Origin of the sequence: Enteroscipio rubneri (genome assembly GCF_002899715.1) — a bacterium.
Classification (GTDB): domain Bacteria; phylum Actinomycetota; class Coriobacteriia; order Coriobacteriales; family Eggerthellaceae; genus Enteroscipio; species Enteroscipio rubneri.
This window is the reverse complement of record NZ_PPEK01000010.1, coordinates 1-56,815: the sequence shown is the minus strand read 5'-3', so window position 1 is coordinate 56,815 and position 56,815 is coordinate 1. Positions and strand designations below refer to the sequence as shown.

Here is a 56,815-nt window from a genome sequence, read left to right as displayed (position 1 = left end):
CATGATCGTTCGTCATTGCTTCGACGCCTATCATGAACCCTGGAGCGCGCTCCAAGTCAAGCACTATTTCGAACCTGTCAGAAGCATCCATGTATCGGTTGCCTATTTGCAGAAAGACTAAACCGCAATCGTCGTTCATTGATGAATCAGCAAAAGGCTCTAGGGATGGGAAAGCGCTCGCTCTGTCTCCATCTTGTTCTTGACAAGTCCATACCCGCACAGTGCGCTTTTGAATATGATCCTCCAGTGCAATCAGCTCAATTCGACCAACATGCTCGTTCGAAGCGGTCGCGTCCTCTTTATTCCGAGTGCGTTTCGCACTACCCCTTTGAGCTGGCGACACGATCCGGACGAAGACAAGACGGACGCCCACTGAGGAAACGTGAAAGCAGATCGAAGAAAAGCGATCGGTTGCGATCCGCAGCTCGCATAGACGTCATTGTTGTGCGCTTGGGTGCGCCCCCGGCTCGTCGACAGAAGGCCATGGCTCCTCAAGTTCCTTGATGCGAGCGCGTGCGTCAAGGACGCCGTCGCGGACGGCGCGCCTGACCACCTGATAGCCGAGAAACAGGATGAACAGAAAGACGAGCAGGTACATGACCACGATGAAAAGAATGGGAAAAACCTGTTCAAGCATCATGCGGGCCACCGCCTTCCCTCGAGGATGGCTCTATTGTACCAAAAACGCTTCGCCTGCGATATGCGGGCGGGGCCAGGCAGCCGAGCGGTCGAAGCTCTCCTCGATCTCTTCGAAGCCTCAGGAGCTCATGCGCGTGATCTGCTTTTCGGCGAGCGTGTCGATGGCGATGGCGAGCGTCTCCCGCATCACGCGCGCCATGCCGTCGTCGATGGCGGCCGTATCCCTTGCTCTGCTTCGCTGGGCATGCTTTTGAGGCCGTTCGAACAGGTGGCAAAACGTGTTCTACGCTTTGCGAACCGGGCGGATGTATTTGCAGAACCGCTCGGGGTCGAAGTAGAGGTAGATCACCTTGCCGTGCGCCGTGTCGAACTGCCAGCCGTTGTCTGCGTTCTCGAACGCGGCCATTGCGGTTTCGATCTTCTCTTCTACAGTGCGCATCTCCTGGTTGTAGTTGAAGGGCCCGTGCTCGAACACGGCGTACTCGCCCGCGTCCACGTCCATGATCTGCAGGTTCGGCGGCACCTCGCCCGCCCAGTCCGCTGGCAGGCGTGCCCCGTGGCACTCGACGCGCGGGAAGCCCCAGGCGCACAGGCGGCCCTCGGGGTCGCTCATGTAGGCCATCACTTGGCCGCCGCCAGCATGCGCCTCGGCGCCGCCTTCGTCGTCAAGCTTGCCTTTTACGCTGTCCAAAAAGCCGCAGACGGTGGCCATGTCCTGTCCGGGTATCTCAGCCTGCTTTTGCCAGAAGTCCCAGTAGCCGTTGCTCTCGTAGTTTCTTACGTGCAAGAACCGGTGCGCTGGTACCGTGACGAAGTACTGCTCGATGCGGTCGTTCGATTTCTCCATGCCGATCTCTCCCATTCCCAGCACGTAACGGTCGAAGGCGGTGATCTTCGTGCGCAGCACCACGGGGCTCGGGTCCTTGCGGTACGCGCTTGGCGTCACTCCGAAGGTGCGCTTGAACGCCCGGGTGAACGCCTCGTGCGACGAGAACCCGTGGGCGAGCGCGATGTCGAGCAGAGTCGTATCGCTGTCGCGCACCTCCTTGAGGGCGAAGGCCAGCCTGCGCCCCTGCAAGTAGTCTCGCAGTTGCATGCCGGAAACCTCTCTGAACTTTCGCGTGGTGTGGAACTCGGAGTATCCTAGCCGACGCGCGAGAGCGCGCAGCGTGAGCGCCTCGTCGTCGTGGCTCTCGATGCTCTCGTCAATTGCGTCGATGATGTCCTGTATCTGCAGCCGCCATTCATGCATGCCGTCTTGTTCTCCTTGCCTTCAGCGTACGCTGCAGTGCACTATACGGGATACAAAATGCTCGCGCTTGATTCAACTTGCGATCGTTGCCGTTCGGCGATAGTCGAACGGCATGGCTTGGTTCGAGGCGCGCATGCAACTCTCATTCTTTCCGAATAAAGGAGACCCCCAGCCGATCGGAGGGAGGGTGGAAAGCGGAATATTCAACGGTGCAAAAGAGGCGTATGGGGAAGGCGCCTTACAGCGTCTCGAAATTCCAGCTGCTCATGTACGCGATCTGTTCCTCAGTGAGCGTGTCGATGGCGATGCCGAGCGTCTCTAGCTTCACGCGGGCCACGCCGTCGTCGATGGCGGCCGGCACGTCGTACACCTTGTTCTCCAGCTCGCCCGCGTGGAGGTAGAGGTACTCGGCGGCCAGCGCCTGATTCGCGAAGCTCATGTCCATCACGGATGCGGGATGGCCCTCGGCGCACGACAGGTTCACGAGGCGCCCCTGCGCCAGCACGATGACCGTGCGGCCGTCGGCCAGCGTGTACTCCTCCACGAGCGGCTTGATCTCCTCCTTCTTCACCGCGTGCTCCTCGAGCCACACCAGGTTGATCTCGGAGTCGAAGTGCCCGGAGTTGCAGACGATGGCGCCGTCCTTCATGTTCTCGAAGGCGGGCGCGTCCACCACCTTGCAGTTGCCCGTCACGGTAACCCACACGTCGGCGAAGCGCGCCGCCTCGGCCGCGGGCATCACCTCGTAGCCCTCCATGTGCGCCTCGAGCGCCTTCAGCGGGTCCACCTCGCACACGATCACGCGCATGCCCATGCCCTTCGCGCGCAGCGCCAGGCCGCTTCCGCAGTAGCCGTAGCCCGAGATGACGATGGTGCGCCCGCACATGAGGCGGTTCGTGGCGCGGATGATGCCGTCGAGCGTGGACTGGCCGGTGCCGTAGTGGTTGTCGAAGCAGTGCTTGGTGTTGGCGTCGTTGATGTTGAACACGGGGTAGGCGAGCGTGCCCTCGGCGGCCATGGACATGAGGCGCACGACTCCCGTCGTGGTCTCCTCGGTGCCGCCCACCACGTGCGCCAGCTTGTCGGTGAACTTCGTGTGCAGCGCCGTGTCGAGGTCGGCGCCGTCGTCCATGATGATCTGCGGGTCGGTGGCGATGACGGCCTCGATATGGCGGTTGTAGGTGTCGGCATCCTCGCCGGCGACGGCGAACACGTCGATGCCGAAATCGCGCACGAGCGAGGCTGCGGTATCGTCCTGGGTGGACAGCGGGTTCGAAGCGCACAGCGTGACGTGCGCGCCGGAGGCCGTGAGTGCGCGCATGAGGTTCGCCGTCTCGGTGGTCACGTGCATGCAGGCGCCGATGCGCACGCCCGCGAGCGGCTTCTCGCGCTCGAAGCGCTCGCGGATGGACGCGAGCACGGGCATGTCGCGGTCGGCCCACATGATGCGGGCAAGGCCCTCGTCGGCCAGCGCGATGTCTTTGATGTCGTTGTTCTCGGGCATGCTGCCTCCCTGTGCGGTGATTCGAATGAAAGAGTGTTCGACATTGTACGATAGTATGGACCTATTCGGGAACGGTGCGAGCACGAGTGGTTATGAAGTTCATATGTAGAACCTTTGTGAAAACCGGTGTTTTATCCAGGTAAAACCAGAAGAAACGGTAACGGACGAGCTAGTTGTTGCCCCATCGGGCTTGCCAGCGGCTATAATCACCCAAGCTTGAAATGCATCACGGGCGGTGAGTCATGCCGCACATGTGTGGCATTTCGGAAAACCCCAGTCGAAACGCAAACTGCTGCAAGGGGGCGAGCGCCGCCCATAGATGGGTGTGCGATGGTACGGCCGCTGAAGCGCGGAGCGGCCCGACAAAGGAGCAAAGGTGCTGGACCAGTTTTTCTCGCAGATATCGTTTGTCGACATCTTCAACTTCTGCGTATTCCTCACGTTTACATGTTGCTACACCTATCAGCTGTACTATGTGTTCGTCGTGCTCACGCGCAAGCCCAAAGAGCGCACGGCCAAGAAGAACCACAAATTTGCCGTGGTTGTGTCGGCCCGTAACGAAGGCGCCGTCATCGCGGATCTCATCCATTCCATCAGGGTGCAGAACTATCCCCAGGAACTCATCGACGTGTTCGTGATCGCAGACAACTGCACCGACGGCACGGCCGATGTGGCCCGCGAGGCCGGCGCCATCGTGTTTCCGCGCACGAACGATAAAGAAGTGGGGAAGGGCTACGCTCTTGACTACGGTTTCCAGGTCATCCGCGAACAGTACGCCGACCGTGGCTACGAAGCCTACTTCGTGTTCGATGCCGATAATGTGCTCGACGTGAACTACTTCCGCGAGATGAACAAGACCTTCGATAGCGGCGCGAAGGCTTCCACCAGCTATCGCAACTCCAAGAACTACGACTCGAACTGGATCTCCGCTGGCTACGCCGTATGGTTCCTGCGCGAAGCCAAGTTCCTGAACCAAGCGCGCCTTACGCTGAACACAAGCTGTGCGGTATCGGGCACGGGCTTCTTCATTGCCGCCGACATCATCGAGAAGCATGGTGGTTGGAAGTGGCATCTCTTGACCGAGGACATCGAGTTCTCGGCGAACAGCATTCTCGAGGGCGTGCGTATCAGCTATACGCCCACGGCCATCCTGTACGACGAGCAGCCGATCACGTTTCGCGACTCGTGGAACCAGCGCTTTCGTTGGGCCAAAGGTTTCTATCAGGTGTTCTGGCACTATGGCGCCCGTCTGGTGAAAGGCGTGGCCACCAACCCGAAGGGCGCGCGTTTCGCCTGTTACGATATGCTCATGACCATTGCGCCGGGCATGCTGCTCACCATCGTCTCGGTTGTCTTTAACGGTATCATTGTGTTCCTTGGTCTTACCGGGGCCATGTCAACGGGTGTCATGGTGGCCTCGTCGCTGTCGTCCATCTTCTTCTGCCTGATGAACTACGTTGTGTTCATGTTTATGTTCGGCGTGCTCACCACCTTCGTCGAGTGGGACTCCATCCGCTCGACCACGGGTAAGAAGGTGTTGTACATGTTCACCTTCCCCGTGTTCATGATCACCTATATTCCCATCGCCCTTGTGGCCCTCGTGAAGAAGTGCAATTGGAAACCTATTCGCCACAGCATTTCGGTGGATGTGGCCGAACTCTCTCTCGACGCCTCGCAAGCCCAAAGCAAGAGCCGTCGCACAATGTAGCTTTTTTTCGTACACCGGGCATCGGTAGCTTTACCATACGCGGGCAAACGTGACGCAGCGTACCTGCCGCGCGCCCGCAGCCCGTGCGGCTTCCGAGGCGGCGAACAGTGTCGCGCCGGTCGTATAGACATCGTCCACGATCAAAACAGATGCCGGCGCGCGTGCCCCTGGAAGGGGTTTGAAGCGGTTCTCCATGTTTTTAATGCGCCCGCTTCGCGCCAATGAGCGCTGGTCGAAGGAGCGAGGTCGAGCCAGCAGCGGAATCTCGTCAAGGCTTAGGCGCTCGGCTAGTGCGCGGGCGAGGTCCGCTCCATGATCGAAGCCTCGCCTGCGCAGCGCCGCAGCCGTCGCTGGCACGGGAACGATTGTCGGCCGCTCGGCGCGCCAGGATGGCGCCGTGACCGAGGCCATGAGGTCGGCCAAGGTTTCGACGAGCCTGCGCTCTCCTGCATCCTTCCATGCGCGCACGATGCGTGCGGTCGCGTCATTGTACACAACGGCGCTCGCGCATGCATCGAACGGAAGCTCGTGCCGATCCAGAGCGGCCATCGTCACAGGGTTGCATTCGCTGCACTGCACGCGCCCGAACGGCGCCCCGCAGCGAGGACATGCGCGCCACCAGTCAAGGTAGGGGAGGGATCGAAGGCATGCTTGGCAGACTGCCTCGCCCGGCGTGTCGCAAATCGCGCAGCGCGTGGGCCAAAGCGTTTCGGCCAGGGCGGTGCCCGCAGCTTCCCCGTAAGCAAGCGCACGTTCGAAAGCGCGCTCCCAGCATCCGGCACCTCCGCTATCCCGTGCTCGTTTCCGCGGGCCGCGAGGCTCGCTTCGATAGGCATTGCAGGGGACGCGCTGCGTTGTGACAGTCTGATGCTCCATGGATCGAGCCTACCATGGGCCCTCCAGCGGAAACCTTGCCGTCGGTCGAGCGCGAGCCGATGCCCACCCGATGGAAACCAACGACCGCCGTGCTGCCGAGTAAGCTCCGACCGAGCGGCATTCCAACGTCGTTCCAGCACGAGTATCGCATCGACTCCACCTCGTTTCGGCGCGCGCGTCGTGCCGGTCGAATCTCCGTCCGGACGAGCTCGATCGCCAATCGTCGTATTCGGCTTTGCATTCCAAACCGTTTTCTCTACTTCTCGCATGCCGTCGATGCCGCGGAGCATGCCGTCGATTCCGCATATTATGCGCGCCTTGTTCCGGGGCTTTTCATGATCTGCTACACTGTTTGTCGCTTCTTTCGAGTCTGTAGTTGCGGGTTTCACAACCTCAGTCCACGGCAGATGCGGTCGAAAGGACCCACGTAAGCCGCGCTTTTCAGCGCGACGATCATGGCGCATCCTAGAGGTAAGTCGCACCGTCCGCTACCTTGCGCGGCACATGGCTGCGCCGGACGAGAGGGTACCGGGTGCAAGCTCGACCCCGGTGCGCGAGTGTGGGGGCAAAGACTAGGTCAGTCGGAAGAGGCGTTATGAGAAGCAATCAGATGGAGGCTCATCGCATATGAAGCGCTTTACCAAGCTTGCGACCCGCTGCCTGGCGGTCGCGTGCGTCGCATGCCTGCTCGCCGTCATGGCGGGCTGTGCATCGCAGGAGGAGTACACGCCGCCGGAGAAGTCGCCTACGCTCGCGTCGCCAGCTATTGGCAAAGACGGCGTTCTGCGCGTCGGCGTCAACACCCAGAACCAACCGCTTGCCGGCGTGTCCACCTCGTCGCAGAACATTGTGGGCCTCGACGTCGATATTGCTGCGTACCTCGCCGATAGCTTCGGGCTGAAGCTTGAGCTCGTGGATGTCGGCACCGATGCCCAAGCGGCGCTTGACGGGGGGACGGTGGATATCGTCATGGGTGTCGACAAGTCTGGTACGGATGCGTCGTTCTGGATGTCCGACACCTATCTGCCCACAGCGATCGTCCTGTTCTCGACGCCGGGAAACACAACGGTGCCCACAAACGAGTCGCAGCCATCGATTGCCGCGCAGGTGTCTTCGAAGAGCGCCTGGGCTGTCACGAACGAGTTCGATCAGGGAAACATCGTGACGACGAGCGATCTGCAGAGCGCGTTCTCCTCGCTTGAATCGGGTCAGGTCCAGTATGTCGCTTCGGATGCCATCATCGGCACGTATGCGGCGCACACCGCCGACGACGAGGTGCAGATCGTGGCGCTTATGCAGCAGCCGAGCGGGTATTGCATTGGCGTGCTCGACACGAATTCCGATCTCAAGCAGGCCATTTCCGATGCGCTTGCGGCGCTTTCCGGCAATGGCGTCGTCTCGCTCATTGAGACGAAATGGCTAGGCACGACGCTGGATCTTTCGACGCTGCCCCTCACGGCGGGCGCAACCACCCCGGCAGCTTCGAAAACCTCCGACGAGGGAGCCGAGGAGGGAACCGACGAAGGCGAGTCATCCGACGGAGATACTGGCGAATCTGGCGAGGAGGCGCCCACGGAACCTGTGTCAGGAGAAAGAGGACCGGCTTCTAACGCCGTCTCGCTCGAAGAACTTACCGTCTGAGATCGAAAAGATCCCTCGCTGGGGCGAACCCCTACATTCGGACTGGTTTCAATAAGGCCGGTTGTGACTTTAGGGGTTCTTTCATGGAACGGCTGACGCCGTTCATCCATGCCAACGACAATACAGTTTGCGTTCGAGCTTCGGCGCACCGTATGCGCAAGGTTCATGCGAACGCAGCAGCCCTTCGGAGCGTCGCCGAACAGACGATTGCGGCAAGCCTAGTCGATGTAGATAGCGCCCTCGTCGGATGCGGGTAGCTGCTTCTCGTTGGTCACGTATTGGATGAAATGGTCGACGCAGTATGGATGGTAGTTCTTCGTGCTGTATCCCAGGTATATCCGATGATAGAAACCTTTGCGTTCGTCTGCATTGTTGTAGAGGGGGCGAACTTCGGCGTTCTCGACGCTGCGGAGGAAGAACGTGTCCAGCATGAGCGCCACCTCGACGCCGTTCACGGCAAAGCCCGCCAAAATCGTCTCGTCCTGATACGCGTACTCAGCGTGACTCATACCGCGATCATCTAACATCTTTTTCACGGCTTTGCCGATGGGGATGGCATCGCTGTAGGTGATGAGACGCTGGTCGGCCAGATCCTCGGGAACAAGAAACTCCTTCGAGGCAAGCGGACAGTCGGAGCTCATGGCTACGACGAGCCTCTGGGTGAGCACAGGCGTATACCATATGTCCGGATCAGTCTCGCCGTGAGCGCAGAACACCACGTCGTAAAGGCCGCGCTTGAGATCCCCGATGAGCGATGCCGATGCATCTTCCCGTACCGTGAATTGTACGTCCGAGCTGATCGTTGCCTTGTAGTTGCTGATCAGCTTTGGGATGTAGTTGGTCTGCACGGTGATGATGCATCCGAGGTCAATCTTGCCCCCGTCCCCGCAGCCCGTGTAGCTCTTCATCATGGCCACGCCTTTGTCTATCTGTTCGAGGCCGGCCGTCACATAATCGAGGAATTCCACGCCGTATTTCGTAAGGTGGATATTGCGTCCCGTCTTCTGAAACAAGGACACGCCGAGTTCGTTCTCAAGCGAGCTGATGGCGTTTGAAAGGGAGGGCTGGGTGATGTAGAGCTCTTTGGCAGCCTTGGCATAGTGCTGGAGCTCGGCGAGCTTTTTAAAGTAGTACAGCTGCGAAAGATTCATCAACCCCTCCTCGGCAAACGTCAGAACGCCCGCATACATTATAGGGGTGAGGATGGTCTACGCCGTTAGGCAAAACCGTACAAATGTGAAAATTGGTCGAGAAGCTTCTGCGCAGCGTAGAAGCTCGAACCGCAACCCGTATGAAGCTGGACATGAAAGAAGCGCGCCCGAAGGCGCGCTTCTTCGAATCTTGGATTGGAACCCAGCGCTCTGCGCTTACGCCAGCTTCTCGGTGAGAACCGGCAGGACTTCCTGCAGGTCGGCCACCAGGCCATAGTCGGCCTGCTTGAAGACGGGGGCGTTCGCGTCCTTGTTGATGGCGATAATCGTGTCGGCTCCGGTCACGCCCACCATGTGCTGCATCTGGCCGGAGATGCCCACGGCAAAGTACACCTTGGGGGAAATCACACGGCCGGACACGCCAATGTAAAGGCTCTTGGGGAGCCACTTCTCGTTCTCGGCGATGGGACGGGAGCAGGCAATCTCGCCGCGCACGGCGGCGGCCAGCGAACGGGCCAGATCGAGGTCCTCTTCCTTGGCGAAGCCGCGGCCGGCGCCCACGACGATGGGCGCACGTCCGATATCGGCACCCTCCTGCACAACCTCGCGCTTGCCGCGCAGCTTGAGCGGGTTGGAAGCCGGAACAAACTCACGCTCTTCGACCGCGTCGGTACCCGAAGCTTCGGCCTCGGAGAACATAGAGCCGTTCGTGGAGTAGATGCGCACGGAGCCGGCGGGACGGCGCTTCATGGTGGCCAAGCCGCCGAAGTACAGGCTCTCGGCTGCGTCGCCGTCGAAGGCGGCGACGTCGTTGATCACGCTCGTGTCGGCATGGGCGGCAAGGCGGCCGCCGACGATCTTCAGGCGCGGGGTGGTCTCGACGAGCACGATCTCGGGAGCGACCTCGTCGAACAGTGCGATGACGGTATCCGTGGCGTTCTCGTACAGCTCGCCCTCGGGAAGAGCGATGTGGTAGGCCTTATCGGCAACGCCGGTCTGAGGAGCGTCGCCGATGGAGACGAGCACGACCTCGTCGGCGAGCGTGCGGGCACCCGCGCACAGATCCTTCTGCGCTTCGGCCGCTTCTGCAATGACAAATGCTTTCATAATGATGCGCCCTTTCTGGTCCTCGTTGGCCTATCGAATGACGCCAGCGACCGCGTCGATGAACGCGTCGAGATCGCCGTCGTTCTTTGTGTCGAATATCTCGCGCTTGCGGTCAGCAAGCTCAGGAGCGACAACGCTGTCGATCTCCACGGTGCCGTTCGTGTCCACGCCGGCCGCAGCTGCGTCGTTGACCGTCGCAGGCTTCTTGCCGGCGGCAAGAATCTCGCGCATGCCGGCGATGCGGGGCAGAGCGATGTCGGGAGAGACGCCGACGACGGCGGGAAGCGCGACTTCGATCTCCTCGACCACGTCGTCGAGCGTGCGCTCGACGACGAGCGCACCGTTCTCCATGCGCATGGCGGTGACGGAGTTGATGCAAGGCACACCAAGCACCGAGGCCAGCTGCACGTTCACCTGGCCTGCATACATGTCGGCCGAGCCGTCGCCGCACACAACGAGGTCAACGCCGCCTTCGACGTCGCCCACGAGCTTGGCAAGGGCCTTGGCGGTGGTGCGGGAATCGGCGAACGCATAGGCGTCGTCGGCGATCATGAGGAGCTCCTCAGGGCCGCGGGAGAGGATGCTCTTGCGCACCTTCATGTCGCCGGCCTTGGCGTTGCTCGCGCTGATGGCGACGAGTCGCGCACCTTCGGCCTCGGCCAGCTGGGCCGCTGCCTCGATGGCGTTAAGATCGTACTCGCTCGCAATCTGATGCGCCTTCGAGCTGTCGAGAGACCGATCGGGGGCGACGGTGATGTCCTGATCGTCAGGCACCACTTTCACCGCTACAGCAATGTTCATGGTCGTGTCCTTTCTGGTCGATGTACCGGACTTGCTTGATTGTGCCTCCTCGCCCATTGTACGACAAGAGAGGTCCTGGCAACACCCATGCCGCCCGTCCACTTTTGGCAGCGGGCGAGCGGCATGGGCGAATGGAGCAAAGGTTAGTCGGCGTACCACTTCGGGATGGCGCGGCCCGCGATATAGTCCATGACCTCGCAGGTACCGCCGGCGAGCATGTTGCCGCGCAAGTCGCGCCAAATGCGGCCGACGCGAACCTCTTCGGTGTAGCCGAGGCCGCCGAAGATCTCGATCGCGTTGTCGGCGAGCTGGACATGCGCGCGGGTCCCCCAAGACTTCAGCATTGCGATGTCCGCGTTGATGGACTCGCCCTGGTCGAGCTTCCAGAGGCAGTAGTACAGCCAATGACGGGTCTGCTGCAGGATGATCTCGTTCTCCTCGATCAGATCCTGAACGCGGGGATTCGTGATGATCGGCTTGTTGAAGGCGATGCGCTCCTTGGCGTACTTGACCGCATCGTTTTGAGCGGCCTGCGCCAGGCCGAGGCCCTGGGCAACGACCAGGCAACGCTCGAACTCGAAGTTCTTCATGAGCAGAAGCCAGCCAGCGCCAGCTTCGCCGATGCGCTGGTCTTCGGTGACCACGACGTCGTCGAAGTACACTTCTACGAACGGCACGGTGTGCTGGCCGATCTTGGTGAGATGTGCGGTGGAAATACCGGGGGTCTCGCGCTTGACAAGCCACAGGGACATCTTGGTATTGTCGCGAGACGCGTCCTCGTCCTTGGCGATGACGATGAGATAGGGAACGTCGGCGCCGTTGGTCACCCAGGTCTTCTGCCCGCTCAGGATAAAGGAGCCGTCGGCCTGCTTCTTCGTGACGCAGGTCATGCCCATGTTGTCGGAGCCGGCAGCGGGCTCGGAAAGGCAGAGAGCGGCGACGGACTGGCCGGACTTCTCATACTCCTCCATGATGACGGCGGCCTGCTCGGGGGTGCCGAACTCGGCGAGGTCCGCGCAGGCAAGCATGCCGGTCATGAACGGAGTCATGGCGCCGGTAAACTCGTAGAGCTTCTCGGTCATCAGACCGAGCGTCACGTGGTCGGTGGGGATGCCGCCGACCTCTTCGGGAAGGCCCATGAACGGGAACCCGGCGTCGCGGTAGGCGTCCTGAGCCTCGGCGGGCACTTGGTGCGCCTCGTACATGTCCATAACGGACTGATCGTCGAAGTAGCGCTCAGCGTACTCCTGCAGGGACTCCACGAGTAGCTGCTGCTCGTCGGTTAGGCTAAAATCCATGCTGCCTGCTCCTTCCTTGGCCCGGCTGCAGGACGCTTCCTACGCCCCAGCGCCGGTTTCGTCTCGTCGCTCTCTCCATCCGCGCATAGATACGCGAATATGAGTATTGCTATCGTAAGTTTGCACCCATAATCGCCATCATGTCCAATAGGTTCTTTTCGGCCAATCAACGTCCGACTCATAGGCTGGCGCTATCGATGACGCGGCGAAGCGTAGTTCGACCAAAGCAGAAAACCACTGATAAAAATTGTATTGAACAGGTATTATATAGGTTTCTGCAACGCGTTATCCACCGTGGCCGCACACGGGCTCTCGCCACCTCGCACCATCGACCCATAGGAATAAACTATGCAATCCGAAAAAAATGACGATGATTTCCTATTGGACAAATTATACGATTAGGGTGCAAAATGCGAACAGACGGGTTACGAGTGCTGCCGATGGTAGGCGGTACGGCCCAAATCATCTGTCGGGGTCCGACATAAAGGAGGATGAATGAGCAAGTTATCCAAAGAGGAGTTTCGCGACTATCTGAAGACTGTCCGCGCGCTCGCCGAAGGTCCCTTCGAGGAGATGCAGAAGGAAGTCGAGGTTACGAACAAGTTCCCGCAGGAGTTCATCGATCTCTGCATCGAGAACAACCTGTACCGTTACGCTCTTCCCGAGGAGTACGGCGGATGGGGCCTGTCCGAGCGTGAGATCCTGCAGGTTCAGGAGGAGTTCTCCCGTGGCCCCGGCGGCATGCGCATGCACCTGCACTACGCGGCCGACCTGAACTGGCGCATCCTCGACGACTACGGCTGCCCTGAGCTCAAGGCCGAGTACATGGACAAGTTCGCCGACAAGACCATCTTCACGGTCTTCGCGCTGACCGAGCAGACCGGCGGCACTGGCGCCGACCTGCACACCACGGCTATCAAGAATGAGAATGGCGACTACGTCATCAACGGCGAGAAGTGGCTCATCTCCCACACCGACGTTGCTCAGTTCGCGTACGTCATCGCTGTGACCGATCCCGAGAAGACCGGCGACGAGCGTCTGTCCGCCTTCTTCGTGCCGATGGATGCCCCCGGCTTCGAACTCGTGCCGATGCCCCACATGATGGGCTGCCGCGGCGCTGGCCATGCAGGCTTCAAGATGACCAACGTCACGCTGTCCCCGAAGTACCTCCTCGGTAAAGAGGGCCAGGGCATGGAAGTGGCTATGCACTCCCTCGCCATCTCCCGCGTGCACATCGCCGACTCCAACCTCGGTATGTGCCAGCGCATGCTCGAGATCAGCATCGCTCGTGCCCGTGCTCGCGTGACCTTCGGCAAGCCGATCATCAAGCGCCAGGCTATCCGCGTGAAGCTGGCCAACATGGCCATGATGACGCATGCCCTGCGCTGCATGGTCATGGACTTTGCCACGGATTACGACAAGGATCCCAACGGCGAGTACATCGCCGAGAAGGCTGCCATGTGCAAGCTGTTCTCGATCGACTGCACGCGCCTCGTGTCCGACGAGATGCTTGAGATCTACGGCGGCGACGGCTACTTCGAGGATGCCCCGTTCGGCGAGACCGAGCGTCTCTACCGCGACTGCCGCGCCATGTGGCTCGAGGAAGGCGCCCCGACCGTTCAGCGCATCACGATCGCCCGCGAGCTCGAGAAGCACAACGGCCGTATCGAGTACGACGACTGGATCGCCGGCACGAATCTCGACTAGTCGAGTTCACGTACTGCCCATCCCGCTTGCTGCATGATTGGCGGGATGAACGGCCCCGGATGAGCGCTTCGGCGCCCTCCGGGGCCTTTTTGTGTCCTGCCTCGACGTCCATGGCGCGCCCTTGCTGTGCGAGGGTCGGTGCCGTGCGGCTTTTTCAATGGGCGGCGCAAAGGCACTTGACTTGGAGTACGCTCCACGTGGTTCAATGATGCGAACGGGGTTCGAAGTATCGCCCGGTTGCGGAAAAGACGATGAAGGGAGCTTGCATGGAGCAGCGGCAGCTGCGCGGCCTGCTGGAGCGGGTCGCGACGGGGCAGGCCTCGATCGAAGAGGCGGAACGGGCGCTGCGCGTTGCGCCTTTCGAGGATCTTGGGTATGCGAAAGTCGACACCCATCGGGGTGTGCGGCAAGGCGTGTCGGAAGTCGTGTACGGCGCCGGAAAGACGGCTGAGCAGATAGCGGGCGTGTGCCGCGCGCTTTTGGAGGGCGGACAGCATCGCGTGCTCGTCACAAGGCTCGAGGCGGACAAGGCCGAAAGGGTTGAGCGTTTGCTCGTTGGACAGGGCGTCGCCCTTTGCTCCGGCGAAGACGGGGCGTTTTCTGACGGAGGCGCCCCTGGAGAAGGCGGGAATATGCATGCGAGCCCGGACGGCTCGGACCTGCCTGTCTTCGAGTACCGCACACTGCCGCGTCTTGGCATCCTGGGAGAAGCTCCCGAGCCCGACGGCAACGGAACCGTCGTCGTGGCGGCGGCGGGAACGAGCGATCTGCCGGTTGCCGAGGAGGCTGCAGTAACTGCGGAGATGCTCGGCAACGACGTGGTGCGTCTCTACGACGTGGGCGTTGCTGGCATCCATCGGCTGCTCGCTCATGCCGAAGACATTGCGGCGGCAAACGTGGTCGTGGCCGTCGCTGGCATGGAAGGGGCGCTGGCAAGCGTCGTGGGCGGTATGGCAGCGTGCCCGGTTATCGCCGTGCCGACGAGCGTCGGCTATGGAGCGAGCTTCGGGGGCGTGGCGGCATTGCTGGCCATGCTCAACTCGTGCGCATCGGGCGTATCCGTCGTTAACATCGACAACGGGTTCGGCGCAGGCTACCAGGCGCACATGGTCAATCATGCGAAAGCGAGGACGTCATGACGGTCCTGTACTGGGATTTGCAGGAATGGGCGACGAGGGATGCCCTGCTGCAAGCAACGTATGCAGCGCTTCCCGATGACGAGCGTACGGCGGTGAAGGCGAAGTGGGATGCCGCCGTTGTCCCCGAAGGGCATCATCGCAATCTTGCGGCAGTGCTCGCCGTCATCGATGCGCTTGACGCGAGCGAGCGCGTGAAGGATGATCTGCGCGGCATCTACCGCATCCTCGCTGAAGCCGAGGCCGCCGCGCATGGCTGCGATGTCGACTCGACGCACTTCCATGAGGTGGGCGAAGGCGCGGCTATCCGCAATGCGCTTGGCATCTGCCTAGCTGTCGAGGCGGTGGAACCTGAAAAGATCGTGGCGACGGCCGTGCAAGCGGGAAAAGGGACGGTGCGCTGTGCTCACGGAGAGCTGTCCGTGCCAGCTCCGGCTACCGCCGCCATCCTCGCTCGCGGTATCCCGGTATGCAAGCGGCGGCTCGATGGGGAGCGCTGCACGCCTACATCCGCCGCCATTATCCTGCACTTCGTGGATCGTTTCGAGGTGTGACCTTGCCGCATCGCGTACGTTCGCATCCAGGGAGGCTATCAGTGCCGCGCGCTGTGATATCATGACGGGCGTCTCCCTGCGAAAGGATCCTGACATGGACGTGACCATATATACGGATGGCGCCGCGCGCGGCAACCCGGGTCCCGGCGGCTACGGCGCGGTGCTGCAGCACGTTGACGGTAACGGAAACCTGCACGTCAAGGAGCTCTCGCAGGGGTACGAATGCACCACCAACAACCGAATGGAGCTATTGGGCGCCATTGCGGCCCTCGAGGTCCTCAAAGCGCCGTGCGAGGTTACGCTCTATTCTGATTCGCAGTACGTGGTGAACGCCTTCAACCAGCATTGGGTGGACGGATGGCTCAGGCGCGGATGGAAGAATGCGAAGAAGGAACCTGTAAAAAATATCGATCTGTGGAAGCGGCTGCTGGCCGCGAAGGCTCCTCACCGCGTGGAATTCGTATGGGTGAAAGGACATGCAGGCCATCCGGAGAACGAGCGATGCGACCAGCTTGCAACGTCCGCCGCCGATGGGGAAGGCCGTATTGTCGATGAAGGCTTCGACCGTGCAGGTGCTGCCGACTGACGCTAGGAGTGTGGTGTTCCCGTAGCGATCTGGTCCGCATTGGCCGGCTTCGCGGGGCATTCTGGTACACTTGGATCCACTGTTTACGTCTGTCTCAGCATAAGTGGAGGTTCTCGCATGCAACAGGCTCGGTTCGCATACGGCAAAGGCGCGTTGGCAGGATTCACGGCGGTGGTTTTGGCGGTTTCGCTCATGGTGCCGGCCACGGCGTTCGCCGATCCCACCTCGGCGGAGAAGCGAGCAGAAGCCGAAGCGGTTCTCGCTTCCCTCAACACCATGCAGGAACAGCTCGATCGTGCATCCAACAACTACTTCACAGCGCTTTCCGAGCAGGAGGAGGCTGAAAAGAGCCGCGATGCAGCACAAGAGCGCATCGACGAGGCGAACGGCCAGATAGCCGACTTGCAGGATCGTTTGGGCAGCCGCGCTCGCAGCATGTACCGCTCGGGCAGCTCCTCGATGCTCGACCTGCTGCTGGGCTCCACGAGCTTCCAGGCCTTCGCTACCAACTGGGATCTTCTCACGCAGATCAACTCTGAGGACGCCGACCTCGTCCAGCAGACCAAAGATCTGCGCGCCGAGGTCGAGGAGCAGGAGGCTGTCTTCGCCGAGCAGGCGCGCGTCGCCCAGGAAAAGGCCGACGAAGCCAAGCGCATCGAGGAGGAGGCCGCGTCCACGGTCGCGTCCATGCAGGCCACCTACGACAGCCTGAGTGCTGAGGCCGCCGAGCTTCTGGAACAGGAGCGCGCCGCCGAAGAGGCCGCTCGCGCTGCGGCTGCCGCCGCTGCCGATGCGGCAACGAACGATAGCTCACGTGGCAGCAGCAATGGGGGCGCGAACTCAAATGGCGATGGCAACAACGGCGCAAGCGAGCCGCCCTACGTACCCTCAACGGGCAATGCGATCGTCGACCGCGCGTACAGCCAACTCGGCAAGCCCTATGCGTGGGGTGCTGCCGGGCCGAACTCCTACGACTGCTCGGGTCTCGTGAGCTACGCACTCACCGGCAGCTATTCCCATGTGTACACCACCGGCTCGCTCATGGGGCTTCGTCAGGTGAGCAATCCCCAGCCGGGCGACATCTGCACGAACGATCACCACTGCGGCGTCTACATCGGCGGAGGTCAGATGATCCACGCTCCCCAGACGGGCGATGTTGTGAAAGTCAGCGCGGTCCACAGCGACATGATCTACGTGCGGCCCTAGCGAGCCCTCTGTTTTGACGAATGATCCGAAGGCGCCCGTACGGGCGCCTTCGCTGTTTCAGGGAGCGAAGGCGCCCGTTCCCAGCGGGTTCCATGCCATGCGTTTGCGATCGATCCCTCACCGAATCGCTTCGGTAAGTCGGATGGGCTCTTATGGAGCTTTCTCGAATCGTTTGTCGACCGTGCACTCGATTGCTATGATACGGTTGCTTTTCTGAATACGAAGTATTGAAAAGGTGCAAACATGACTCGAAACGTACAACGCACATCAAAGGCGGCCGTCTGCCTTCTCCTTTCCCTCATGCTGGCTGTTCCTGTCGCCTTCGGTTCTCCGACGTCGGCACATGCCGTGACAGCTGCCGAGAAACAGGCCGAGGCCGAGGCTGCCCTCGCCTCGCTGAACGCCATGCAGGAGCAGCTCGATCAAGCCTCGGCCGATTACGGCCAGGCGCTCTCCGAGCAGCAGGAGGCCGAAGACAGCCGCGATGCCGCCCAAGCGCGCATCGACGAGCTGAACGGGCAGATATCCGAGATGCAGGAGCATCTGGGCGACCGGGCCCGCACCATGTACCGCTCGGGCAGCTCCTCGATGCTCGACCTGCTGCTGGGCTCCACGAGCTTCCAGGCCTTCGCCACCAACTGGGACATGCTGGCCCAGATCAACGAGAGCGACGCAGAGATGGTGCAGCAGACCAAGGACCTGCGCGCCGAGGTTGAGGACGAGAAGGCGGTCTACGAAGAGCAGGCGCGCGTCGCCCAGGAAAAGGCCGACGAAGCCAAGCGCATCGAGGAGGAGGCCGCGTCCACGGTCGCGTCCATGCAGGCCACCTACGACAGCCTGAGTGCTGAGGCCGCCGAGCTTCTGGAACAGGAGCGCGCCGCCGAAGAGGCCGCTCGCGCTGCGGCTGCCGCCGCTGCCGTCGAAGCTGCGGCACGGGAGGCCGCTGCGGCCAATACCAACCGCGGGGGCGGCGGGGGTGGCGGCGCGCCGTCGTACGTTCCCTCCACTGGCAACGCCATCGTCGATCGTGCGTACAGCCAACTCGGCAAACCCTACGTCTGGGGTGCCACGGGTCCGAACTCCTTCGACTGCTCCGGTCTTGTCGGGTATGCGCTCACGGGAGGCTACTCGCGTGTGGGCACCACCTACACGTTCATGTCCTGGCCACGCGTAAGCGATCCTCAGCCGGGCGACATCTGCACGAATGACCATCACTGCGGTATCTACATCGGCGGCGGCCAGATGATCCACGCCCCGCGCACGGGCGACGTCGTGAAGGTCGGACCCGTGCACAGCGGCATGATTTTCGTGCGTCAGCCGTAACCAAGCTGCTAGCGTGCGGTGCTGCGAGGGCGTCCGAGCGGGGCGTCCTCGTGCCGCGTGGGAGCGGGTATGGATGCAAGCCGGCTCCGATGAGTCGACTCGCCGTCGTTACGTAAACGCGGCGATGACTATTCCGCTTTTTTCGAGCCTGCCCTGTGGAGCTTTCCCATATCGTTTGTCAAAGCGAGCTTCGGTTGGTATGCTGAAGCAACTTCAACCGCCCAATCGCAACGAAGTATCGAAAAGGTGCAAACATGACACGAAACACGCAACGCACTTTCAAGGCTTTTCTCTGCCTTACGCTCTCCGCCCTGTTGGCGGTCCCCCTCGCTTTCAGCTCGCCTGCGATTGCGATAGCCGAACCCACGGCCGCAGACAAGCGCGCCGAAGCTGATGCCGCTCTGGCTTCGCTGAACGCGATGCAGGACAAGCTCGACCAGGCTTCCAACAACCACTTCTCTGCGCTCTCCGAGCAGCAGGAGGCCGAAGACAGCCGCGATGCCGCCCAAGCGCGCATCGACGAGCTGAACGGGCAGATATCTGAGATGCAGGAGCATCTGGGCGACCGGGCCCGCACCATGTACCGCTCGGGTAGCTCCTCGATGCTCGACCTGCTGCTGGGCTCCACGAGCTTCCAGGCCTTCGCCACCAACTGGGACATGCTGGCCCAGATCAACGAGAGCGACGCAGAGATGGTGCAGCAGACCAAGGACCTGCGCGCCGAGGTTGAGGACGAGAAGGCGGTCTACGAAGAGCAGGCGCGCGTCGCCCAGGAAAAGGCCGACGAAGCCAAGCGCATCGAGGAGGAGGCCGCGTCCACGGTCGCGTCCATGCAGGCCACCTACGACAGCCTGAGTGCTGAGGCCGCCGAGCTTCTGGAACAGGAGCGCGCCGCCGAAGAGGCCGCTGCAGCGGCGCAGGCCGAAGCCGTGCTTGCAGCGGCTGCTCAGGCGGCCGAGAGCGATAACGCCGGCGCTTCCGGCAACAACGGATCGAACAACGGCGGCGCCAGCACGAACAACGGCGGATCGAGTGGTAACAACAACGCCAATTCGGGCGGCAACTCGAACGGCGGCGGAGGCTCGTCCGGTCCGTCCTACAATCCCTCTACCGGCAACGCCGTGGTTGACCGCGCATACAGCCAGCTCGGCAAACCCTACTCCTGGGGCGCTTCGGGTCCGAACTCCTACGACTGTTCCGGTCTTGTGAGCTATGCGCTCACCGGCAGCTACTCGCGTTTGGGGACCACCGGCACGTTTATTGGCTGGCCGCGTGTGAGCAACCCCCAGCCCGGCGACGTATGTGTCATCCACACTTCCTCGCGCCAACACACTGGTATCTACATCGGCGGCGGCCAGATGATCCACGCTCCCCGCACGGGCGACGTCGTGAAGGTGAGCTCTGTGCAGAGCGGCATGGTGTTCGTTCGCCGGCCGTAGCGCTCGGCGGCATTCGTTGCAGCAGCCGCTAAAAGAGGGTGCCCGCATAAAACGGGCACCCTCTTTCGATTCGGGGCTTTTTCCGGCGCTCTGCGGAGCGCCGGAAAGCGCTCTACTTGTGGTAGTAGCGGTGCTGTTCGTACTTCGGCTCGCAGCAGACGTTGATGCCCAATGTGCGGTAGAGCTTCTCATCGGTCGATGAGATGATGACGGAGAAGAATGCGTCGCATCCGCGCAGGTCGTCCACATGTTCGATGAGCTGTGCGGCCAAAGGGTCGGTTGCCGAGCTGATGGACAACGCGATGAGCGTCTCGTCGGAATGCAGACGCGGGTTTTTGCTGTGAAGCCGCTCGGTCTTGAGCCGACAGATGGGCTCGATGGCGTTGTCGCTGATGACGTCGATGCCGTCGTCTACGCCCGCCACGCCTTTGAGCGCGTTCATCATGAGCGAGGATGCCGCGCCCAGAAGCGTCGAAGTTTTGCCGGTCACCACCGCGCCGTTCGGCAGCACCATCGCGCCGGCGGGACGTCCGGTCATCTCCTCCTTCAGTAGGGCGGCGCTGCGCGCAGGGGATAAACTTGCGTTCACGCCGGCTTGGTTCATGAGCAATTCGAGTTTCTCCACCTGTGCGTGTCCGACGCCGGTGCGCTTTACCTCGACGGCGGTCTGGAAGTAACGGCGCACGATTTCCATGCGGGCCGCGTCGCATACCACCTCGTCGTCGACGATAGCCGAGCCCGCCATGTTCACGCCCATGTCGGTGGGGGATTGGTAGGGGCTCGAACCTGAAATACGCTCCATCATGGCTTTGAGCACGGGGAAAATCTCCACGTCGCGATTGTAGTTGACCGTGGTCTGCCCGTAAGCCTCCAAATGGAACGGATCGATGATGTTCGCATCGTCAAGATCGACCGTGGCGGCCTCGTAGGCCACGTTTACGGGGTGCTTCAACGGCAGGTTCCATACGGGGAACGTCTCGTACTTGGCGTAGCCGGCGGTCACCCCTCGCTTGTGCTCGTGGTAGAGTTGCGAGAGGCAGGTGGCCATCTTGCCCGATCCGGGGCCGGGAGCAGTGACAACAACGAGCGGGCGGCTCGTCTCGACGAACTCGTTCTTCCCGTACCCTTCGTCGCTGACGATATGATCGATGTCGTAAGGGTAGCCGGCGATGGGGTAGTGCAACCGGCTTGTGATGCCGAGACTGTCCAGCCGATGTCGGAACGCGTCGGCGGCGGGTTGGTTGGCATAGTGGGTTATGACGATGCTGCCCACCAGAAAACCCATGCTGCGGAAGATGTCCATGAGGCGCAGCACGTCGTCGTCATAGGTGATGCCTAAATCACCACGCACCTTGCTTTTCTCAATGTCATTGGCGTTGATGGCGACGATGATCTCGACGTCGTCGATGAGGTTCTTCAGCATGCGGATCTTGGTATCGGGCTCGAAGCCGGGCAGCACGCGCGAAGCATGGTAGTCGTCGAATAGCTTGCCGCCGAACTCCAAGTAGAGCTTGCCGCCGAACTGGTCGATGCGGTTGCGGATATGCTCCGCTTGCAATGCGATGTACTTGTCGTTGTCGAATCCGATGCGCATGGAGGCGAACCTTTCTCGGCGTGGACGAGCCTGCTTGCGGACGCATTGGTGTCCGAAGCAAACGGAAGAGCCGCCTGCGACGCGGACGGCTCGATGCAACCGTTAGATTATAGCCTACTTTCGCATCTCGTCGGGCACCTCTTCGAGGTCGGGAATGGTCTTTTACGAAAAGACGACCCAGTAGGCGCTCATATGCGCTCTCAAGTGGCGGCTTTCCGAGCATATCGCTGCTGCCCTTATATGCGCGATAGCGGCGTACCGTTTAGGCCGTCTGCCTGGGGTTGCAGGCTGCTGAGTGCGAGTTTTCGCAGCACGTAGCTGGCATGTCCGGCTCGACGTCGACCGAGTTCGACGCCGAGCCGCTTTCCCGATGATCGATCTCATGGCCGAGCAGGAGGATGCCGGGGAGACAAGGGTGCTGCGTCTCGGCCTCGATGCTGTAAAGCCGGAGGGCATGTCGCGGCGGCGCACCCGCCGTTCAGTCGTGCTATGCTAGGAGGGTATGGACGGTTCGACCGGATCGGACATGACATGAGGCATGTGCTTCATAGTATTGCAACGAGGATGGCGAATGGATGAGTTGGTTCGAGAATACCTCGACTATCTGCGCATAGAACGCGGCAGCTCTCCGCTCACCGTGGAGGCGTACGCGAACGACCTGCGGGATTACACTGCATTCCTGAAGGGGAAGGGTATCTCGGGCGTCGACGAGATCGAACGCGGCACGGTCGCCTCCTTCGAGGCCGACCTGTTTTCGCGCGGCTATGCTGCTTCCAGTATCGAGCGCCGAATCTCGGTACTCAAGGGATTCCATCGATTTCTCGTGCGAGAAGGCTATACCCGCCGCAATCCCGCCGATACGCTACCGCTCCCTAAAACGCCCGATCGCTTGCCTGACGTCCTATCTGTCGAGCAGGTCGACGAGATGTTGTCGCAGCCGCTCGAACCGGGGCCTGCGCCATTGCGCGATCGCGCGATTCTGGAGGTCATGTACGGATGCGGCCTGCGCGTGAGCGAATGCTCCGGGCTCGATATGAGCGATACGATGCTCGACGAGGGATACCTGCGCGTCGTGGGCAAGGGCGGCAAGGAGCGCATCGCTCCGATAGCAGGCGCCGCTTTGCGTGCGCTCGTCGTGTATCTCGAGCAGGCCAGGCCCGCGCTTGCGAAGCCCTTCGCAAAGCCAACGGCGGCTGTGTTCCTGAACGCGCGCGGCGGCCGCCTCACGCGACAGGGCATGCACGCCATCGTCGCCGATGCTGGCCGGACGATCGGGATAGCGAACCTCCATCCCCATACGCTGCGCCACTCCTTTGCTACCCATCTGTTGGAAGGCGGCGCCGATCTGCGCGTCATCCAGGAAATACTCGGCCACTCGGACATTTCTACGACCCAGATATACACGCACGTGAACCGCTCGCACATCCGCAAGGAATATCTGGGCGCGCATCCCCGCGCCTGACGTCGGTGCGCGCTGTTCAGGTTCCTGCGCCGCATATCGGCAAGGGGCAGTCGAGGTGCTTTCCGCAAAGTCTTTGAGCTTTGCACCTCTCTGTCATTGGAAAGCCTCAAAAATGCAGGGTTCTCGAGTTTTGCGATCTTCAAGCGGAGGCTTTCGGCGTGTTTCTCCAAAGCCGAAAATCCGACCTGGGATTTCGTCGCAAGATATCTACGAGCTTACGACTGAACGAAGCTTCGTGCCCTTGCAGAGCGACGCAAAACTCGAGGCCCATGCAAACCCACCCCTCTTTCCATGGCAGGAAGCCGCGCTCGCGAACCTCGGCGTGCAGTGTCTCGAATGCTCGTGTATCGATCCGTCCTATCAGGCTGCCTGGGACGAGCGGCGCTCTGAGCCAGGGGCGGGTAGATCGGCGGATGCTGTGCAAAAAGCGGATGAGGACGGCTATGGTTTTGCTGTCGAGCTCCTCGGCGGATGTGCCGGCCGGCGGTGCGATTGCCGGGTCGAGCGCGTACAGACACACTTTTCGCATAACTTCTCGCTCGGCGGTGGTGGAACGCGCACAATCCCACATGTTGTGCCCTTCTATCGCGTTTCTGTCTACATGTTGCCGGATGTGCTTGAGCAAACCCGACGTACCTTGCAACGGCGAGAAAACGAAGGGGTTTCCGATAGGTTGAAATGGGGCTGAAATCGCATATTATGTTGCGAAGTGGGGCGAAGTGGGATAGAATTCCAAACATCGAAAGGCCGTGTGGGACGCGGCGGGAAGGAAGGCCTTGGCCGAAGAGACCGAAAAGATCGTCGATCTCAACAGCGCGTACCGCCATAAGGTGGACGCCAAAGGCCGTATGTCGCTTCCCTCGACATTCCGCAAGGTTCTTTCGACGGATTTGGTGGTAACCCGCAATCCGAAGGACGAGTGCCTCTACGTGTTCGAGCCCCAGGGCTTCAATGCGTGGGTGACCAAGGTGTTCAAGGATAAGTTCGGCGAGTTCGACGATACGAACGATCTGCATCTACGTCTGCGTCGCAAGCTCAAGTCGCGGGCGGCCGACGTGTCCATCGACGCGTCGGGCCGCATCATGCTCTCGGCTGAGCAGCGCGAGGCGGTGGGCATCGACAAGGACGTCGTCGTCGTTGGCAACACGGGCTACTTCGAAATTTGGGACGCAAAGCGCTACGACGTCGTGGACGACGACACCGATCTCGGTCTGTTGTTCGGCTAGTCGTAAGGCGTGAGCGAAATGACAAGCGAATATCGGCATACACCGGTTCTGCTCGCCGAGTGCCTCGAATACATGAAGCTCCAACCACAGTACACATTCGTGGATGCAACACTCGGCGGTGCAGGGCATTCCTTCGAAGCGGCCAAGCTCATCGGGAGCGCGGGTACGCTCATCGGCATCGATCAGGACGAGGTGGCGCTTGCCGCCGCCCTCCGCAAACTCGGGACGTTGCCCGATGGGATGCGCCCGCGCCTCGAACTCGTGCGCGGCAACTTCGGGGATATGGACGAAGCGCTCCTGAGCACGGAAGTACCCGGCGTCGATGCGTTCCTCTTCGACCTCGGCGTATCTTCGGTGCAGATAGACACGCCGTCTCGCGGCTTCTCCTTCAAGGAGAACGGCCCTCTTGATATGCGGATGGATCCGGGGAAACAAACCCTCACCGCAGCAGAGATCATCAATACCTATACCGCAGCAGATCTCACTCGGATCATCCGTACCTACTCGGACGAGAAATGGGCAAGCCGTATTGCGGAGTTCGCAGTGCGCGCACGGCAAACCGCCCCCATTGAGACAAGCGAGCAGCTCGTTGCCATCATCAAAGCCGCCATCCCTGCCTCGGCTCGCAGAGCCGGGGGGCATCCGGCGAAGCGCACGTTCCAGGCGCTGCGCATCGAGGTGAACGGCGAGCTCGACGTGCTTCGGAGCGGCCTCGATGCCGCTGTCCGCTGGCTCAACCCTGGCGGCAGGATCGCGGTCATCAGCTACCACTCGCTCGAGGATCGCATCGTCAAGGAGATGTTCGCCTCGTTCGCGAACCGGTGCACCTGCCCGCCCGACCTGCCGGTCTGCGCGTGCGGGAAGCAGCCGATACTCGATATCGTCACCAGGAAACCGATTCTGCCACGTGCAGACGAGGTGGAGCGCAACCCCCGTGCGCGCAGCGCCAAGCTCCGTGTCGCGCAAAAGCGCTGAGTGCATCCGCGGCACGACGCCGTCTCCAAAGGCGGCTCGGTGCTCGCAGCGAATAGAACGAACCGATTGAACGCGCACGACCCGCCACACACACGCTAAACGAAGAAAGGGGGTTGGGCATGGGCGCAGCACCTGCTTATACGTACTATCCTGAGCGCGCTCCCGAACGTGCCCCGCGCACGCGTATCAGCGTTGTGCCGGGTCAAGGTCCGCGCACGCAGTCCCCGGCTCTCCCTTCGAGTGTTGTTTTTTTGGCGAAGGCAGTGGCTGCGGTGCTCATCGTCGTCTCGCTGGTGGCTTTTGCGCGCATCGCCCTCTCGTCGGCTACCGTAGCGACGTCGGTGCAGGCGCAGGAGCTGTCGAGCCAGATCGATCAGGCTCGTTCGAGCGGATCCTCCCTCGAGGTGTCTCAAAGCCTGCTTACGAACCCGACGTATTTGAAGCAGCAAGCTGCAGGGCTGGGCATGGCGGCTCCAGAAACGATCGCCACGATCGAACTGGGCGCCGATGTGGTTGCTTACGACGGCGCGGGCAACCTGTCGCTTTCGAAGAGCGTGGCCCTCGCTGTCTCCGCCGGAGAGTAGCGCCGTGTCCGACCGGTCTCATGCCCCGCAGGGTTCGCGCAGTTCTCGGCGCGGCCATGGAAGCTCGCGTTCCACCGCGCGTTCGACGCGCGTGGGCCGAGGATCTTCCGCACGTCGGCCTCGGCCCACTCAAACGGAGTTTGCCCCCACCTCCAACCGTATGCTTATACCGATCGCGCTGTTCGCTATCGTGGCCCTGCTGTTCTTGGGGAGGCTCGTGTATTTGCAGGTTATCGCAGCCCCTTCCTTCTCGTCCATGGCCGAGAAGGCGCGTACGGTCCAGCTGCCCATCGAACCGCGGCGGGGCACCATCTATGATCGCAACGGCACCATCCTCGCCGTGAGTGTGGAGGCTTCGAGCGTCTATGCCAACCCCTCCGAAGTGAAGGATCCGAACGCGACCGCTTCATCCCTTGCATCCGTGCTGGGAGGCGAGGCGAAAGACTATCTGCCCGCACTTACCGCAGACAAGACCAATTTCGCCGCCGTGAAGCGCAAGCTGGATGTTGACGTGGGCGATCGGGTGAAGGCCCTTTCTCTCGATGGAGTCTATGTTGTCGAAGATATGCGTCGTGAGTACCCGAACGGCCAGGTGGCAGGCCAGATCATCGGCGCCTGCAGCACAGCGGTCGACGCCGAGAACAACCGCGAGTACTATTACGGCATCTCCGGCTTGGAACGCTATTACGATGACATCCTCGCAGGGGAGCCGGGTTACTATGAAGCCGAGCGCGGACGTGACGGAACACCCATCCCGGGCGGTGTGCATGAAGAGCGCGCGGCCGTCGACGGACAGGACATCATTATTTCCATCGATCTGGAACTGCAGCAATACGTCGAGGAACGCCTCGCGACGGGCGTTCAAGAACTCGAAGGCAGCAGCGGCACCTCGGTGGTGATGGACGGCGGCACGGGCGAGATATACGCCGCGGCGTCGTTGCCGCTGTTCAATCCTGCCGACCGTTCGACCGTGGAAGAGGGCGCCACTGAACTCAAGGCGGTAACCGACCTGTTCGAGCCAGGTTCCATCTTCAAATCGGTTTCGGCCATGGCCATCTTGGAAACCGGAACGATGGGTCCTGATGATACGTTGTTTTGCCCGGCGGTCATCGAGGCTGACGGCTACACCATCTCCGACGCTCATGAGCGCGGCGACGCAACGTTCACCCTGCGCCAGATTCTCGATCAGTCGTCGAACGTGGGCATCTCGCTTGCCACCGAGAACATGGGCTTCCGAGAACTCTACGACTATATACTCAAATACAATCTGCACGAGAAGACCGGCGTCGACTATCCCGCCGAGGGCGAAGAGGGGACCGATGTCTTAGGGTACATGGTGCCCTTTGAAAGCCTGAGCACCGTCGGCGCTTACAACGTCAGCTTCGGCCAGGGCATATCGGTAACTCCGTTGCAGATGACGCGCTTCTACGGCGCCCTTGTCAACGACGGCGTTGAGTGTACCCCGCATTTCCTCGTGTCGAAGCCGCAGTCGGGCGAGACGGCGCAGTATGGTTCCGAGGACGTTATCGGCAACAAGCAAGCCATCCCCACCATGGTGGACATGCTCAAGACCGTGGTGACCGATGGCACGGGAACGGCGGCAGCCATTGAAGGCTACAATGTCGCCGGCAAGACGTCCACCGCCGAGATTTACGACGAAGAGAATGGCGGCTATCGAAAAGGGGTCTACAACCTGGCCTTCACCGGATTCTTAGCCGGCTCGTCGAGTCAATTGGTTTGTTTTGTGGGTGCAAACGAGGTTCCCGGCAGTCGTGTGGTCACGCCGATTTTTAAGGATATAATGGCTACTGCTATCGACCGGTTCAAGATAACGTCTGAGTGAGGAAGCGCCATGGGCAAGACCTGTACCGAGCTGTTCGCGGGGCTGGACTGCACCGTTCTCGGCAATCCCGACGACGAAGTGAGCGGCATCGCCTATCGCAGCGACCGGGTGCGGCCCGGCGACGCGTTCTTCTGCATCGTCGGCATGACGACCGACGGCCATTCGTTCGCTCAGGACGCCATTGACCGCGGAGCGAAGGTGCTCGTTGTGGAACGCAAGGTGTATCTGGCCGACGCCACGGATGTGACCGAGGTCGTGGTGTCCGACACCCGCAAGGCCATGGCGCTTGCAGCGGCAAACTTCTACGAGCATCCTTCCAAGGACTTCGCGCTCGTGGGCATCACGGGCACGAACGGCAAGACCACCACCACCTATCTTGTGGAGCACATGGCGCGCGTGGCCGGCAAACGCACGGGCGTCATCGGAACCGTGGGCGTACGCATCGGCAATGCGCAGGAGAAGACGGCGCACACCACCCCCGAGTCGCCTGATTTGCAGAAGCTGCTCGCGCGCATGCGCGACGAGCGCTGCGATGTGGTAGCCATGGAGGTGAGCTCGCATGCCCTCGATTTAGAGCGCACGTGGGGCACGACGTTCGCCGTGACGGCGTTCTCCAATCTCACGCAGGATCATCTGGACTATCATCATACGTTCGAGGCGTACTTCGAGGCGAAGGCCCGGTTGTTTTCGAAAGGCTACCCGGCCAGACGTGTCATCTGTATTGATGACAAGTGGGGAAACGAACTTCTGCGCCGGTGCTCGGTTGCTGAGGACAGCATCGTGACCACCGGCTTCGATTCCTCGGCGCAGATTCATCCCGTGGACGTGTCCTACGAGCCCACGCACACTTCCGTCACGCTCGATGTGCGCGGGAGCCGTTACTCGTTCGACTACCCGTTGGTGGGCAGGTTCAACGTGGAGAACGTTATGTGCGCGTTCGGTATCGGGCTGCAGCTGGGCTTCTCGGCCGACGTGATCGTGGAGGCGCTCGAGGAGGCCCCGCAGATCCCCGGTCGGCTTGAGCGCGTGAAAGCATCGCACGACGGCGGCGTCTCCGTGTTCGTGGACTATGCGCACACTCCCGATGCGCTCGAAAAGGCGCTCTCATCCATCGTGGCGCTCACGCCTGGACGCACCATCTGCGTGTTTGGCTGCGGAGGCGACCGCGATGCGAGCAAGCGCCCCATCATGGGCAGAGCGGCGCTCGCGGCCGACCATGCCGTGGTGACCAGCGACAACCCGCGTACCGAGGATCCGAACGCCATCATCGCCGACATCGTAAGCGGCATGGCGGCAGGAGCGGGTCGCTTCGACGTGCAACCCGACCGCCGTGCCGCCATCGCCCGAGCCATTTCGATGGCCGAGCCGGGCGATTCCATTCTTGTTGCCGGCAAGGGGCACGAAGACTACCAGCTGGTGGGCGAGAAGACGCTCTCGTTCGACGACCGCGTGGTGGCTGCCGAGGAGCTTGAGCGCGCTTTCGGCGATCAGGTCGACGAGCCAGTGAGCGGAGACTAGACGAAATGAGATTGAACGCGAAGCAGATCGCGGCGTGCACGGGCGGCTCGTTCATCGTGGATCCGCTCGATTCCCGCTCGCTCGCGACGGGGCTCACCTGGGATTCACGTGATGTGAAACCTGGCGACGTGTACGTGGCTTTGCCCGGCGAGCGCGTGGATGGGCATGATTTCGTGGGCGCGTCCCTGCGCGCCGGCGCCATCGTAGCGCTTGTCATGCAGCCGCTCGACGAGGCCGCGCGCTTGCTTGCGCGCGAGATGGGAGCCGCCGTGATTGAGGTGCCCGACACGGCGCATGCCGTGTCCGACCTCGCGCGCGAATGGCGCGCTCACCTGCATGGGCGCGTGATCGCGCTCACCGGCTCCACCGGCAAGACCACCACAAAAAACCTTGTTCGCGCAGTGCTGGCCAGCGCCTATTCGGTCGTGGCCACGGCGGGAAACCAAAATAACGAATTGGGCGTGCCCAAGACGCTACTGTCCGCCGAGCCCGAGACCGAGATGGTCGTCGTCGAGATGGGCATGCGCGGTGCGGGCCAGATCGCCGACCTCTGCGACTACGTGCGTCCCGACTGGGGCCTCGTAGTGAACGTGGGCGAGAGCCACATCGAACTTCTCGGCAGCCGCGAGAACATCGCGTGCGCCAAAGCGGAGCTGCTGTGCGCGCTGCCCGAGGGGTCGGGCCGGGCGTTCGTGAACGCCGATGACGACTTCGCGGACTTCATGCGCGTGCATGCGCGCCTCGATGCTCGCCAAGTCGAGACCGTGCTGTTCGACGGCTCCGAGCGTGCCGCTTCGCGCCATGCAGGCGCCGGCGCAGAAGAATCCGCTCCTCCCGCCGTATGGGCCGAGCGCATCGAGCTTGACGAGCAGGGCCGTCCGCGTTTCGAGGTGCATGCCGCCGGCTTCGCGCCCGAGGAGGAGGCCGTCTCCTGCACGCTCAACCTGAGGGGTCTGCACAACGTGGGCAACGCCTGCGCCGCAGCCGCCGTAGGACGTGCTGCAGGCATCCCGCTTGCGCGTTGCGCCGAGGCGCTTGCAGAAGCCGAGCCCGAAGCGGGCCGCCAGGAGGTTATCGCAGCGCGCGGCGGGTTCACCGTCGTGAACGATGCCTACAACGCGAACCCAGACTCCATGCGTGCGTCGCTTTCGACGTTCTGTGCGCTCGATGTGCCGGGCAGGCATGTGGCCGTGCTGGGCGACATGGGTGAGCTCGGCGACTTCGCGCCGGCCTGCCATGCGGGTATCGGCACGTTCGCAGCGACGCTTTCGCTCGATCGCCTTGTGTGCGTAGGAGAGCTTGCGATGTACATCGCCGACGCGGCAGAGCGCGCCGGCATGGATCCTGCCCGCATCGTGCGGGCTGGTTCGATTTCCGAAGTGTTCGGCGATTTGGATACCTGCGTCGAGCCCGGGGATGCCGTCCTTGTGAAGGCCTCTCATTTTATGGGGTTCGAACGTGTGGTCGAAGGGCTGGTCAACTGATATGTTCGCGATCTTTTCCCAATATCCGACATTCCTGGTGTTCCTCGCTGTGGTGGCGGCCATCGTCGTCACGATGGCTTTGACGCCGCTGTGGATAAAGTTCCTCAAGTCGAGCCATATCGGTCAGCAGGTACGTGCCGACGGGCCCGAGAGCCACCTCGTCAAGCAGGGTACGCCCACGATGGGCGGCGTGATTATGTTGCTTGCGGTGGTGGCGACGGTGCTGCTCATCGGCTTGCCCACACCTGAGACCTTCGTGCTGCTGGCTGCAACGGTGCTCACCGGCCTTCTGGGTTTCGTAGATGATGCGTCGAAGGTGGTCAAAGAGCGTTCGCTGGGCCTTACGCCCAAAATGAAGCTCGTTGGGCAGTTCGCCATCGCGACGGCGTTCGTCTTGGTGGCAGTCAATTTGCTCGGGGTGTCGCCAACCGTGGAGATACCCTTTGTTATCACGCTCGACTTCGGTATCCTCACCACCGTCGTTCCGGTGGGCGACGGCATTTCCATTCCATGGCTCTATCTGCTGTTTATGAACATCCTGCTTGTGGGTCTGTGCAACGCCGTGAACCTCACCGACGGTCTGGACGGCTTGGCCGCCGGCACCGTGATGATCGTGATGATCGTGATGGCGGCCATCGCGTATCGCTCCAACCTTCTCGAGCCGGCAATCTTCGCCGCGGCCGTTGCCGGCGCGTGCATCGGTTTTCTCTGGTTCAACTCCTTTCCGGCCGACATCTTCATGGGCGATACCGGTTCTCTTGCGCTCGGCATGGCGCTGGGATGCTTGGCCGTGCTCACCAAGTCCGAATTCGTATCCATCGTCATTGGCGGTCTGTTCGTGGCCGAGGCGTTGTCGGTGATGATCCAGGTGTTTTGGTACAAGCGGACGAAGCGCCGCATTTTTCTTATGGCTCCGTTGCACCATCATTTCGAGAAGAAGGGCTGGAGCGAAACGAAGGTGGTTGTGCGCTTCTGGATCGTCTCCGGCGTGCTGGCTGCCTGCGGCTTCTCGCTCTACTTTGCCGAGACCCTCATGGCGGTGGCGTAGGGTATGGCCGTGTGCGAACGTATCGTGGGCCGCACGGGCGCGGCGAGGAACCTGGGTCGCGTGCTCGTGCTGGGTCTGGGCAGAAGCGGACGTGCTGCCGTCGAATACTGCTTGCCTCTGCTGGGCGAGCGCGTCAAATCGCTCTGCGTTGCCGCCGGCGCACGGACGGCGGAGTCCGAGGAGTACGCCGTCCACGTGGCAGCCTGCGGTGTGGAAACGGCGTTCGAAGACGCCGCTGTCGTTGAACTTGCAGCTCGCGTTCCGGGCGGCCGGTTCGACCTGTGCATTCCGAGTCCCGGCATCCCCCCGTTCTCGCCGCTGTTCAAGGCGGCGCAGGCCCTGTCGGCTGAAGTGTTGAGCGAGGTCGAGTTCGCCTGGCGCGAGAGCGCTGCGAGCAGCCGTTGGGTGGCGGTAACGGGTACGAACGGTAAGACGACAGCCTGCGCCTGCGCTGCGCATGTGCTGTCGTCCGCAGGACTGCGCGCGCGGGCCGTGGGCAACATTGGCGATGCATGCATTGGCGCGGTGGCCTCGGGCGATGTGGATGTCTACGTTGTCGAGACTTCATCTTACCAGCTTGCCTCCACGCAGAACTTCGCGCCGGATGTGGCCGTGCTGCTCAATATCACGCCTGACCACCTGCACTGGCATGGGTCGTTTGAGGCTTACCGCGACGCGAAGCGCAAGGTGCTCGCGAACCTGTCCAGCCGACCGGGGGCCGTAGCCGTGCTCGATGCAACCAACGACGTTGTGCGGACCGAGGTGCGCCGCCTGCGCGCCCTCGAAGCCGATGCGCGTGCCTTCTCCTATGTGCCTCTCGGCACGGCTGAAGGGCTGGGCGGCGACATGCGCCGAGCATGCGGCAGCGATAATGCGGCGTTTTTGGACGGCGAAGGCGTGCTGCGCGTCGCGCTCGACGGCGTCGAGCATGTGCTGCTCAAAGCTGATGAGCTTCTGATCAGGGGCGAACACAACGTTTCCAATGCGCTCGCCGCCGCAACGGCCGCTCTCGCGCTCGGCGTCGATGCGGACGATGTGGCCCGCGGCTTGCGCACGTTCGCACCGCTCGAGCATCGCATCGAACCCTGCGGCGACGTGCGCGGCGTTCGCTTCTTCAATGACTCGAAAGCGACAAACGTCGATGCGACGCTCAAAGCGCTCTCGTCGTTTCCCGGAACGCGTCTCGTCGTGCTTCTTGGTGGAGACGACAAGGGCACCGACCTCGCCCCGCTCGTGGCCGCCGCGCGCGACAGTGTCCATGCGGTTGTTTGCTACGGTGCGGCAGGCCGCCGATTCGCCGAGGCCTTCGAGAAAGCGCCGGCAGGAGGCCCTGTCGTGCTGCGCGCGGCTCATCTGAAGGATGCCTTCCAGGTTGCGCTCGACACAGCCGAGCCAGGCGATGCTGTCCTGCTGTCGCCGGCCTGCGCTTCGTTCGACGAGTTCTCATCGTTCGAGGAGCGCGGCCGTGTGTTCAAAGCGCTCGTCGCCGACCGCGCCGCGCGCGGGGAGTAGGAGCGCGCCATGGCCTCCGCTCGCGAAGCGCGGGATGTGCCGGCGCACATCCTCGGACCGCGCCTGCTGCTGCTCGTCACGGTGCTGGCGCTGTTGCTCATCGGGCTTGTGATGGTGTACTCCGCCTCTACGGTGGAGGCGCTCTCCGAGGGGTCCGATCCGGCTTCGTACCTATTTGATCAGATCAAATTCGCCGTCATCGGTGTGGTGTGCGCGCTTGTCGTATGGAAGTTCTTTCCCTACGAGGTATGGCGCGGCCCGCTTGTATGGGTGGCGTGGGGGCTGGCCGTCGGTATGCTCGTGCTCGTGGCCGTCATGGGTACCGTAGGCCTCGGCGCGCAGCGCTGGCTTTCACTCGGCTTCATCAGCCTCCAGCCCTCGGAGTTCGCGAAAATCGCGTTCATCCTCATGGGTGCCCGCATTCTCGATCGCTTTCGCGCCGGCGAACTTTCCACACGCGACCTCTTCGTGCAGACCGCCGTGCTCGTCCTCATCCCCATCCTATTCTTGTACCGCACGCAGTCAGATCTGGGCACGACGCTCATCATCTTCGTCGGCATCCTTGCGGTCATGTGGATTGGCGAAGTGCCGCTGCGCATCATCCTCCTCGTGCTGGGAGTGGGCGCGGTCTTTGCGGTATTCGCCACGGTATTCACCGGTTATCGATCGGATCGGCTTCTATTTCTCGATCCTTGGGGCGACGGGGAAAACGGCTATGGAAACGGCTGGCAGCTCATCCACTCGTTCTACGCTTTCGCCGACGGAGGCCTGTTCGGTGTCGGCATCGGGAACTCGCGGGAAAAATATCTATGGTTGCCCGAAGCCGAGACGGACTTCATCTTCGCCATCATCGGCGAGGAGCTGGGACTTGTGGGCGCGTTCGCGGTCATTCTGCTGTTCATGCTGTTGCTCTATGCGGGCATGCGCATAGCCCGGTCGGCCCCCGACAACTTCGGCGCCATGATCGCCGGCAGCTGTACGATCATGCTCGTATTCCAGGCGTTTCTCAACATCGGATGCGTCATGGGCGTGTTGCCGACCACGGGCAAGCCCCTGCCGTTCATCTCGTCGGGCGGCTCGTCGCTCATCGCGACCCTCATCATGGTGGGTCTGGTGCTGTCCGTGTCGCGTGCGGCCGGCGCTCCCAGTATCTACGACCGCAGGCGCGAGGATCTGCGCATCGTGCGATCGGTCCCCGACGATGCGCCACGCCGCGCGCAGGGGCGTGCAGATCGTCGGCAATCGCCTCAGCGGACCAGGAGGTAGTCCTATGCTCATCGTGCTTTCCGGCGGCGGGACCGCCGGTCATATCAATCCGGCGCTCGCGCTTGCGGAGGTGCTCGAGCAGCGAGGCTGCGACGTGCGTTTCGCCGGGACGCCCACCGGCGTCGAGGCGCGTCTTGTGCCGGCTGCGGGCATTCCGTTCGAGCCCTTCGAGGCCGCCGGCTTCGATCGGGGACATCCGCTATCGCTTCCCAAGGCGCTCGCAAAGATACAGAGAAGCACCGTGGCCGCGCGCCGCTGGTTTGACGAGATCCGCCCCGATGCGGTGGTGGGCTTCGGGGGCTACGTCTGCATCCCGGTGGCTCGTGCGGCTGAGCAGCGCGGCATTCCCGTGGTCGTGCACGAGCAGAACTCGGTCATGGGCATGGCGAACAAGTATTTGGCCCGCCGTGCCGCCGCCGTATGTCTGACCTACGAATGCGCGGCCTCGGCGCTCAAGGACGAAAGCCGCGTGCGCGTGACCGGCAATCCCGTACGCGGAAGCGTGTTTGCGGCGACGCGCGAGGAAGGGCGCGCGCTGTTCGATATTCCGCAGGACGCGCGCATGCTCCTCGTGACGGGGGGCAGCCTGGGAGCGCGCCACCTGAACCAGGCGGTGGCGGGGCTCAAGGACAAGCTGCTCTCTTACGAGGATCTGCATGTGGTGCACGTCGCCGGGCCGAAGGACCTCGACGCAACGGCCGAAGCATTGGCCCTCTCTTCCGAAGAAAAGCGACGTTGGCATCTGCTCGGCTATCTCGACCGCATGGGCGAAGCCATGGCGGCTGCAGACGCCATCGTGTCGCGCGCGGGGGCGACGTCGCTCGCCGAGATTTCGGCTCGGGCGCTGCCTGCGTTGCTCGTACCGTTTCCCTTCGCAGCGGAAGATCACCAGACCACGAACGCACGCGCCTGCGTTGAGGCAGGCGCGGCGTACATGGTTGCCGATGCCGATGTCGAAGGTTCCGAGTTCGCGCGCCTGCTGTGCACGCTGATCGAGGACGCCGACGCACGGGCGCGTATGTCGACCGCCGCTCGCGCGCAGAAGACGCGCGACGCGGCCGGGCTGTTGGCCGATGCGGTCATGGAGGCCGCAGGCGCCTGAGCCGACGCTTCGGACTGCGTGCGTCCCGCGCACGGCGGCGGTAAGGTACAATAGCGGTTCTCGGGATCGAACGGATCGGATCGAAGGGCAGAGGATGGACACGAGGCGCATCGAGCAGATACATTTCATCGGCATCGGAGGAGTCGGCATGAGCGGCATAGCCCGTGTGGCTTCCGATCAGGGCATGCGGGTGAGCGGGTCGGACATCAGGGAGAGCCGCTACACGAGACAACTCGTCGATGTGGGCGTCGAGGTGCGCATCGGCCATGACGCAGCCAACGTTCCTGCAGGCGATCCTGTCGTTGTGGTATCCACGGCTATCCTCGATAACAACCCCGAGCTGGTAGCGGCCAAAGAGCGGGGGCTTTCCGTCTGGCATCGTGCGCAAATGCTCGCGTATCTGGGGCGCGATCTCGAGACGCTTGCCGTGGCAGGAACGCACGGCAAGACGACGACGTCCTCTATGCTGGCGAGCTCGCTCGACGGCGTGGGAGAGGATCCGACATTCCTCATCGGCGGTATCGTGCGCGCCTACGGCACGAATGCGCATTCCGGCACCGGCCCCCATTACGTGGTGGAGGCCGACGAGAGCGACAAGTCGTTCATGCACCTCGCTCCGCGTGCCGTGCTTGTCACGAACATAGAGGCAGATCATCTCGATCACTACCGCGATCTTGACGAGATCTACGAGAAGTTCGCCTCGTTCATCGGCTCGGTGCCGAAAGACGGCGGCGTGGTGGTGGCCTGCGGCGAGGACGAGGCGCTCGTGCGCATTGCGCGCACGGCAGACCGCAAGCTGTTCACCTACGGCTTCGATGAAAGTTGCGACATGCGCATCGCGTCGTACGAGCCGTGCGGTATCGCGAGCTCGTTCTCGCTTGCGCTGCCGGATGGCACCACCGTGGACGGCCGTCTGAAGCAGAATCCGGGCCGGCACAACGTGCTGAACGCGGCAGGTGTGATCGGGCTTCTGTGGGCGCTCGGCTACGATCCGGCGAAGGCCGCCGAGGCGCTCGCGGAATTCGCGGGCGTCAAACGTCGGTTCGACCTCGTTGGCGAGGTCGGGGGCATCACGATCGTGGACGACTACGCGCATCATCCTACCGAGATCGCAGCCACCATCGAGGCCGCCTCGAAGTTGGGCTACCGTCGCGTGCACGTGCTGTTCCAACCTCACCGCTACTCGCGCGCGCCTCTGTTCACAGAGGTGTTGAAAAACGAGTTTGCCGCTGCTTTCGACGCGGCCGACTCCGTCACGTTCATGGACGTCTATCCGGCTGGCGAGGCGCCCGTTCCTGGCGTGTCGGGAAAGACGTTCCTGAATGTCGTACTCGACCATCCAGGCCACCCTGAGGCTTTCTATGTGCCGCGGCGTATCGATGTCGTGCCGCATCTTGTCGCGAGTCTTGCCGATGGCGATCTGCTCGTCACCATGGGCGCGGGCGATGTGACAGCCATCGGCCCTCAGCTTGTTGACGTGCTGACCCGTTCCGCAGGCATCGCTTCCGGGGACGGGGCGTGATGCGGTCATGACCGCGCGCCACGCGTCGCCGCTCGAAGCGCTGCTCGTTGACGAGTCCTTCGATGCCGACATCTATCCGAACGAGCCTATGGCTCGACACACAATGTACCGCATCGGCGGGCCTGCGCGTTTTTTCGTGCAGGCATGCTCCATTGGCGCGCTCAAGCGCCTCGTCGAAGTTTGCGAAACGTCGGGGACCCCCTGGGTAGCCGTAGGGCGGGGCAGCAATCTGCTCGTGGCCGATGAGGGGTTTGCGGGCGTCGTCGTGACGCTTGGACGGGATTTCCGGGTGTGTCGCTACGACGAGGACGATCATCGCTTCTGCGTGGGCGCGGGGGTGCCGCTTTCCTCGGTAGTGCAGGACGCGTTCCATCGCTCCCTCGCCGGACTCGAGTTCGCTGTGGGCACGCCGGGCACCATCGGCGGCGCGCTGCGCATGAACGCGGGATCGCGGGACGAATGGATCGGCTCGCGTGTGGTATCCGTGACTACGTACTCGGCTGAACGGGGGCTTGTCAGGCGTGCAGGCGAGGAGATGGTCTGGGGGTATCGCACGAGTTCGTTTCTGCCCGATGAGATCATCGTCGAATGCGAACTTTCCGTAGAACCTGCCGACCCCTTCTTCATCCGCGGTAAGATGGAGGCATCGCATGCGCGACGCAAGAAGACGCAGCCCCTCACGTATCCCTCGTGCGGAAGCGTGTTCAGGAACCCTGAAGGGGAGTCGGCCGGCGCCCTCATCGAAGGGGCGGGCCTCAAAGGCTTCACGATTGGCGGAGCCCAGGTGTCCGAGCTGCATGCGAACTTCATTGTGAACACGGGAGGCGCCACGGCGCGCGACGTGATGGATCTGATCGACTTGGCCAAACGTAAGGTGTACGAAGCATATGGCATCGAATTACAGCCGGAAGTCCGCTTCCTCGGGTTCTCGTAGGCAGCCTGCGCGAACCCGAGGCGCTTCCGGTCGCGGACGAACGGCCCGTCCGGCTCCCGGTGCGCGCCCGCAATCGCGTTCGGGTCCTCAGGCGGGCGCCTACCGTGCCATGCCCGGCGGCCAACTGCCGAACCGTCGCGCCGGCCAGGCCCAGCGTCCTCTGACGTCGGTGCGCGTGGGCGATCTCGATCGCGCCGAGAGGGCCGTCCGAGCTCAGCGCACATACCGCCGCCACCTCATCCGCATCGGAATCGCTGCGGCCTGCGCGGTTGCGCTTCTGGCGGGCGGGATCGCGCTGTACTATTCCGACGCCTTCTCCATCGAACGCGTCTCGGTGCAGGGGGTCGAGCACCTGACCGCAAGCGAGATGGAGCAGCTAGCAGGCGTGCCCGCCGGCACCACGCTTCTGCGCGTCGATGCGGATGCCATACGATCGCGTCTGCTTATGGATGCCTGGGTACAGGACGTGTCGGCGAATCGCGTGTTTCCGGACACCCTCGAGATCGTCGTGACGGAACGCACCATTACCGCTGTGGTTGATGTTTCTACCGAAAATGCCAGTTCGACCCAAGCATGGGCCATTGCTTCTGACGGCATGTGGCTCATGCCCATTCCGGCGCAGGATTCCGAAGCGGGCCGGAACACGAGTCCCAAGGTGTACGAGGATGCGGCTTCTGCCCTGCACATCGCCGATGTGCCATACGGCGTCGAGCCGAAGGTGGGCTCGTACTGCGGCGACGCGAACGTTAACAACGCGCTGGCCATCGTCGACGGCATGACGACCGATCTCGCCGGGCGCGTGACCACGGTAAAAGCAACCGAGACCGAGTCGACCACGCTCGTGCTCGACAACGGCGTCGAGATTGTCTTTGGCGCGGCGAAGGATATTCGCGATAAGGAACGAGTATGTCTCGAGATCATGGAGCAGCATCCTGATGTGGTGTACATCAACGTGCGCATCGTGGAGAGTCCGACCTGGAGGGCTCTTTGAGGACCTGTTCGAGAGGCCGCCTTGGAAGGGCCCAGTCGCTCGGACAGTCCTCGCATCGCTGCGGAACTCGCTTGGTGGCCCCTTCCAAGGCGGCCTTCTGCCGGATTCTCGCTCGCTGGAGGAGTTCGACAGGGGGGGGACAGGGGGCGTCGTCGCCTCACCGGTTTCATATTGTGGACGTGCGGTTTTCATTCTCGCAGCGTAATTTGCAAATGGTTGATCATCGTGTACAATAACCGCACGTGAACTGTACCCACGAAGTGAAACGCAGCATTTGAAAACGCAGCTGGTGTGGAGGAAACAATGCCAAACAAAATAGGTTCCGAGCATTTGGCGGTCATCAAGGTCGTCGGCGTAGGCGGCGGCGGCACGAATGCCGTGAACCGCATGGTCGAAGCGGGGGTGCGCGGCGTCGAATTCATTGCCGTGAACACCGATCGACAGGCGTTGCTCATGTCGGATGCCGACAAGACGATCCACATCGGCGAGGAGCTGACGCGAGGCCTCGGCGCCGGAGCGAATCCAGAGGTCGGTTGCCAAGCTGCAGAGGAGAGCCGTGCGGAAATTCGCGAGGCGCTTGCCGAAGCGGACATGGTGTTCGTCACGGCTGGCGAGGGCGGCGGCACGGGCACGGGCGCCGCGCCCATCATTGCAGAGATCGCGCGCGAGGAGATTGGCGCGCTTACCGTCGGTATCGTCACCAAGCCGTTCTCCTTCGAGGGCCGCACCCGCCGCAACCAGGCCGATCAGGGTGTCGATCTGCTGTCGCAGAAAGTCGACACGCTCATCGTCATTCCGAACGATCGCCTGCTTGAGATCGTCGACAAGAAGACGAGCATGCTCGATGCGTTCCGTATTGCCGACGATACGCTGCGCCAAGGTATCCAGGGCGTCACGGATCTCATCACCATCCCGGGCCTCATCAACCTCGACTTCGCCGACATCCGCACCGTAATGAAGGATGCGGGCACGGCCATGATGGGCATCGGCCTTGCCTCCGGCGAGAACCGCGCACTCGAAGCAGCTCAGCAGGCTACGAACTCGAGCCTGCTCGAGACGTCGATCGCGGGGGCTTCGCGCGTTCTGTTCTCCATTGCCGGCGGCCCCGATCTGACGCTCACCGAGGTCGATGCGGCGGCTCGCGCGGTCGAGGCATGCGCCGACGAGAACGCGAACATCATCTACGGACAGATCATCGACGAGTCCATGAAGGACGACGTGCGCATTACGGTTATCGCGACCGGCTTCAAGTCCGCGTCGCCGCAGCAGTCTTCCATGGACTTCTCAGCCAAAGACCTCTTCGCTCCCACGGCCATGCCGGAGCCCATGCAGCAGACGCCGCCGTCCATTTCATACTCGGCGCCGTCTAGTGCCGGGGGCAACGGTCGCTTCGCCGACGAAGATTACATTCCCGATTTCCTGAAACGCCAGCGTTAGAGGGCCGCCGTCCATGGCTTTGCCTGACTCGTTGCCAGCTCCGCACCTGACCGCGCGCCGTTTCGGCGCGCGTCGTCTTCTTCTGCTCACCGACGAGGCACTGTTCGAGTGCGCTGGCGTGCGCATTGCGTTCACGGGACGAGAGGGCGGCAAGAGCTCGGGTCCTTACAGCTCGCTTAATCTCGGAAGCCATGTCGACGACGATCCCGCAGCCGTCGAGGCGAACCGCGCTATTCTGCTCGATGCGCTCGGCGCCGGCGATACGCGCCTTATCGTGCCGAATCAGGTGCACGGCGACACGATCGTACGTATTGACGATACAGCTTCTGCTGCGCTCGATGCAGCGTGCCGGCGAGCCGCTGATGGAGTCGATGCGGTTGCGGTTGCAGTGGAAGGCGTTGCAGCGCTGCTATGCTTTGCGGACTGCGTGCCCGTAATCGTCGTTTCGCCGAGCGGCCGCTTCGCCGTCGTCCACGCAGGATGGCGCGGAGCGGTTGAGAATATCGCGGGCAAGACCGTTCGGCTGCTCGTCGAAGCCGATCGGTCAGACGGAGCATACGGCGATGCTGGCGCTTTCAACGTGTACGTGGGCCCCCATATCCATGCGGAATGCTTCGAGACCGGTGCGGACGTACGTGCCCGGTTTGCGGCCCGTTTCGGAACCTCGTGCATATGCGACGAGTTGCATGTTGACCTATTGGAGGCTCTCAGGGTCGGGCTTGTGGAGGCGGGAGCGGCGCGCGACCGTATCGTTGACGCAGGCGCGTGCACAAAATGCGCCCCGGATCGCTACTTCTCGTATCGTGCATCGGGAGGCACGTGTGGCCGCCATGGTGCGATTGCGTTTCGAAAGACGAGGTGAGTCACATGGGATTTGGCGAGCGTTACCATCGCACCCTCGAAGAAGTCGCCGCATGCGCTCGCAAGGCGGGGCGCGACCCGCGCGAGGTGCGGGTGGTCGCGGTGTCGAAGACGGTCGGTATCGACGAGATCGAGACCGCGGTCGCGGCCGGCGCGCATGACTTCGGTGAGAACCGTCCCGATGCCCTTGCGGAGAAGCGCGGGCATCTGCCAGAGCAGACCTGGCACTTTATCGGGAACATTCAATCGCGCCGGATTCCCGACATCGTACGCGACGCCGCGCTTGTGCACTCACTGTACCAGGAGCGCCATGTGCATCGATTCGAGGCTGCTGCGGCTGCTGCCGGGAAGGTGCAGGACGTGCTGCTCGAGGTCAATGTGTCAGGCGAGCACAGCAAGAGCGGTCTTGCCCCGGCCGACGTTGCAAGGATGCTCATCGCGTGCGAGCCGTGCGACCATGTGCGCGTGCGCGGCCTCATGACGATGGCGCCGCAAGGTGATCTCGCGGCGGCGCGTGCCTGCTTCGAAGAGCTTGCGCGCCTGCGCGACGAGGTGCGACGAGGCTTGGAGCCTGGTCGCGCTGCACTATTCGATGAGCTTTCTATGGGCATGAGTGAAGATTGGCGCGAGGGCGTCGCCGCAGGCGCTACCATAGTGCGCATTGGACGGGCTCTGTTCGACGATGCTTTCGAGAACGGCTCGCATTCTGATTGACGCAGCGCTCGGTGACGCAGACGCAGCGACGGCTCGACCGTCGGACATGAAACGAAGCAGGTGAACGATATGGAGCTGCCCAGGATGAAAAAGACGGAGCGCGGTATGCTCGACGGCCTCAAGTCGAAGCTCGGCTTCGCCGAAGCCGACCGGGGCTACGACGAGCGTTACGAAGACGACTACGGCGACGACTACGGCGATTACGGCGATCTGGGTGAATACGGGCCCGACTATCGCGACGACCTTGATGACGGCGCTGCAGCAGGTTCTCGGTACGATCCTTATGCGCCGGTGACCACGCGTCCGTCTCGGGCCGGCTACACGCCCTCGCCCGCGCACGCTACGAGTGCGACGCCACCAAAGCTTGTCTCTATCGATGATGTGCGTGCCCGCACGCAGGTTCCCGAGAGCTTGGGGCGCGATCCGCTGCCGCCGCGTCGCGTAACGCCGCCGTCGGTAGGCGTGCACCGCGGCGAACGTACGATGGTAGACGCTTCGACGTCGGATCTGTCCAACACGCCCAACGCCCGGGCAGCCGCCGCATCGCAACGCGAGCGATCCGAAAGCCTGAACTCCCTGTTCTCTTCGACTGCCGTTGCGGCGAGCGCTTCTTCTCCCGCCGATGGCTCGAGCGCGGCCAAGAGAACCGCTGCAGCTTCCGGCGGATTCGATCCGTACGAGGCCTTTGCGGGCGCCGGGTCGCCCAAGCACAGCCCCACACGCTCGATCACCGTGCTCAAGCCGGCAAGCTATGGAGAGGTCGAGCGCATCGCCAAGGCGCTCAAAGCCGGCGACGCCGTTGTTCTCGCCTTGCGCAACACGCCTGACAACTTGGCAAAACGCATTCTCGATTTCTCGTTCGGGGTGTCGAGCGCTCTCGATGCGAGCGTGGACTGCGTGGCCGACAAAGTATTCGTCATCACCCGTGGTGCTGCGCTCACCGATGCTGAGAAGACGGGACTGCGCAACCAGGGGGTGCTGTAGCGTGATATCGGACAGCAAGGAGTCTACCGTATGCTGAGCTTGAAATATCTGATCGTTTCGTTGGCCGATGCGTACAGCATGGTGCTGTTCGTCTACGTCATTTTGTCGTGGTTTCCTACGGATCGCGGTATTCTGGCCGATGTCAACCGGGTGCTCGCGAAGGTATGCGACCCCTACCTCAACCTGTTCAGGAAGTTGATACCCCCTATTGGAGGTATGGTGGACGTTACTCCCATAATCGCACTGCTTGTATTACAATTCGGAGTACGCTTGCTCGTGAACCTGTTCTAACATATATGCTCGTGGAACTGCACGGGCAAGACGAAGGGACTACAGATGGCAATCACCTCGGCTGAAATTCACAACCAGAGCTTCTCGGTCGACCGTAGGGGCTACGACGTCGACGAAGTGGACGTGTTCCTCGAGCATGTCGCTGACGAGATCGACGATATGAACTCTCAGATCGTCCAGCTTGAAAACCAGCTCGATGAGGGCAGGTTCGACGGGTTCGACAAGCCGGCGCGCATTGAGGCTCCCGCAGCCGACGAGGCGGCTCTGGCCGAGAAGGACGAGCGCATCGCAGAGCTCGAGCGCCAGCTTGAGGCGAAGAAGGCGGACGACAACGCCATCGCGCAGGCCCTCATCATCGCGCAGCGCTCTGCCGACGAGATCATCGCGACGGCGAACGCTCAATCTGCGGCCACCATCAAGGATGCCGAGGACGAGGCGTCCCGCATCGTGGGCAAGGCCGAAGCCGAGAAGCAGAAGGTGCTCGACGCCATCAAGAAGCTCGAGGACGACCGCGAGGATGCGCGCGACGAATACAAAGAACTCCTTACCGACTTCATCAGCGATGCGACGCGCAAGCTCGCCGAGATCGGGGGCGCGCCGGCTGCTGCCGCTCCGGCTCCGAGCGCCCATGCCCGCTCCACCGCGTCGCTGGGCGTAGCGTCGTCCGAACGTGTGACCGCCTCGGCGCAGGCTCCCATCAACCACGAAGGCGCAAGTGCATATGCAGCTCCACAGCCTACGGGTGCTGTTATCGCTCCAGCCACGCCGAAGCCCTCGGCGGTCGAGAAGGATCTTTCCGGCTTTGGCGATGCCGACGACGGATTCGAATTCGAGGAAATCGACTAGGTGTTCCGCTGGCCTCAAGACCGCCGCTCATTCCGAGTCCGCGTCATGGCCGAACGCTCAGCCCATGTCTGAAAAACCTGTCGTCATAGCAGTTCACGTCACGCCCCGATCGGGGCGTGACGAGGTTTCGGGCGTGCGCGCCGATGCGGCGGGCGCCGACGAGGTGTGCGTGCGCGTGACGGCGCCGCCCGATGGCGGCAAGGCGAACAAAGCGGTGTGCAAGCTTGTGGCCGATGCGCTGAGTGTGCCAAAGTCACGTGTGGAAGTGGCGTCAGGGCATACGGCGCGCCGCAAGCGCTTGGCGGTGGAAACCGATGCCGCTTCGATTGAAGCTTGGATTGCAGGACTTCCCGTTTGCTAGGGGTTCCGTGCGGGAAAACTATGGTTCCGAGATGCGAGCGGGCCGATAAGCCGGGTTCTGTCGGGGACGATCATTTATCTCGAACGTGCGTCGCCGCACGCCTCAAGCACGCAACCCGAACGCACGGCGGGCCACCGTATCGCGTTCCTATTTGCGCTTGCTCCGGATGGGGTTTGCCAAGCCGCGCCGTCGCCGACGCGCTGGTGCGCTCTTACCGCACCGTTTCAGCTTTTCTCCCGCCGTCGCAAGGACGCGGGGGAGTCTTCTTTTCTGCGGCACTTTCCGTCGGGTCGCCCCGCCCAGCCGTTAGCTGGCATCCTGCCCTGCGGAGCCCGGACTTTCCTCACGCCCGATGGGCGCGCGATCGCCTGGCCCGCTCGCAGAGCGTATTCTAGCAAAACGGGCCCTGCTCGCGCGCGCGAAACAAGAACCACCGTGAAAAACCGATGGGTGATCGATGGCAGCGTGCTGCGCAGTGCGTCGCTCAGGAAGGGTTTTGCAGATCCGAAGCTTTCGCACAGGGCGCCTCGTTCTGTGCGCTTGTGGTATCCTACGACGTCGAACGAGGGAACGCCGATAGGATCGAGGAACCAATGGCCACATGCGCGCTCGTAGGGGCGGTCGACTTCAATGCGGAGGACTTCGAGGCTCGCTGGGAGGCCGGGGGGTTCGACCTCGTCATCGCCGTGGACGCGGGCTTCGCTCACCTTGAAGCTATCGGCGCGGTGCCCGACATGGCCGTGGGCGACTTTGACTCGCTCGGCTACGTGCCGAAGTGCAGGCGCGTGTCGCGCTATCCCGTGAAGAAAGACAAGAGCGATATGGAGCTGGCCATGGAGAAGGCCGTGGACTGGGGTCACGACGACCTCGTGATCTACGGTGCGCTCGGCAGCCGACTCGACCATACGCTGGCGAACCTGCAGCTGTTCGCCAAGTTCTCGGAGCGCGATGCGACCGTGACCGCGATTGCCGACACATATGCGGTGCGCCTGCTCACTGGCCCGGACGTGTTCGAGCTGCCGCCACTCGGTGAAGGCACCGTGTCAGTGTTCTCGGCCAACGATACCGCGCAGGGAGTCATCGAGCGCGGCATGATGTACTCGCTCGACGATGAGCCCTTGTCGAACCGCACCTCGCGCGGCCTGTCGAACGAGCTTCTGGACGAGGAGGCTACGGTGGCCGTGGAATCCGGCACGCTCTACATCTTCTACCCGTTATCCGCATAAGAGCGCGCTACAATCTGATCCGCACCTTTTCATACCGGGGAGCTTGCAGCCGCGTCGCGGCCGGGCAGGCTGAGAGGAAGCGCCGATGCACGCTTCGACCCGAGGAACCTGACATGGGTAATGCCAACGAAGGGAGTTCTATGACGCAGATCAGCGCCGCAGCGCGCGGCAATCCTGCATCGGTCACGCAAATCGACCACGCCCGCGCGGGCACCGTCACGCCGGCCATGCGCACCGTGGCCGAAAAGGAGGGGCGCGACCCCGAGTACATCCGGGAGGGTGTGGCGGCCGGGCGCATCGCCATTCCTGCGAACATCCACCATGCGAGCCTCTCGCCCGAGGGTGTGGGCGGCGGCCTGCGCACGAAGGTGAACGTGAACCTGGGCATCTCGGGCGACGTCGCCTGCGAGGCCGAGGAATGGAAGAAGGTCGACGTGGCCCTTGAACTGGGCGCCGAGGCCATCATGGATCTGTCGAACAGCGGCAAGACGGCCGCGTTCCGGCGCGCCCTCGTGGAGAAGTCGCCGGCGATGATCGGTACCGTGCCGATGTACGACGCCATCGGCTATTTGGAGAAGCCGCTCGTCACCATCACGGCAGAGGACTTCCTCGACGTGGTGCGCGCGCATGCCCAGGACGGCGTGGACTTCGTCACCGTCCATGCGGGCATGAACCGTCGCACCATCGAGAGCTTCCGCGAGACGGGCCGCCTCACGAACATCGTGAGCCGCGGCGGGTCGCTCATCTTCGCCTGGATGGAGGCCACCGGCAACGAGAACCCCTTCTACGAGTTCTACGACGAGGTGCTGGCCATCCTGCACGAGCATGACGTAACCATCAGCCTGGGCGACGCCATGCGCCCCGGGTCCACCTACGACGCCACCGACGCGGGGCAGATCGCCGAGCTCATCGAGATCGGCAAACTCACGCGCCGCGCATGGGATGCGGGCGTGCAGGTGATAGTGGAGGGCCCGGGCCACATGGCGCTCGACGAGATCGCCGCCAACATGAAGCTGGAGAAGCGCCTGTGCCACGACGCACCCTTCTACGTGCTGGGGCCGCTCGTCACCGACATCGCGCCGGGCTACGATCATATCACGGCCGCCATCGGCGGAGCTGTGGCCGCGGCCTCGGGCGCCGACTTCCTGTGCTACGTCACGCCGGCCGAGCACCTGCGCTTGCCCGACGCCGCCGACGTGCGCGAGGGCCTTGTGGCAACGAAGATCGCCGCACACGCGGCCGACATCGCGAAGGGCGTGCCCGGCGCGCGCGATGCCGACAACCGCATGAGCGACGCGCGCCGCCGCGTGGACTGGGAGGGCATGTTCGCCGAGGCGCTCGATCCCGTGCGTGCGCGGGAGTATTTCGAGAGCGCGCCGCCCTCGACGGAGGGCACTTGCACCATGTGCGGCGAGATGTGCGCCATGCGCACCGTAAATCAGATTATGGACGGCCTGACGGTCGATCTCGGGAAGGAGTAACCTATGGAGGCATTCGCTTTGAAGAAGGCTTTGGACAACGTGCGCGCGACGACGCCGCTCGTGCACAACATCACGAACTACGTGACGGTGAACGACTGCGCCAACGCGCTTCTGGCCATCGGCGCGAGCCCCATCATGAGCGACGAACCCGCCGACGTGGAGGATATCCAGACCATCTGCGACGGACTCGTCCTCAACATCGGCACGCTCAATGAGCGCACCATCGCCGGGATGTTCGCGGCGGGGGAGCGCGCCGGAGCGCTCGGGCATCCCATCGTGCTCGATCCGGTGGGGGCCGGCGCCTCGGCTCTGCGCACGCAGACAGCCGGCAACCTGCTGGACAAGCTGGATATGAGCGTCGTGCGCGGCAACATGTCCGAGGTCAAAGCACTCGCCGGCGCCGCGGCGGCTACGCGCGGCGTTGATGCGAACCCCAACGACGCCGTCACCGAGGAGAACCTGGCGGAAAGCGCCGCCTTCGTCCGCGTACTCGCTGCCAAGACGAATGCGATCGTGGCGGTGACCGGGGCCATCGACGTCGTGGCCGATGCCGAGCGCGCCTTCGCCGTCCGCAACGGAACGCCGCTTATGGGCCGGATCACCGGTGCGGGCTGCATGCTCTCGTGTCTTGTCGCGGCTTTCGTTGCGGCGAACCCGGATGCGCCGCTCGAAGCGACGACGGCTGCGGTGACTGCCATGGGCCTTGCTGGCCAGACTGCGCAAAAGCGCATGGGAGGCTTCGATGGCAACGGATCGTTCCGCACCTACGTGCTCGACGCGCTCTATCGTATGGACGGTGAGGCGCTTGAGGCTGGCGCACAAGTGGAGGAGCTGGCGTAACATCTGACGGGACGAACGCTTCGACCCGCTAGCAAAGCGTACGGCCCGAGCCATACGCTCGGAGTCGAGCGAGCGAAGCGTATAATGATGGACGGGCCCTTGCTGGGATGTGCGATGATTGTTTGCTCGCATCCCGGTCGAATCGATCGCGAGAGCGTCTTGCGAAGCCGATGACCAGACGGCCCGATGAAGCGGTTGCAAGGGCCGGCTGCCTTCGCAAACCGATGGCGTTCCAAACTACCGCAGAAAGGACTCCGCCAATGTTTCCGAAAGACAAGCTGCGTCGGGCGCTCGCGCTGTACGCGGTGACCGACCGCATGTGGCTTCGCGGACGATCGCTTGTTGCCTGCGTCGAAGATGCGCTCGCCGGTGGCGCGACCTTCGTGCAGCTGCGCGAGAAGGAAGCACCGTGCGCTGAGATCGCACTGCGCGCTCGCACGCTCATTCCCGTGTGTCGGGCTGCGGGCGTGCCGTTCGTCGTGAACGACGACATCGAAGCGGCACGCGTTTCCGGCGCGGACGGGGTGCACGTTGGGCAGGGTGATGCCGCCGTCTCGGAGGCGCGCGACGTCCTTGGAGCGGACGCAATCGTGGGCGTGTCCGCTCAGACGGTCGAGCAGGCGCTCGCCGCGCAGGCTGCCGGCGCCGACTACCTGGGCGTTGGCGCCGTATTCGGCACGTCTACGAAGCCCGACGCTGATGAGGTGGGCCTCGCGGGGCTGGCTGCCATGTGCGCTGCGGTTGATATACCTGTGGTGGCAATCGGCGGCTTGAACGCTCGCACAGTGCCCCTGTTGGCTGGAACGGGGGCGGATGGCGCGGCGGTGGTGTCGGCCATCTTCGCAGCCGACGATATCAGGACTGCAACGAAGGAGCTGTTTGCGACGGTGAAGGAGACGCTATGCTTGGAGACGAACTGAACAAGAACGCATTCGATCCGGCCGACCTCGAGAAGGGCAGGTGCGCGCTCCTCGTCATCGACATCCTAGGCGATCCGAACGCCTCGCCGATGAAGGAGGCGCTTGCGCCTGTCGTCGACAACGCCGCGCACCTGTGCGACGCGGCGCGTGCCGCCGGCGTTCCGGTCGTGTTCGCAAACGATGCCCACATTCCCGGCCTCGATCGCGAGCTTGAGCTGTGGGGCCCGCACGGCTTGGCGGGAACGCCGGAGGCCCAACCGGCGCCCCAGCTGCGGTGCTCCGAGGGAGACTTCGTGGTGGACAAGCGGCGCTACAGCGCCTTCTACCAAACTGGACTGCGTCTTCTGCTCGACGAATTGGGAGTCGACACGCTCATCTGCATCGGTATGGATACGAATATCTGCGTGCGCCATACGGTGGCGGACGCCTATTTCGACAACTTCAGCATCGTCGTCGTCGACGATGCTACGCTCACCTTTCTCGTGGGCGATCAAGAAGAAGGCCTTGCGTACATGGAGACCTGCTATGCGGCGAGGATCGCCTCGACCGATGACGTCGCAGCGTTTCTCGCGTCGTAGGGGGATATATGAAGGCTGTTCTGAGCATAGCGGGTTCCGATTCAAGCGGCGGGGCGGGCATACAGGCCGACATCAAGACCATCGCAGCGCACGGCCTATTTGCCGAGACGGCGATCACAGCGCTTACGGCGCAGAACACGCTCGGTGTTGCCGGCGTTCTCGACGTCGATCCGGGTTTCGTGGAGGCGCAGATCGATGCGGTGTTCGAGGATATCCGGCCCGACGCCGTAAAGGTCGGGATGGTATCGTCTTCGGAGATCATCCTAGCTATCGCCCGGGCGCTGGAACGTCACGGAGCCGCGAACATCGTGGTCGATCCGGTGATGGTGGCCACGAGCGGCGCGCGCCTGATCGGCGAGGATGCAATCGAGACCTTGAAGAGCCGGCTGCTTCCGCTCGCCACGGTGACGACGCCGAACATGCCTGAGGCCGAAGTGCTCTGCGGCTTCCCTGTCTGGGACGAGACGTCGATGGGGCTCGCCGCGCACGAACTTGCGCATGCGACAGGGGCCGCCGTTCTTGTGAAAGGTGGCCATAGCGATGATCGTGCCGACGACGTGCTGGTCGTCGGGGAGGAGCCCCTCTGGCTGCGCGCGCCGCGCATCGACACGTCGAACACGCATGGCACCGGCTGCACGCTCTCGAGCGCCGTCGCCTGCGGCTTAGCGCTGGGTTATTCGATCGAACAGGCTGTGCGCAGCGCGAAGGACTACGTGCACGGAGCCCTCGCCGCCGGCCTCGACCTGGGTCGCGGCTCGGGTCCGCTCGACCATATGTGGGAATACTAGGGCTTCGGCAGTCTGCGCGCGTCGTCTCACGCTTCGAACGCGCAACGGCCGCCCATGAAGGTGGCCAGCACGCGCGTCTTCTGGATGTCGTCGATGCCGCACGCGAGCACGTCGCGGTCGAGCACGGCAAGATCGGCGAGCATTCCCGGCTCGAGCGTGCCCAGCTCGCGCCGTCTCCCGGCCGCGGCGGCGCTCCCCTGCGTGTAGGCGCGTAAGGCCTCGGCGCGCCCGATGCGCTCCTCGGGCAGCCATCCGCCCGCGGGGTCGTGCGTGGCGGGATCCTGCCGTGCGATCGCGGCATACAGCACGTCCATCGAGTTCACATCCACCACCGGCGAGTCGGTTCCGAATGCGAGCACCGTGCGCGCATCCAGTAGCGTTCTAAACGGCCACATGAGCCGGACGCGCTCCGATCCCAGATCGTGTTCGGGGCCCCCGGGATCGAGCGTCATGTGCGGCGGCTGCACGGCGGCCACCACCTGCAGTTGCGCCAGCCGCTCAATGTCCTCGGGCAGGAAGTTCTCCACATGCTCGAGGCAGTTGCGCCGTCCCTCCGGCAGGGGACCGTAGGCCGTGCGAGCCTCCTCGAAGATGTCGAGCGCAGCATGGATAGCCGCGTCGCCGATCGTGTGGATGCGCACGGGATATCCCTTCGCGGCTGCAGCCAGCACATACTCTCGCATCGTGGCGACGTCCACCGTGGGTCTTCCGCAGTCTTCCGGGAAGCGTGCATTGGAGTAGGGCTTGGTCACCCACGCCGTGTGCTGGCTCGATACGCCATCGAAGAATTGCTTGAAGCCGGGCGCCTGCAAGGATGGACCCGTGTACTTCTCCCGCATGTTCTCAAAACGCCTCATGTCGTCGAGCAGGGTGGGGAACAGGTGCACGCGCGCTGTCAGCTCGCCCGAGGCAAGCAGGCGCGCATGTATATCGTCGCGGATGAAATCAAGACCCGGGTGCGCCATGAGCGACAGGTCGCACACGCTCGTCACGCCGTTGCGAGCCAGCGTGGAGAAGAATCCGCGGTAAGCGTCGGTCACCTCCGCGTCGCTGAACGCTCCCATGATGCGCGGCATGAGCGCCATGGCCGCCGCCTCGCGAACGATACCCGTGAGCTCACCGTCCTCGAAGCGATCGTAGGAGCCTCCGGAGGGCGGGACGCTGTCGCATGTCAGGCCAAGCTCGTGCAGGGCGGTGGAATTCAGCCACAGTGTGTGCGCGTCGCCCGAATACAGCGCTGCGGGACGATCGGGGAACGCCTCGTCGAGCGAGTGCTTCGTCGGCATGATGGGCGGGTTCCAGCGGTACTCCCGCCATCCCTGGGCCAGAAGCCAGCCGTCGGGCCGTCCGGCTGCGGAGGCGCGCATGCGCGCGACGCAGTCGGCCTCGCTCTTGCCAACGAACGTGGTGGCGAAAGGAGAGGAGTAGATGGCGGAATGGAAGAAGTGCAGATGGGAATCATGGAATCCCGGCAGAACGAGCGCGTCGCCGAAGTCGCGCACCTCGGGCGCGCCCGTTTTGCTGTTCGTCTCTCGTACGAAGGCGCTCACATCCTCGTGGGGCCCCACGGCAGCGATACGGTCGCCTGCGATAGCGATCGCGGAGGGAGTTGCCACGACGGCCGTTCCCGTGAACACGCGGGAGCTCTCGATGACGAGATCGATGTGCATGAGGGAGCACTCCTTTCGCCTCCGCCGTCTTGGCGGGACTGTCGAAACTACGCGCGTACCAAATACCCCGCGCTTCACTGCCGCGCGCTCCGCATAGGATTGCTGTATGGCGACGGCATCGGTCCTTTTCGAGAGCGCATCAGCCCAGGGACGACGGCAGCTCGAACCGGTATTCGTCGCCGCAGATGGTCTGTTTGAGCTTGCCTTGGCAGACCAGATAAATCGCATGGGCCATCGTTTCGCCCATCGAAAAGAACTTCTGATCGAGCGCCCATTCGTTCCAAGTATCGTAACGCCACCTCGCGTGGGAGGAGATGGATACAATATCGGTGTGGCCCGATGCAATCAGTTCGTATATCTCCTGCAAACGGGCCTCGTGGTGCTCGATGATCTGGACCACGCGCCCTTTCAGGTCGTGGAAGGGCGCGCCGTGGGCAGGCAGCACGAGATCCGCGTCGTAGGAGTTGAGCTTGCCGAGGCTTTCGAGGAACTCCTTGAGCGCATTGTAGGCGGGGAACCAAGACGATATGGAGGGCGTGATGCGCTCGAGCACATGGTCGCCGATGATCATGAACTTTCGGTTGGGCTCGAACAGGCAGATATGCCAAGGGTCGTGGCCCGGCGTCTCGACGATCCGAAATCTGAAATCGCCAGCTTCGAACGTGTCTCCCTCGCTCAGGTAAGTGACGAGCGGATGGTTCTTCAGCGGCAGCAGCTCGGCTGATACGTGCAGGCGCGGTTTTCCGTTCTCGTACGATATATCACGCTGCTGCGCACCCGTCGCAGCTTGTACGAGCAACGGCCCGAACACGCTCTCCTCCATATCCAGCAGGTTCTCCACCTCCTGGAACGAGTGAAGGTTCGCAAAGACGGGCATGCCCTCGCGGTATATCCGATCGAGGTTGCCCGTATGGTCGGGATGCGAGTGCGTGAGCACGATCTGCACATGGTCCCATGATCTCCCGAGGGCGTTCAGTGCGTCATCGAGGGCCTGTTCGCACGCGGGGTGGTTGAACCCGACGTCAACGATGGTGGTGGTGCTCTCGCCTAGGATGAAGTACGAGTTGAGCGCCTTGAGCGGGTTGTGAGGCAGGGGGACGCGCACAAGGTAGAGACCGTCGAAGATGCGCACCGGCACGCCGAAGGGCGTCTGGGAGAGCGTCTCCGCATCGAAACTGCAAGACCCTTCAAGGTACGATGGGTTCTTCGCGGACGCTCTGCCGGGTTCGTATGGGGCATGCTCGATCGATTCCATGATGTTCAGCCTTCCGTTTGTCTTCGTGCGGCCATTGTACGCTCGAATCGCACGTGGGAGGACGGTTCGAAACAGGCTTCGCAGATGATACAAAGTCGTCGTAATAAAGCGAAAGGCCAGCGGATTGCTCCGCTGGCCTGAAAGTTCTGGTAGCTCCGACCGGATTCGAACCGGCGACCTCCGCCTTGAGAGGGCGGCGTCCTAAACCGCTAGACGACGGAGCCACATGGTTGCGCTGCGCCAGTATACCGTAAAAATGGCTGGGGTGGAAGGAGTCGAACCCTCACATACGGTACCAGAAACCGCTGTCCTGCCATTAGACGACACCCCATCGGCTTACCGATGCGCATCCGCTGCTTTCGCAACAAGACGCGAGCGCGAGTGGATATATTACGGGGTGCAGACCGGTTCGTCAAGTCTCGTCGTCAAATTTTTTGAAATTTGCCGCGGGGAGCCCGAGGGCCGGATGGGGGGTCGACTCGGATCTCGAGGGCCCGAGGGCCGCGGGCCCTACCGAAAGGCGAACCCGCGGCCGCATCGTTTACTTCTCTTCCTCTGCGTCAGGGTCGGTCAGACCATCGCGGTAGCCTATGGTCACGTGCATGGCGTCGCAGAACGGCTTGTTGCGGGAAGCGCCGCAGCGGCAGAGTGCGTAGCGATTGCGCAGCTCGTAGACTGAGCCGTCGGCGCTGACGAGGGGAATGCCGCCGCGCACGTACAGAGGCCCGCTCACCCCTTCCTCAGGGTCTTCCAACAAGGCGATGGACGGTTCGAGGCGCGGCTCGTATACGGTTCCTTCCTCCGTGTCGACATGGACGAGGCGTCCGGCCGGGCAGTCCGACGATGCCTTCACAGCCTCGTGCTTGAGGCGCTCGTCGTAGGAAAGCTCGGTGAGCGTCCAGACGTCGCCATCCTCGCGATGGCAGAACCGGGCGAACGCGCAGCGATTATCGTCGAGCAACGTGACGCCGGGGCCGGGGTACACGTCGGCTCGCTCGTCGAACGGCTCGCGCGAGGCGGTTTCCTCGCCGTCGAACGAGATGGACACGTGGGTTCCGTCGCAGTAGGGTGGGGTGCTCGTGCGGCCGCAACGGCAGAGGGCGTAGACGTCCTGAGAGGGGAACGTGCGGACGGTGCGGTATTCCCGGTGTCCTCCCACCGGCGTGATCGCCTGCTCGGTCAACTCGACGTTGCCGTGAACGACATAGGGTCCGTTGGCTGTGATCGTGATGCTCTGAGCCGGCGTTGCGGCTGGTTCGACGCTGGGGGCGGGGCGGGTTCGGACGGGTGCTGAGGGTGCGGGCATGGGATCCTCGCTTTCTAGTCGGACGTTCTTCAGCTCAGTATAGAAAGCGCCTGTCCATGCGATCACGCGGTGGTGCGATCGTCACGGTGCAGTAGTGCGGACGTCACGGCGAGGAGGAAAGCGAGGCGCTCGGTGAATAGCGCGGCAGACCGAATATACGGTCCGGGGCACGGCGGTAGCGGCAGCCGGCCGATCCCTCATACGCGAAGGTCGGCGCGCAGTCTGCGATGCGGCGCGGGAGTGCCTGCACCGAGTCCGGCTCCCGCCGGATCGACGGCGACGGCGGTCTGCGGTGCTACCGCACGTCCTCGCGCTCCGTCCGCCAGGCCGCGACGAACGCACGGAGCTCGTCGCGATCGTTGGATACGTGCCCATCGATGACGGCTTCAAGCGCTGCGTTCAGCGCCTGTCCAACCCGCGGCCCCTGCTCGATGCCCAACGCGATAACATCGCGTCCGCCAAGAGCGAGTTGCTTGAGGGAGAACGCCTCGTTTTCGGAGAGGATGCCGTCGAGAATACGCTCGAGCTCGTCGGCGAGCGCGACTCGTTCGATGCAGCGGGGAGCTTGTGCTTGCGCATCGCCGCGCTTGAGATCGCAGAGGGCGGCGAACAGCTCCGCGTCTCCGCCGAGGCGCGCAAGGGCCCGCTTGACCGCCTTGGACGTGGATGCGATGTCATCGTCATGTCGCTCAACGAGTTCGAGGACGCGTTCCGAGAAGGAACCGGGCATCGACAGACGGCGCATAATTCCGCGAGCCAGCTCGACGCTGATGCGGGCGTGCCCGTAGAAGTGCCCGACGCCGTCGTTCCCGGCGAAGAACGCCGCCGGCTTGCCCATGTCGTGAAAGAGCGCCGCCCAGCGGACGAGCGGATAAGCCGGCACCCCGTCGATGACGCGAGCGGTATGCTCCAGGACATCATATATATGGTACGGAGTTCTCTGCTCGAAGCCCTTCATGGAGACGAGTTCGGGTAGTACGGCGGACAGCGCGTCAACGGTGGACATGAGGGCGTCCCCCGCAAAGGGTCCGAGCAGCAGTGCCGAAAGCTCATGAGCTACGCGCTCGACGGAGATGAGGGGAAGCAGCCCCTTGTTCGCGAGCATGCCGCGGTACGTGTCCTCGTCGATAGAGAATCCCAGCTGTGCAACGAACCGGCATGCTCGCAGAATGCGCAGCGCATCCTCTGCGAAGCGTCGGTCGGGATCGCCTACCGCGCGGATCATCCGGGTCTCGATATCGAAGCGACCGCCGAAAGGATCGAGCAGTCCCCGTTCGGGATGGTAGGCGAGAGCGTTCACGGTGAAGTCTCTTCGCGCGAGATCCTCCTCGATGGTTCGGACGAACGAAACGCGCTGAGGGTGGCGGGCATCCTCGTAGGGGCCATCGGATCGAAACGTCGTAACTTCAAGGGCATGCCCGTCGATAACGACCGTTATGGTGCCGTGTGCCGTCCCTGTCTCATGCACATGCCAACCGCAGTCCTCGAAGACGCCGCGAGCTTCCCGCCAGAAGGCGCGCGTCGCGATGTCCACGTCGGAAGAGGTGCGGCCGAGCAACGCGTCGCGTACAAATCCGCCGACAACCCACGACTCATGACCTGCGGCTTCAAGCGCGGCGAGCGCCTCCGTCGCGTAGGGCGGCAGTTCGAGGGATGCCCGCAGGGTATCGTACGGTTGAGCATTCGCACGCACGCGCCCGTCGCTCTCGTGCGCTTCGTTGGACTGAATCCGCATCGCCTACCTCCAATGCTCTGCCGGGCGCTCCGGAACGGCCGGCGAGACCGCTCTTCGATCGTCATGATGGTTGCCGTCTCCTATACTAATATAGGTTCGAACATGCGGCCTTGCAGAACAGGAGCCGCATGCAAGGCGCTCGCCGAACGGCGCCTCGCCTCTCCAAGTTGTTCGTGCTTCAAAGTGATCCATCGTTTCTTCACAACCAATCTGCATATGTTTATCCAGATCATCGGTTCTTTTTTAAGATTGCTCGTGCCGATTCTAACGCTCAAAGCCATCTTTTCCATTTTAGGCCTTGCATCCACCTGCTGAGACCGGTATCTTATTCGGGCTGCGTTTTTCGAGGAGAGGCGCGGCATCGCACCGAAGCCGGTTCGCCGGGGGAAGCCTTCAGGGTCTTCGATCGAAAAACTTTTCAAGTTTTCGAAAAAAGTTCTTGACAGGTTGGTTGCGGGAAGGTAATGTATCTCCTTGCGCGTTCGGCTCCGGCTGACGCGGCGGGACCCTTCGGGGGACCGCGGGAACCTTGA

At 62.7% G+C, this 56,815-nt stretch carries 51 protein-coding genes, 2 tRNA genes, 1 other RNA gene, 1 pseudogene and 1 riboswitch; of the genes and pseudogenes, 37 read left to right on the top strand and 18 right to left on the bottom strand.

What is annotated here, in order from left to right; translation table 11 throughout:
• Positions 1-436 precede the first annotated feature (436 nt).
• The 3 genes from C2L71_RS08660 to ahcY form a co-directional block, all read right to left on the bottom strand.
• Positions 437-640, bottom strand: coding sequence for a hypothetical protein (locus C2L71_RS08660; RefSeq protein WP_103265377.1), 204 nt, complete (start codon positions 638-640; stop codon positions 437-439).
• Positions 641-922: 282 nt separating this feature from the next.
• Positions 923-1,891, bottom strand: coding sequence for a helix-turn-helix transcriptional regulator (locus C2L71_RS08655; protein ID WP_103265376.1), 969 nt, complete (start codon positions 1,889-1,891; stop codon positions 923-925).
• A gap of 238 nt (positions 1,892-2,129) precedes the next feature.
• Positions 2,130-3,395, bottom strand: a complete 1,266-nt coding sequence (ahcY, locus tag C2L71_RS08650; RefSeq protein ID WP_103265375.1) for an adenosylhomocysteinase — start codon at positions 3,393-3,395, stop codon at positions 2,130-2,132.
• A gap of 376 nt (positions 3,396-3,771) precedes the next feature.
• Between ahcY and C2L71_RS08645 the strand changes: the two genes are divergently transcribed.
• A complete protein-coding gene (locus C2L71_RS08645; RefSeq protein WP_103265374.1) occupies positions 3,772-5,103 on the top strand; it encodes a glycosyltransferase family 2 protein in 1,332 nt (443 codons plus the stop codon).
• 30 nt (positions 5,104-5,133) lie between these two features.
• Here the strand turns inward: C2L71_RS08645 and C2L71_RS12330 are convergent, their stop codons facing one another.
• Positions 5,134-5,652 carry a ComF family protein gene (locus C2L71_RS12330; protein WP_239926552.1) on the bottom strand — a complete coding sequence of 173 codons (519 nt, stop codon included), beginning with the start codon at positions 5,650-5,652 and terminating at the stop codon, positions 5,134-5,136.
• Between the two features lie 24 nt (positions 5,653-5,676).
• Positions 5,677-5,979, bottom strand: a pseudogene (locus tag C2L71_RS12520) (double zinc ribbon domain-containing protein); the annotation flags it as partial.
• A 627-nt stretch (positions 5,980-6,606) separates the two neighbouring features.
• On the opposite strand from C2L71_RS12520, the gene C2L71_RS08635 reads away from it, so the two are divergent.
• Positions 6,607-7,620, top strand: coding sequence for a substrate-binding periplasmic protein (locus C2L71_RS08635; protein ID WP_103265372.1), 1,014 nt, complete (start codon positions 6,607-6,609; stop codon positions 7,618-7,620).
• A 218-nt stretch (positions 7,621-7,838) separates the two neighbouring features.
• Here the strand turns inward: C2L71_RS08635 and C2L71_RS08630 are convergent, their stop codons facing one another.
• The 4 genes from C2L71_RS08630 to C2L71_RS08615 form a co-directional block, all read right to left on the bottom strand.
• Positions 7,839-8,771: a LysR family transcriptional regulator gene (locus C2L71_RS08630; protein WP_103265371.1), complete on the bottom strand. Its 933-nt coding sequence runs from the start codon at positions 8,769-8,771 to the stop codon at positions 7,839-7,841.
• Positions 8,772-8,987: 216 nt separating this feature from the next.
• On the bottom strand, positions 8,988-9,878 hold the full coding sequence (locus C2L71_RS08625; RefSeq protein WP_103265370.1) for an electron transfer flavoprotein subunit alpha/FixB family protein: 891 nt from the start codon (positions 9,876-9,878) through the stop codon (positions 8,988-8,990).
• Positions 9,879-9,908: 30 nt separating this feature from the next.
• Positions 9,909-10,679 (bottom strand): adenine nucleotide alpha hydrolase family protein, encoded by a 771-nt coding sequence (locus tag C2L71_RS08620; protein ID WP_103265369.1) that lies wholly within the window; start codon positions 10,677-10,679, stop codon positions 9,909-9,911.
• Positions 10,680-10,822: 143 nt separating this feature from the next.
• Complete coding sequence (locus C2L71_RS08615; protein ID WP_103265368.1) at positions 10,823-11,977, bottom strand: acyl-CoA dehydrogenase family protein; 1,155 nt, start codon at positions 11,975-11,977, stop codon at positions 10,823-10,825.
• Between the two features lie 495 nt (positions 11,978-12,472).
• Here C2L71_RS08615 and C2L71_RS08610 point away from each other — a divergent pair, with 495 nt between their 5' ends.
• From C2L71_RS08610 to C2L71_RS08580, 7 genes are all read left to right on the top strand, one after another.
• Positions 12,473-13,684, top strand: a complete 1,212-nt coding sequence (locus tag C2L71_RS08610) for an acyl-CoA dehydrogenase family protein (RefSeq protein ID WP_103265367.1) — start codon at positions 12,473-12,475, stop codon at positions 13,682-13,684.
• Between the two features lie 266 nt (positions 13,685-13,950).
• Entirely contained in the window at positions 13,951-14,823 is an 873-nt protein-coding gene (gene larB, locus C2L71_RS08605; RefSeq protein ID WP_103265366.1) for a nickel pincer cofactor biosynthesis protein LarB, read from the top strand.
• Positions 14,820-15,374: a nickel pincer cofactor biosynthesis protein LarC gene (gene larC / locus C2L71_RS08600; protein WP_103265365.1), complete on the top strand. Its 555-nt coding sequence runs from the start codon at positions 14,820-14,822 to the stop codon at positions 15,372-15,374. Before larB ends, larC begins: the two co-directional genes overlap by 4 nt.
• 94 nt (positions 15,375-15,468) lie before the next feature.
• Positions 15,469-15,960, top strand: coding sequence for a ribonuclease HI (rnhA, locus tag C2L71_RS08595; protein ID WP_103265364.1), 492 nt, complete (start codon positions 15,469-15,471; stop codon positions 15,958-15,960).
• Positions 15,961-16,077: 117 nt separating this feature from the next.
• Positions 16,078-17,166, top strand: coding sequence for a coiled-coil domain-containing protein (locus C2L71_RS08590; protein ID WP_103265363.1), 1,089 nt, complete (start codon positions 16,078-16,080; stop codon positions 17,164-17,166).
• A 243-nt stretch (positions 17,167-17,409) separates the two neighbouring features.
• Positions 17,410-18,489, top strand: a complete 1,080-nt coding sequence (locus C2L71_RS08585; protein ID WP_103265362.1) for a coiled-coil domain-containing protein — start codon at positions 17,410-17,412, stop codon at positions 18,487-18,489.
• 254 nt (positions 18,490-18,743) lie between these two features.
• A complete protein-coding gene (locus C2L71_RS08580) occupies positions 18,744-19,928 on the top strand; it encodes a coiled-coil domain-containing protein (RefSeq protein ID WP_103265361.1) in 1,185 nt (394 codons plus the stop codon).
• 112 nt (positions 19,929-20,040) lie between these two features.
• Here the strand turns inward: C2L71_RS08580 and C2L71_RS08575 are convergent, their stop codons facing one another.
• Positions 20,041-21,522: a DUF1846 domain-containing protein gene (locus tag C2L71_RS08575; RefSeq protein WP_103265360.1), complete on the bottom strand. Its 1,482-nt coding sequence runs from the start codon at positions 21,520-21,522 to the stop codon at positions 20,041-20,043.
• 571 nt (positions 21,523-22,093) lie between these two features.
• On the opposite strand from C2L71_RS08575, the gene xerD reads away from it, so the two are divergent.
• From xerD to C2L71_RS08465, 22 genes are all read left to right on the top strand, one after another.
• A complete protein-coding gene (gene xerD / locus C2L71_RS08570; RefSeq protein WP_103265359.1) occupies positions 22,094-22,984 on the top strand; it encodes a site-specific tyrosine recombinase XerD in 891 nt (296 codons plus the stop codon).
• A gap of 235 nt (positions 22,985-23,219) precedes the next feature.
• Complete coding sequence (locus C2L71_RS11935) at positions 23,220-23,672, top strand: hypothetical protein (protein WP_129588493.1); 453 nt, start codon at positions 23,220-23,222, stop codon at positions 23,670-23,672.
• Positions 23,673-23,760: 88 nt separating this feature from the next.
• Positions 23,761-24,210: a division/cell wall cluster transcriptional repressor MraZ gene (locus C2L71_RS08560; protein ID WP_103265357.1), complete on the top strand. Its 450-nt coding sequence runs from the start codon at positions 23,761-23,763 to the stop codon at positions 24,208-24,210.
• An 18-nt stretch (positions 24,211-24,228) separates the two neighbouring features.
• Positions 24,229-25,185, top strand: coding sequence for a 16S rRNA (cytosine(1402)-N(4))-methyltransferase RsmH (gene rsmH / locus C2L71_RS08555; RefSeq protein ID WP_103265356.1), 957 nt, complete (start codon positions 24,229-24,231; stop codon positions 25,183-25,185).
• A gap of 119 nt (positions 25,186-25,304) precedes the next feature.
• The gene (locus C2L71_RS08550) at positions 25,305-25,769 is read left to right on the top strand and encodes a cell division protein FtsL (RefSeq protein ID WP_103265355.1); all 465 of its coding nucleotides are present in this window, start codon (positions 25,305-25,307) and stop codon (positions 25,767-25,769) included.
• A gap of 160 nt (positions 25,770-25,929) precedes the next feature.
• Positions 25,930-27,612: a peptidoglycan D,D-transpeptidase FtsI family protein gene (locus C2L71_RS08545; RefSeq protein WP_239926544.1), complete on the top strand. Its 1,683-nt coding sequence runs from the start codon at positions 25,930-25,932 to the stop codon at positions 27,610-27,612.
• A gap of 9 nt (positions 27,613-27,621) precedes the next feature.
• Positions 27,622-29,130, top strand: coding sequence for a UDP-N-acetylmuramoyl-L-alanyl-D-glutamate--2,6-diaminopimelate ligase (locus tag C2L71_RS08540; RefSeq protein WP_103265353.1), 1,509 nt, complete (start codon positions 27,622-27,624; stop codon positions 29,128-29,130).
• Positions 29,131-29,135: 5 nt separating this feature from the next.
• Entirely contained in the window at positions 29,136-30,614 is a 1,479-nt protein-coding gene (locus tag C2L71_RS08535; RefSeq protein ID WP_103265352.1) for a UDP-N-acetylmuramoyl-tripeptide--D-alanyl-D-alanine ligase, read from the top strand.
• Between the two features lies 1 nt (position 30,615).
• Positions 30,616-31,662: a phospho-N-acetylmuramoyl-pentapeptide-transferase gene (gene mraY, locus C2L71_RS08530; protein WP_103265351.1), complete on the top strand. Its 1,047-nt coding sequence runs from the start codon at positions 30,616-30,618 to the stop codon at positions 31,660-31,662.
• A gap of 3 nt (positions 31,663-31,665) precedes the next feature.
• Positions 31,666-33,174 (top strand): UDP-N-acetylmuramoyl-L-alanine--D-glutamate ligase, encoded by a 1,509-nt coding sequence (gene murD, locus C2L71_RS08525; RefSeq protein WP_103265350.1) that lies wholly within the window; start codon positions 31,666-31,668, stop codon positions 33,172-33,174.
• Positions 33,175-33,183: 9 nt separating this feature from the next.
• Positions 33,184-34,440, top strand: a complete 1,257-nt coding sequence (gene ftsW / locus C2L71_RS08520) for a putative lipid II flippase FtsW (RefSeq protein WP_103265349.1) — start codon at positions 33,184-33,186, stop codon at positions 34,438-34,440.
• 4 nt (positions 34,441-34,444) lie between these two features.
• Positions 34,445-35,542, top strand: a complete 1,098-nt coding sequence (gene murG / locus C2L71_RS08515; protein ID WP_103265348.1) for an undecaprenyldiphospho-muramoylpentapeptide beta-N-acetylglucosaminyltransferase — start codon at positions 34,445-34,447, stop codon at positions 35,540-35,542.
• 94 nt (positions 35,543-35,636) lie between these two features.
• A complete protein-coding gene (gene murC / locus C2L71_RS08510; RefSeq protein WP_103265347.1) occupies positions 35,637-37,064 on the top strand; it encodes a UDP-N-acetylmuramate--L-alanine ligase in 1,428 nt (475 codons plus the stop codon).
• A gap of 7 nt (positions 37,065-37,071) precedes the next feature.
• Complete coding sequence (gene murB, locus C2L71_RS08505; protein ID WP_103265346.1) at positions 37,072-37,998, top strand: UDP-N-acetylmuramate dehydrogenase; 927 nt, start codon at positions 37,072-37,074, stop codon at positions 37,996-37,998.
• A gap of 109 nt (positions 37,999-38,107) precedes the next feature.
• Positions 38,108-38,989, top strand: coding sequence for a cell division protein FtsQ/DivIB (locus C2L71_RS08500; protein WP_239926542.1), 882 nt, complete (start codon positions 38,108-38,110; stop codon positions 38,987-38,989).
• Between the two features lie 303 nt (positions 38,990-39,292).
• Positions 39,293-40,426, top strand: coding sequence for a cell division protein FtsZ (gene ftsZ, locus C2L71_RS08495; protein ID WP_103265344.1), 1,134 nt, complete (start codon positions 39,293-39,295; stop codon positions 40,424-40,426).
• 13 nt (positions 40,427-40,439) lie between these two features.
• Entirely contained in the window at positions 40,440-41,288 is an 849-nt protein-coding gene (locus C2L71_RS08490) for a purine nucleoside phosphorylase YfiH/LACC1 family protein (RefSeq protein WP_103265343.1), read from the top strand.
• A 5-nt stretch (positions 41,289-41,293) separates the two neighbouring features.
• On the top strand, positions 41,294-42,001 hold the full coding sequence (locus C2L71_RS08485) for a YggS family pyridoxal phosphate-dependent enzyme (protein ID WP_103265342.1): 708 nt from the start codon (positions 41,294-41,296) through the stop codon (positions 41,999-42,001).
• An 84-nt stretch (positions 42,002-42,085) separates the two neighbouring features.
• On the top strand, positions 42,086-42,985 hold the full coding sequence (locus C2L71_RS08480) for a cell division protein SepF (protein WP_239926540.1): 900 nt from the start codon (positions 42,086-42,088) through the stop codon (positions 42,983-42,985).
• Between the two features lie 30 nt (positions 42,986-43,015).
• Positions 43,016-43,276, top strand: coding sequence for a YggT family protein (locus C2L71_RS08475; protein WP_103265341.1), 261 nt, complete (start codon positions 43,016-43,018; stop codon positions 43,274-43,276).
• 45 nt (positions 43,277-43,321) lie between these two features.
• Positions 43,322-44,122, top strand: a complete 801-nt coding sequence (locus tag C2L71_RS08470) for a DivIVA domain-containing protein (RefSeq protein ID WP_103265340.1) — start codon at positions 43,322-43,324, stop codon at positions 44,120-44,122.
• Positions 44,123-44,186: 64 nt separating this feature from the next.
• Positions 44,187-44,483, top strand: coding sequence for a DUF167 domain-containing protein (locus tag C2L71_RS08465; protein WP_103265339.1), 297 nt, complete (start codon positions 44,187-44,189; stop codon positions 44,481-44,483).
• A gap of 30 nt (positions 44,484-44,513) precedes the next feature.
• Here C2L71_RS08465 and rnpB read toward each other — a convergent pair.
• Positions 44,514-44,863, bottom strand: an RNA gene (rnpB, locus tag C2L71_RS08460) — RNase P RNA component class A.
• Between the two features lie 213 nt (positions 44,864-45,076).
• On the opposite strand from rnpB, the gene C2L71_RS08455 reads away from it, so the two are divergent.
• The 6 genes from C2L71_RS08455 to thiD all read left to right on the top strand — a co-directional run bounded on the left by C2L71_RS08455 (position 45,077) and on the right by thiD (position 50,316).
• The gene (locus C2L71_RS08455; protein ID WP_103265338.1) at positions 45,077-45,709 is read left to right on the top strand and encodes a thiamine diphosphokinase; all 633 of its coding nucleotides are present in this window, start codon (positions 45,077-45,079) and stop codon (positions 45,707-45,709) included.
• A 25-nt stretch (positions 45,710-45,734) separates the two neighbouring features.
• Positions 45,735-45,861, top strand: a riboswitch (TPP riboswitch).
• A complete protein-coding gene (thiC, locus tag C2L71_RS08450) occupies positions 45,850-47,190 on the top strand; it encodes a phosphomethylpyrimidine synthase ThiC (RefSeq protein WP_103265337.1) in 1,341 nt (446 codons plus the stop codon). It overlaps the preceding riboswitch by 12 nt.
• Before the next feature lie 3 nt (positions 47,191-47,193).
• A complete protein-coding gene (thiM, locus tag C2L71_RS08445; RefSeq protein ID WP_103265336.1) occupies positions 47,194-48,030 on the top strand; it encodes a hydroxyethylthiazole kinase in 837 nt (278 codons plus the stop codon).
• A gap of 260 nt (positions 48,031-48,290) precedes the next feature.
• Entirely contained in the window at positions 48,291-48,950 is a 660-nt protein-coding gene (thiE, locus tag C2L71_RS08440; RefSeq protein ID WP_103265335.1) for a thiamine phosphate synthase, read from the top strand.
• Entirely contained in the window at positions 48,932-49,528 is a 597-nt protein-coding gene (locus C2L71_RS08435; RefSeq protein ID WP_103265334.1) for a cysteine hydrolase family protein, read from the top strand. The genes thiE and C2L71_RS08435 overlap by 19 nt, the downstream gene beginning before the upstream one ends.
• Positions 49,529-49,536: 8 nt before the next feature.
• Positions 49,537-50,316: a bifunctional hydroxymethylpyrimidine kinase/phosphomethylpyrimidine kinase gene (gene thiD / locus C2L71_RS08430; protein ID WP_103265333.1), complete on the top strand. Its 780-nt coding sequence runs from the start codon at positions 49,537-49,539 to the stop codon at positions 50,314-50,316.
• A 26-nt stretch (positions 50,317-50,342) separates the two neighbouring features.
• Here thiD and C2L71_RS08425 read toward each other — a convergent pair whose 3' ends face one another.
• The 7 genes from C2L71_RS08425 to C2L71_RS12205 form a co-directional block, all read right to left on the bottom strand.
• Positions 50,343-51,986 (bottom strand): amidohydrolase, encoded by a 1,644-nt coding sequence (locus tag C2L71_RS08425; RefSeq protein WP_103265332.1) that lies wholly within the window; start codon positions 51,984-51,986, stop codon positions 50,343-50,345.
• A 139-nt stretch (positions 51,987-52,125) separates the two neighbouring features.
• Positions 52,126-53,241: an MBL fold metallo-hydrolase gene (locus C2L71_RS08420; protein ID WP_103265331.1), complete on the bottom strand. Its 1,116-nt coding sequence runs from the start codon at positions 53,239-53,241 to the stop codon at positions 52,126-52,128.
• A 147-nt stretch (positions 53,242-53,388) separates the two neighbouring features.
• Positions 53,389-53,465 (bottom strand) — tRNA-Glu (locus C2L71_RS08415).
• A 33-nt stretch (positions 53,466-53,498) separates the two neighbouring features.
• Positions 53,499-53,572: transfer RNA gene (locus C2L71_RS08410), tRNA-Gln, on the bottom strand.
• Positions 53,573-53,782: 210 nt separating this feature from the next.
• On the bottom strand, positions 53,783-54,547 hold the full coding sequence (locus C2L71_RS08405; RefSeq protein WP_103265330.1) for a CDGSH iron-sulfur domain-containing protein: 765 nt from the start codon (positions 54,545-54,547) through the stop codon (positions 53,783-53,785).
• 295 nt (positions 54,548-54,842) lie between these two features.
• A complete protein-coding gene (locus C2L71_RS08400; RefSeq protein ID WP_103265329.1) occupies positions 54,843-56,282 on the bottom strand; it encodes a CCA tRNA nucleotidyltransferase in 1,440 nt (479 codons plus the stop codon).
• A gap of 80 nt (positions 56,283-56,362) precedes the next feature.
• The coding region (locus C2L71_RS12205; protein ID WP_204600471.1) for a hypothetical protein at positions 56,363-56,815 on the bottom strand (453 nt) is incomplete at its 5' end.

What these genes read in the sequence shown, in the direction of transcription:
- C2L71_RS08660 (WP_103265377.1), bottom strand. Translation starts at nt 640, where the DNA reads ATGATGCTTGAACAGGTTTTTCCCATTCTTTTCATCGTGGTCATGTAC.
- C2L71_RS08655 (WP_103265376.1), bottom strand. Translation starts at nt 1,891, where the DNA reads ATGCATGAATGGCGGCTGCAGATACAGGACATCATCGACGCAATTGAC.
- ahcY (WP_103265375.1), bottom strand. Translation starts at nt 3,395, where the DNA reads ATGCCCGAGAACAACGACATCAAAGACATCGCGCTGGCCGACGAGGGC.
- C2L71_RS12330 (WP_239926552.1), bottom strand. Translation starts at nt 5,652, where the DNA reads ATGGCCGCTCTGGATCGGCACGAGCTTCCGTTCGATGCATGCGCGAGC.
- C2L71_RS08635 (WP_103265372.1), top strand. Translation starts at nt 6,607, where the DNA reads ATGAAGCGCTTTACCAAGCTTGCGACCCGCTGCCTGGCGGTCGCGTGC.
- C2L71_RS08630 (WP_103265371.1), bottom strand. Translation starts at nt 8,771, where the DNA reads ATGAATCTTTCGCAGCTGTACTACTTTAAAAAGCTCGCCGAGCTCCAG.
- C2L71_RS08625 (WP_103265370.1), bottom strand. Translation starts at nt 9,878, where the DNA reads ATGAAAGCATTTGTCATTGCAGAAGCGGCCGAAGCGCAGAAGGATCTG.
- C2L71_RS08620 (WP_103265369.1), bottom strand. Translation starts at nt 10,679, where the DNA reads ATGAACATTGCTGTAGCGGTGAAAGTGGTGCCTGACGATCAGGACATC.
- C2L71_RS08615 (WP_103265368.1), bottom strand. Translation starts at nt 11,977, where the DNA reads ATGGATTTTAGCCTAACCGACGAGCAGCAGCTACTCGTGGAGTCCCTG.
- C2L71_RS08610 (WP_103265367.1), top strand. Translation starts at nt 12,473, where the DNA reads ATGAGCAAGTTATCCAAAGAGGAGTTTCGCGACTATCTGAAGACTGTC.
- larB (WP_103265366.1), top strand. Translation starts at nt 13,951, where the DNA reads ATGGAGCAGCGGCAGCTGCGCGGCCTGCTGGAGCGGGTCGCGACGGGG.
- larC (WP_103265365.1), top strand. Translation starts at nt 14,820, where the DNA reads ATGACGGTCCTGTACTGGGATTTGCAGGAATGGGCGACGAGGGATGCC.
- rnhA (WP_103265364.1), top strand. Translation starts at nt 15,469, where the DNA reads ATGGACGTGACCATATATACGGATGGCGCCGCGCGCGGCAACCCGGGT.
- C2L71_RS08590 (WP_103265363.1), top strand. Translation starts at nt 16,078, where the DNA reads ATGCAACAGGCTCGGTTCGCATACGGCAAAGGCGCGTTGGCAGGATTC.
- C2L71_RS08585 (WP_103265362.1), top strand. Translation starts at nt 17,410, where the DNA reads ATGACTCGAAACGTACAACGCACATCAAAGGCGGCCGTCTGCCTTCTC.
- C2L71_RS08580 (WP_103265361.1), top strand. Translation starts at nt 18,744, where the DNA reads ATGACACGAAACACGCAACGCACTTTCAAGGCTTTTCTCTGCCTTACG.
- C2L71_RS08575 (WP_103265360.1), bottom strand. Translation starts at nt 21,522, where the DNA reads ATGCGCATCGGATTCGACAACGACAAGTACATCGCATTGCAAGCGGAG.
- xerD (WP_103265359.1), top strand. Translation starts at nt 22,094, where the DNA reads ATGGATGAGTTGGTTCGAGAATACCTCGACTATCTGCGCATAGAACGC.
- rsmH (WP_103265356.1), top strand. Translation starts at nt 24,229, where the DNA reads ATGACAAGCGAATATCGGCATACACCGGTTCTGCTCGCCGAGTGCCTC.
- C2L71_RS08550 (WP_103265355.1), top strand. Translation starts at nt 25,305, where the DNA reads ATGGGCGCAGCACCTGCTTATACGTACTATCCTGAGCGCGCTCCCGAA.
- C2L71_RS08545 (WP_239926544.1), top strand. Translation starts at nt 25,930, where the DNA reads ATGCTTATACCGATCGCGCTGTTCGCTATCGTGGCCCTGCTGTTCTTG.
- C2L71_RS08540 (WP_103265353.1), top strand. Translation starts at nt 27,622, where the DNA reads ATGGGCAAGACCTGTACCGAGCTGTTCGCGGGGCTGGACTGCACCGTT.
- C2L71_RS08535 (WP_103265352.1), top strand. Translation starts at nt 29,136, where the DNA reads ATGAGATTGAACGCGAAGCAGATCGCGGCGTGCACGGGCGGCTCGTTC.
- mraY (WP_103265351.1), top strand. Translation starts at nt 30,616, where the DNA reads ATGTTCGCGATCTTTTCCCAATATCCGACATTCCTGGTGTTCCTCGCT.
- murD (WP_103265350.1), top strand. Translation starts at nt 31,666, where the DNA reads ATGGCCGTGTGCGAACGTATCGTGGGCCGCACGGGCGCGGCGAGGAAC.
- ftsW (WP_103265349.1), top strand. Translation starts at nt 33,184, where the DNA reads ATGGCCTCCGCTCGCGAAGCGCGGGATGTGCCGGCGCACATCCTCGGA.
- murG (WP_103265348.1), top strand. Translation starts at nt 34,445, where the DNA reads ATGCTCATCGTGCTTTCCGGCGGCGGGACCGCCGGTCATATCAATCCG.
- murC (WP_103265347.1), top strand. Translation starts at nt 35,637, where the DNA reads ATGGACACGAGGCGCATCGAGCAGATACATTTCATCGGCATCGGAGGA.
- murB (WP_103265346.1), top strand. Translation starts at nt 37,072, where the DNA reads ATGACCGCGCGCCACGCGTCGCCGCTCGAAGCGCTGCTCGTTGACGAG.
- C2L71_RS08500 (WP_239926542.1), top strand. Translation starts at nt 38,108, where the DNA reads ATGCCCGGCGGCCAACTGCCGAACCGTCGCGCCGGCCAGGCCCAGCGT.
- ftsZ (WP_103265344.1), top strand. Translation starts at nt 39,293, where the DNA reads ATGCCAAACAAAATAGGTTCCGAGCATTTGGCGGTCATCAAGGTCGTC.
- C2L71_RS08490 (WP_103265343.1), top strand. Translation starts at nt 40,440, where the DNA reads ATGGCTTTGCCTGACTCGTTGCCAGCTCCGCACCTGACCGCGCGCCGT.
- C2L71_RS08485 (WP_103265342.1), top strand. Translation starts at nt 41,294, where the DNA reads ATGGGATTTGGCGAGCGTTACCATCGCACCCTCGAAGAAGTCGCCGCA.
- C2L71_RS08480 (WP_239926540.1), top strand. Translation starts at nt 42,086, where the DNA reads ATGAAAAAGACGGAGCGCGGTATGCTCGACGGCCTCAAGTCGAAGCTC.
- C2L71_RS08475 (WP_103265341.1), top strand. Translation starts at nt 43,016, where the DNA reads ATGCTGAGCTTGAAATATCTGATCGTTTCGTTGGCCGATGCGTACAGC.
- C2L71_RS08470 (WP_103265340.1), top strand. Translation starts at nt 43,322, where the DNA reads ATGGCAATCACCTCGGCTGAAATTCACAACCAGAGCTTCTCGGTCGAC.
- C2L71_RS08465 (WP_103265339.1), top strand. Translation starts at nt 44,187, where the DNA reads ATGTCTGAAAAACCTGTCGTCATAGCAGTTCACGTCACGCCCCGATCG.
- C2L71_RS08455 (WP_103265338.1), top strand. Translation starts at nt 45,077, where the DNA reads ATGGCCACATGCGCGCTCGTAGGGGCGGTCGACTTCAATGCGGAGGAC.
- thiC (WP_103265337.1), top strand. Translation starts at nt 45,850, where the DNA reads ATGACGCAGATCAGCGCCGCAGCGCGCGGCAATCCTGCATCGGTCACG.
- thiM (WP_103265336.1), top strand. Translation starts at nt 47,194, where the DNA reads ATGGAGGCATTCGCTTTGAAGAAGGCTTTGGACAACGTGCGCGCGACG.
- thiE (WP_103265335.1), top strand. Translation starts at nt 48,291, where the DNA reads ATGTTTCCGAAAGACAAGCTGCGTCGGGCGCTCGCGCTGTACGCGGTG.
- C2L71_RS08435 (WP_103265334.1), top strand. Translation starts at nt 48,932, where the DNA reads ATGCTTGGAGACGAACTGAACAAGAACGCATTCGATCCGGCCGACCTC.
- thiD (WP_103265333.1), top strand. Translation starts at nt 49,537, where the DNA reads ATGAAGGCTGTTCTGAGCATAGCGGGTTCCGATTCAAGCGGCGGGGCG.
- C2L71_RS08425 (WP_103265332.1), bottom strand. Translation starts at nt 51,986, where the DNA reads ATGCACATCGATCTCGTCATCGAGAGCTCCCGCGTGTTCACGGGAACG.
- C2L71_RS08420 (WP_103265331.1), bottom strand. Translation starts at nt 53,241, where the DNA reads ATGGAATCGATCGAGCATGCCCCATACGAACCCGGCAGAGCGTCCGCG.
- C2L71_RS08405 (WP_103265330.1), bottom strand. Translation starts at nt 54,547, where the DNA reads ATGCCCGCACCCTCAGCACCCGTCCGAACCCGCCCCGCCCCCAGCGTC.
- C2L71_RS08400 (WP_103265329.1), bottom strand. Translation starts at nt 56,282, where the DNA reads ATGCGGATTCAGTCCAACGAAGCGCACGAGAGCGACGGGCGCGTGCGT.